General features: G+C 69.6%; 53 protein-coding genes (1 of these 53 running past the window's edge). 25 read left to right on the forward strand and 28 right to left on the reverse strand.

Translation table 11 applies throughout. From position 1 onward, the window contains the following. The 3 genes from DYS74_RS00005 to dprA all read right to left on the reverse strand — a co-directional run. Positions 1 to 199: CoA-transferase (locus DYS74_RS00005; RefSeq protein ID WP_281272446.1), on the reverse strand; the 199-nt coding region annotated here is incomplete at its 3' end. 110 nt (positions 200 to 309) lie between these two features. Continuing rightward, on the reverse strand, positions 310 to 2,952 hold the full coding sequence (topA, locus tag DYS74_RS00010; protein WP_121530116.1) for a type I DNA topoisomerase: 2,643 nt from the start codon (positions 2,950 to 2,952) through the stop codon (positions 310 to 312). Between the two features lie 128 nt (positions 2,953 to 3,080). Beyond that, entirely contained in the window at positions 3,081 to 4,160 is a 1,080-nt protein-coding gene (gene dprA / locus DYS74_RS00015; protein ID WP_245965149.1) for a DNA-processing protein DprA, read from the reverse strand. Positions 4,161 to 4,453: 293 nt separating this feature from the next. On the opposite strand from dprA, the gene DYS74_RS00020 reads away from it, so the two are divergent. From DYS74_RS00020 to DYS74_RS00030, 3 genes are all read left to right on the forward strand, one after another. Beyond that, positions 4,454 to 6,619 (forward strand): esterase-like activity of phytase family protein, encoded by a 2,166-nt coding sequence (locus DYS74_RS00020; RefSeq protein WP_121530118.1) that lies wholly within the window; start codon positions 4,454 to 4,456, stop codon positions 6,617 to 6,619. 172 nt (positions 6,620 to 6,791) lie between these two features. Then, complete coding sequence (locus DYS74_RS00025; protein WP_245965150.1) at positions 6,792 to 7,655, forward strand: L,D-transpeptidase; 864 nt, start codon at positions 6,792 to 6,794, stop codon at positions 7,653 to 7,655. A 170-nt stretch (positions 7,656 to 7,825) separates the two neighbouring features. Continuing rightward, positions 7,826 to 8,719 (forward strand): serine hydrolase domain-containing protein, encoded by an 894-nt coding sequence (locus tag DYS74_RS00030; RefSeq protein ID WP_121530119.1) that lies wholly within the window; start codon positions 7,826 to 7,828, stop codon positions 8,717 to 8,719. 47 nt (positions 8,720 to 8,766) lie between these two features. On the opposite strand, the gene DYS74_RS00035 is transcribed toward DYS74_RS00030, so the two are convergent. Further along, positions 8,767 to 9,108 (reverse strand): cupin domain-containing protein, encoded by a 342-nt coding sequence (locus DYS74_RS00035; RefSeq protein ID WP_121530120.1) that lies wholly within the window; start codon positions 9,106 to 9,108, stop codon positions 8,767 to 8,769. 5 nt (positions 9,109 to 9,113) lie between these two features. Continuing rightward, complete coding sequence (locus DYS74_RS00040; RefSeq protein WP_121530121.1) at positions 9,114 to 10,586, reverse strand: ABC transporter substrate-binding protein; 1,473 nt, start codon at positions 10,584 to 10,586, stop codon at positions 9,114 to 9,116. A 212-nt stretch (positions 10,587 to 10,798) separates the two neighbouring features. On the opposite strand from DYS74_RS00040, the gene panB reads away from it, so the two are divergent. Further along, positions 10,799 to 11,623: a 3-methyl-2-oxobutanoate hydroxymethyltransferase gene (gene panB / locus DYS74_RS00045; protein WP_121530122.1), complete on the forward strand. Its 825-nt coding sequence runs from the start codon at positions 10,799 to 10,801 to the stop codon at positions 11,621 to 11,623. After that, the gene (panC, locus tag DYS74_RS00050; RefSeq protein ID WP_121530123.1) at positions 11,620 to 12,459 is read left to right on the forward strand and encodes a pantoate--beta-alanine ligase; all 840 of its coding nucleotides are present in this window, start codon (positions 11,620 to 11,622) and stop codon (positions 12,457 to 12,459) included. The genes panB and panC overlap by 4 nt, the downstream gene beginning before the upstream one ends. Before the next feature lie 127 nt (positions 12,460 to 12,586). On the opposite strand, the gene DYS74_RS00055 is transcribed toward panC, so the two are convergent. After that, on the reverse strand, positions 12,587 to 13,864 hold the full coding sequence (locus tag DYS74_RS00055) for an acetylornithine deacetylase/succinyl-diaminopimelate desuccinylase family protein (RefSeq protein ID WP_121530124.1): 1,278 nt from the start codon (positions 13,862 to 13,864) through the stop codon (positions 12,587 to 12,589). Positions 13,865 to 13,984: 120 nt separating this feature from the next. On the opposite strand from DYS74_RS00055, the gene DYS74_RS00060 reads away from it, so the two are divergent. The 4 genes from DYS74_RS00060 to DYS74_RS00075 are packed head-to-tail and all read left to right on the forward strand — an operon-like array spanning position 13,985 to position 15,997. Beyond that, on the forward strand, positions 13,985 to 14,707 hold the full coding sequence (locus DYS74_RS00060; RefSeq protein WP_121530125.1) for a sulfotransferase family 2 domain-containing protein: 723 nt from the start codon (positions 13,985 to 13,987) through the stop codon (positions 14,705 to 14,707). A 24-nt stretch (positions 14,708 to 14,731) separates the two neighbouring features. Beyond that, positions 14,732 to 15,040, forward strand: a complete 309-nt coding sequence (locus tag DYS74_RS00065) for a hypothetical protein (RefSeq protein ID WP_121530126.1) — start codon at positions 14,732 to 14,734, stop codon at positions 15,038 to 15,040. A gap of 17 nt (positions 15,041 to 15,057) precedes the next feature. Next, on the forward strand, positions 15,058 to 15,336 hold the full coding sequence (locus tag DYS74_RS00070) for a hypothetical protein (protein ID WP_121530127.1): 279 nt from the start codon (positions 15,058 to 15,060) through the stop codon (positions 15,334 to 15,336). 7 nt (positions 15,337 to 15,343) lie between these two features. Continuing rightward, positions 15,344 to 15,997, forward strand: a complete 654-nt coding sequence (locus DYS74_RS00075; protein ID WP_121530128.1) for a DUF1523 family protein — start codon at positions 15,344 to 15,346, stop codon at positions 15,995 to 15,997. 45 nt (positions 15,998 to 16,042) lie between these two features. On the opposite strand, the gene DYS74_RS00080 is transcribed toward DYS74_RS00075, so the two are convergent. The 7 genes from DYS74_RS00080 to DYS74_RS00110 form a co-directional block, all read right to left on the reverse strand. Further along, positions 16,043 to 18,235, reverse strand: coding sequence for an aldehyde dehydrogenase family protein (locus DYS74_RS00080; protein ID WP_121530129.1), 2,193 nt, complete (start codon positions 18,233 to 18,235; stop codon positions 16,043 to 16,045). Between the two features lie 7 nt (positions 18,236 to 18,242). Continuing rightward, positions 18,243 to 19,196: a deoxyribose-phosphate aldolase gene (deoC, locus tag DYS74_RS00085; protein ID WP_121530130.1), complete on the reverse strand. Its 954-nt coding sequence runs from the start codon at positions 19,194 to 19,196 to the stop codon at positions 18,243 to 18,245. Between the two features lie 127 nt (positions 19,197 to 19,323). Continuing rightward, positions 19,324 to 19,683: a Grx4 family monothiol glutaredoxin gene (grxD, locus tag DYS74_RS00090; protein ID WP_121530131.1), complete on the reverse strand. Its 360-nt coding sequence runs from the start codon at positions 19,681 to 19,683 to the stop codon at positions 19,324 to 19,326. Positions 19,684 to 19,812: 129 nt separating this feature from the next. After that, on the reverse strand, positions 19,813 to 20,052 hold the full coding sequence (locus DYS74_RS00095) for a BolA/IbaG family iron-sulfur metabolism protein (RefSeq protein WP_121530132.1): 240 nt from the start codon (positions 20,050 to 20,052) through the stop codon (positions 19,813 to 19,815). 172 nt (positions 20,053 to 20,224) lie between these two features. Continuing rightward, a complete protein-coding gene (purL, locus tag DYS74_RS00100; RefSeq protein ID WP_121530133.1) occupies positions 20,225 to 22,387 on the reverse strand; it encodes a phosphoribosylformylglycinamidine synthase subunit PurL in 2,163 nt (720 codons plus the stop codon). A 133-nt stretch (positions 22,388 to 22,520) separates the two neighbouring features. Beyond that, entirely contained in the window at positions 22,521 to 23,075 is a 555-nt protein-coding gene (locus DYS74_RS00105) for a hypothetical protein (RefSeq protein ID WP_121530134.1), read from the reverse strand. Positions 23,076 to 23,477: 402 nt separating this feature from the next. Then, positions 23,478 to 24,386, reverse strand: coding sequence for a LysR family transcriptional regulator (locus tag DYS74_RS00110; protein WP_121530135.1), 909 nt, complete (start codon positions 24,384 to 24,386; stop codon positions 23,478 to 23,480). Positions 24,387 to 24,689: 303 nt separating this feature from the next. On the opposite strand from DYS74_RS00110, the gene murI reads away from it, so the two are divergent. Then, positions 24,690 to 25,502 carry a glutamate racemase gene (gene murI / locus DYS74_RS00115; protein WP_121530136.1) on the forward strand — a complete coding sequence of 271 codons (813 nt, stop codon included), beginning with the start codon at positions 24,690 to 24,692 and terminating at the stop codon, positions 25,500 to 25,502. A 30-nt stretch (positions 25,503 to 25,532) separates the two neighbouring features. Here the strand turns inward: murI and DYS74_RS00120 are convergent, their stop codons facing one another. Beyond that, positions 25,533 to 26,258: a DUF805 domain-containing protein gene (locus DYS74_RS00120; RefSeq protein ID WP_183077408.1), complete on the reverse strand. Its 726-nt coding sequence runs from the start codon at positions 26,256 to 26,258 to the stop codon at positions 25,533 to 25,535. Between the two features lie 102 nt (positions 26,259 to 26,360). Here DYS74_RS00120 and argC point away from each other — a divergent pair, with 102 nt between their 5' ends. The 4 genes from argC to DYS74_RS00140 all read left to right on the forward strand — a co-directional run bounded on the left by argC (position 26,361) and on the right by DYS74_RS00140 (position 29,076). Further along, positions 26,361 to 27,389, forward strand: a complete 1,029-nt coding sequence (gene argC / locus DYS74_RS00125; protein ID WP_121530138.1) for an N-acetyl-gamma-glutamyl-phosphate reductase — start codon at positions 26,361 to 26,363, stop codon at positions 27,387 to 27,389. 64 nt (positions 27,390 to 27,453) lie between these two features. Further along, positions 27,454 to 27,903 carry a cytochrome c maturation protein CcmE gene (gene ccmE, locus DYS74_RS00130; RefSeq protein WP_121530139.1) on the forward strand — a complete coding sequence of 150 codons (450 nt, stop codon included), beginning with the start codon at positions 27,454 to 27,456 and terminating at the stop codon, positions 27,901 to 27,903. A 73-nt stretch (positions 27,904 to 27,976) separates the two neighbouring features. After that, positions 27,977 to 28,588, forward strand: coding sequence for a holin-associated N-acetylmuramidase (locus DYS74_RS00135; RefSeq protein ID WP_121530456.1), 612 nt, complete (start codon positions 27,977 to 27,979; stop codon positions 28,586 to 28,588). Continuing rightward, the gene (locus DYS74_RS00140) at positions 28,579 to 29,076 is read left to right on the forward strand and encodes a holin family protein (RefSeq protein WP_121530140.1); all 498 of its coding nucleotides are present in this window, start codon (positions 28,579 to 28,581) and stop codon (positions 29,074 to 29,076) included. The genes DYS74_RS00135 and DYS74_RS00140 overlap by 10 nt, the downstream gene beginning before the upstream one ends. A 3-nt stretch (positions 29,077 to 29,079) precedes the next feature. Here DYS74_RS00140 and rocF read toward each other — a convergent pair whose 3' ends face one another. Continuing rightward, positions 29,080 to 30,003, reverse strand: a complete 924-nt coding sequence (gene rocF / locus DYS74_RS00145) for an arginase (protein WP_121530141.1) — start codon at positions 30,001 to 30,003, stop codon at positions 29,080 to 29,082. A 198-nt stretch (positions 30,004 to 30,201) separates the two neighbouring features. Next, a complete protein-coding gene (gene metG, locus DYS74_RS00150) occupies positions 30,202 to 31,911 on the reverse strand; it encodes a methionine--tRNA ligase (protein WP_121530142.1) in 1,710 nt (569 codons plus the stop codon). Positions 31,912 to 32,057: 146 nt separating this feature from the next. On the opposite strand from metG, the gene DYS74_RS00155 reads away from it, so the two are divergent. The 10 genes from DYS74_RS00155 to DYS74_RS00200 all read left to right on the forward strand — a co-directional run bounded on the left by DYS74_RS00155 (position 32,058) and on the right by DYS74_RS00200 (position 42,056). Then, entirely contained in the window at positions 32,058 to 33,146 is a 1,089-nt protein-coding gene (locus DYS74_RS00155; protein ID WP_121530143.1) for an ABC transporter ATP-binding protein, read from the forward strand. Beyond that, entirely contained in the window at positions 33,146 to 34,225 is a 1,080-nt protein-coding gene (locus tag DYS74_RS00160) for an MBL fold metallo-hydrolase (protein WP_121530144.1), read from the forward strand. Before DYS74_RS00155 ends, DYS74_RS00160 begins: the two co-directional genes overlap by 1 nt. Beyond that, the gene (locus DYS74_RS00165) at positions 34,222 to 34,785 is read left to right on the forward strand and encodes a histidine phosphatase family protein (RefSeq protein WP_121530145.1); all 564 of its coding nucleotides are present in this window, start codon (positions 34,222 to 34,224) and stop codon (positions 34,783 to 34,785) included. Before DYS74_RS00160 ends, DYS74_RS00165 begins: the two co-directional genes overlap by 4 nt. 72 nt (positions 34,786 to 34,857) lie before the next feature. Next, positions 34,858 to 35,847, forward strand: coding sequence for an ABC transporter substrate-binding protein (locus DYS74_RS00170; protein ID WP_121530146.1), 990 nt, complete (start codon positions 34,858 to 34,860; stop codon positions 35,845 to 35,847). Then, the gene (locus DYS74_RS00175) at positions 35,840 to 37,573 is read left to right on the forward strand and encodes an ABC transporter permease (protein WP_121530147.1); all 1,734 of its coding nucleotides are present in this window, start codon (positions 35,840 to 35,842) and stop codon (positions 37,571 to 37,573) included. Before DYS74_RS00170 ends, DYS74_RS00175 begins: the two co-directional genes overlap by 8 nt. Positions 37,574 to 38,050: 477 nt before the next feature. Continuing rightward, on the forward strand, positions 38,051 to 38,881 hold the full coding sequence (locus DYS74_RS00180; RefSeq protein ID WP_121530148.1) for a substrate-binding periplasmic protein: 831 nt from the start codon (positions 38,051 to 38,053) through the stop codon (positions 38,879 to 38,881). Positions 38,882 to 38,946: 65 nt separating this feature from the next. After that, positions 38,947 to 39,708 (forward strand): amino acid ABC transporter ATP-binding protein, encoded by a 762-nt coding sequence (locus DYS74_RS00185; RefSeq protein WP_121530149.1) that lies wholly within the window; start codon positions 38,947 to 38,949, stop codon positions 39,706 to 39,708. Between the two features lie 7 nt (positions 39,709 to 39,715). Beyond that, complete coding sequence (locus DYS74_RS00190; RefSeq protein ID WP_121530150.1) at positions 39,716 to 40,384, forward strand: amino acid ABC transporter permease; 669 nt, start codon at positions 39,716 to 39,718, stop codon at positions 40,382 to 40,384. A 12-nt stretch (positions 40,385 to 40,396) separates the two neighbouring features. After that, positions 40,397 to 41,065: an amino acid ABC transporter permease gene (locus DYS74_RS00195; RefSeq protein ID WP_121530151.1), complete on the forward strand. Its 669-nt coding sequence runs from the start codon at positions 40,397 to 40,399 to the stop codon at positions 41,063 to 41,065. A 70-nt stretch (positions 41,066 to 41,135) separates the two neighbouring features. Then, the gene (locus DYS74_RS00200; protein ID WP_121530457.1) at positions 41,136 to 42,056 is read left to right on the forward strand and encodes a LysR family transcriptional regulator; all 921 of its coding nucleotides are present in this window, start codon (positions 41,136 to 41,138) and stop codon (positions 42,054 to 42,056) included. Here DYS74_RS00200 and DYS74_RS00205 read toward each other — a convergent pair whose 3' ends face one another. From DYS74_RS00205 to DYS74_RS00230, 6 genes are all read right to left on the reverse strand, one after another. Continuing rightward, positions 42,057 to 42,995, reverse strand: coding sequence for an ornithine cyclodeaminase family protein (locus DYS74_RS00205; RefSeq protein WP_121530152.1), 939 nt, complete (start codon positions 42,993 to 42,995; stop codon positions 42,057 to 42,059). A 10-nt stretch (positions 42,996 to 43,005) separates the two neighbouring features. Then, positions 43,006 to 44,268 (reverse strand): FAD-dependent oxidoreductase, encoded by a 1,263-nt coding sequence (locus DYS74_RS00210; RefSeq protein ID WP_183077409.1) that lies wholly within the window; start codon positions 44,266 to 44,268, stop codon positions 43,006 to 43,008. A 10-nt stretch (positions 44,269 to 44,278) separates the two neighbouring features. Continuing rightward, the gene (locus tag DYS74_RS19010) at positions 44,279 to 44,896 is read right to left on the reverse strand and encodes a helix-turn-helix domain-containing protein (RefSeq protein ID WP_183077410.1); all 618 of its coding nucleotides are present in this window, start codon (positions 44,894 to 44,896) and stop codon (positions 44,279 to 44,281) included. Between the two features lie 118 nt (positions 44,897 to 45,014). Beyond that, a complete protein-coding gene (locus DYS74_RS00220) occupies positions 45,015 to 46,247 on the reverse strand; it encodes an efflux RND transporter periplasmic adaptor subunit (RefSeq protein ID WP_121530155.1) in 1,233 nt (410 codons plus the stop codon). A 1-nt stretch (position 46,248) separates the two neighbouring features. Then, positions 46,249 to 48,618 carry an ABC transporter permease gene (locus DYS74_RS00225; RefSeq protein WP_245965151.1) on the reverse strand — a complete coding sequence of 790 codons (2,370 nt, stop codon included), beginning with the start codon at positions 48,616 to 48,618 and terminating at the stop codon, positions 46,249 to 46,251. Beyond that, positions 48,612 to 49,322 carry an ABC transporter ATP-binding protein gene (locus DYS74_RS00230; protein ID WP_121530156.1) on the reverse strand — a complete coding sequence of 237 codons (711 nt, stop codon included), beginning with the start codon at positions 49,320 to 49,322 and terminating at the stop codon, positions 48,612 to 48,614. Before DYS74_RS00230 ends, DYS74_RS00225 begins: the two co-directional genes overlap by 7 nt. Positions 49,323 to 49,498: 176 nt before the next feature. On the opposite strand from DYS74_RS00230, the gene DYS74_RS00235 reads away from it, so the two are divergent. After that, positions 49,499 to 50,716: a bifunctional alpha/beta hydrolase/OsmC family protein gene (locus tag DYS74_RS00235; RefSeq protein WP_121530157.1), complete on the forward strand. Its 1,218-nt coding sequence runs from the start codon at positions 49,499 to 49,501 to the stop codon at positions 50,714 to 50,716. On the opposite strand, the gene DYS74_RS00240 is transcribed toward DYS74_RS00235, so the two are convergent. The 6 genes from DYS74_RS00240 to DYS74_RS00265 all read right to left on the reverse strand — a co-directional run. Next, on the reverse strand, positions 50,717 to 51,460 hold the full coding sequence (locus DYS74_RS00240; RefSeq protein ID WP_121530158.1) for a glycerophosphodiester phosphodiesterase family protein: 744 nt from the start codon (positions 51,458 to 51,460) through the stop codon (positions 50,717 to 50,719). Between the two features lie 11 nt (positions 51,461 to 51,471). Continuing rightward, a complete protein-coding gene (locus DYS74_RS00245) occupies positions 51,472 to 52,326 on the reverse strand; it encodes an ABC transporter permease (RefSeq protein ID WP_121530159.1) in 855 nt (284 codons plus the stop codon). A gap of 10 nt (positions 52,327 to 52,336) precedes the next feature. Next, positions 52,337 to 53,263 (reverse strand): ABC transporter permease, encoded by a 927-nt coding sequence (locus DYS74_RS00250; protein ID WP_121530160.1) that lies wholly within the window; start codon positions 53,261 to 53,263, stop codon positions 52,337 to 52,339. An 11-nt stretch (positions 53,264 to 53,274) separates the two neighbouring features. After that, positions 53,275 to 54,264 (reverse strand): ABC transporter ATP-binding protein, encoded by a 990-nt coding sequence (locus tag DYS74_RS00255; protein WP_121530161.1) that lies wholly within the window; start codon positions 54,262 to 54,264, stop codon positions 53,275 to 53,277. After that, a complete protein-coding gene (locus DYS74_RS00260) occupies positions 54,261 to 55,253 on the reverse strand; it encodes an ABC transporter ATP-binding protein (RefSeq protein WP_121530162.1) in 993 nt (330 codons plus the stop codon). Before DYS74_RS00260 ends, DYS74_RS00255 begins: the two co-directional genes overlap by 4 nt. Positions 55,254 to 55,345: 92 nt before the next feature. Then, positions 55,346 to 55,880, reverse strand: partial view of an ABC transporter substrate-binding protein gene (locus tag DYS74_RS00265; RefSeq protein WP_121530163.1) — the final stretch only. Its footprint extends 1,103 nt past the window's final position; the window shows 535 of its 1,638 coding nt (coding positions 1,104-1,638); its start codon lies off the right edge, out of view — the gene reads right to left on this strand; its stop codon occupies positions 55,346 to 55,348.

The following is a 55,880-nucleotide window of genomic DNA, read 5'->3' on the forward strand; positions in this document are numbered from 1 at the left end:
CGAGCAGCTTGCCGAGGCCGAAGCCGTCGACGCCGCAATTGTTCGAGGCGATGGTCAGGTCCTTGACCCCGCTTGCGACCAGCGCGTCGATCAGAAGCTCCGGAATGCCGCACAGGCCAAACCCGCCCGCCGCAATCGTCATCCCGTCGACCAGAAGCCCGTCCAGGGCCTCCGACGCCGAGCCGTAGATCTTTCTCATGAAATCCTCCCGTTTCCTGTGCGGAATTTGTGACCAAGGGGAGGGCGGGTGTCAATCGCGGCGATGCTGCGCAGCGGCGCGGGCCCTCCGCCGCGCCGCCGCAACAGACATCATTCCGGCGCGCTGTCGGCTTTGCCGGCGGTTTTCTTCGGCGCGGCTTTCTTCGGGGTCGCCTTCGCGGCGGCGGTGGTTTTCTTCGCTGCGGGCTTCTTGGCCGTCGCCTTTTTCGGTGTGGCCTCGGCCGTCTTTGCGGCGGCCTTCTTCGGTGCGGCTTTCTTCTTGCCGCCCTTCGCCGCCTTCGCCTCGAGCAGCGGCAGCGCGATCTCGAGCGTCACCGCCTCGGGTTCGACATCCTTCGGCAGGGTGGCGTTGACCTTGCCCCATTTGACATAGGGTCCGTAGCGGCCGGGCATCACCTGCACCTCGCCGCCCTCGGGATGCTCGCCCAGCACCTTGAGCGGCTGCGCGGCAGCCCCGCCACGCCCCGGGCCGCGGGCGAGCTTTTGCGCCAGCACCTCGACGGCGCGGTTCATGCCGATGCTGAAGACCTCTTCGGCATCGGGCAGGTTCGCATAGGTCTTGCCCCATTTCACGTAAGGGCCGAAGCGGCCGAGATTGGTCTCGACCGGCTCGCCATCCTCGGGGTGCGGGCCGATCTGGCGCGGCAGCGACAGCAGCATCAGCGCGCGCTCGAGGTCGATCGACTCGGGCGACCAGCCCTTCGGCAGGCTGGCGCGCGGCGGTTTCGGCACCTCTTCGCTCGCCTCGCCCTTCTGCACATAGGGGCCGAAGCGGCCGATGCGCAGCGTCACCGGCTGGCCCTCGTCATGGCCCAGAACCTTGCCATCGAGCGCCGCCGCCTCGCCGTCGCCCGGGGCCGAGAGCGGCCGGGTGTAGCGGCATTCGGGGTAATTGCCGCAGCCGATGAAGGCGCCGCCAGAGCGCGCGGTCTTCAGATGCAGACGGCCCTTGTGGCACACCGGGCATTCGCGCGGGTCGGTGCCGTCGGGGCGTGGCGGATAGAGATGCGGGCCGAGAACCTCGTCGATCTTGTCGAGCACCTCGGAGATCCGCAGCTCCGACGTCTCGCCGATCGCCGCCGAGAAATCGCGCCAGAACCGGGCGAGCACGTCCTTGTAATCGCGGTCGCCGGCCGAGATGTCGTCGAGCTGTTCCTCGAGATCGGCGGTGAAATCATATTCGACGTAGCGGCGGAAGTAGTTCGTCAGGAAGGCGGTGACGAGGCGGCCGGTGTCCTCGGGAATGAGCCGGTTCTTTTCCTTGCGCACATAGCCGCGGTCGACGATCGTGGTCAGGATCGAGGCATAGGTCGAGGGCCGGCCGATGCCGAGCTCTTCCATGCGTTTCACCAGCGTCGCCTCGGTGTAGCGCGGCGGCGGCTGGGTGAAGTGCTGCTCGGGGGTGATCTGGCTCTTCTTCGCGGGTTCGCCCTGCATGATCTGCGGCAGGCGGGCGCCGTCCTCGCCCTCGTCGTCGTCGCGGCCCTGATCGTAGATCTTCAGGAAGCCGTCGAAGGTGACGACCTGGCCGGTGGCGCGCAGCTCGACCTGACCATCGGCCGAGCCGACGTCGACGGTGGTGCGTTCCATCACCGCGGCGGCCATCTGGCTGGCGAGGGTGCGCTTCCAGATCAGCTCGTAGAGCTTGCGCTGGTCATCGGCGAGCTTGAGCTTCTCGGGGCTTGCCGACATGTCGGTGGGCCGGATGCACTCGTGCGCCTCCTGCGCGTTCTTCGCCTTGTTCTTGTACATGCGCGGGCTCGACGGCACGTAATTGTCGCCGAAGCGGCGCTTGATCTCGTCGCGCGCGGCCATCACCGCCTCGGGCGCCATGTCGATGCCGTCGGTTCGCATGTAGGTGATGTAGCCTGCCTCGTAGAGCCGCTGCGCCGCCGACATGCAGGCCTTGGCGCCCATGCCGAACTTGCGGCTGGCCTCCTGCTGCAGCGTCGAGGTCATGAAGGGCGGGTAGGGGTTGCGGGTGGCGGGTTTCGCCTCGACCGCCTTCACCGTCAGATCGCGCGAGGTGACGGCCTGCACCGCCAGCTCCGCATCGGTCGCGGTGGCGAGGTCGAACTTGTCGAGCTTCTTGCCGCCCAGAACGGTCAGCCGGGCGGTGAAGACCTGGCCGCGGGGCGTGGTCAGCTCGGCGGTCACGGTCCAGTATTCGCGGGCGTGAAACGCCTCGATCTCCATCTCGCGCTCGACGATGAGGCGCAGGCAGACCGATTGCACCCGGCCGGCCGAACGCGCGCCGGGGAGTTTCCGCCACAGCACCGGCGACAGGTTGAAGCCCACCAGATAGTCGAGCGCGCGGCGGGCGAGATAGGCCTCGACCAGCGGGCCGTCGACCTGGCGGGGGTGTTTCATCGCCTCGGTGATCGCCGATTTGGTGATCGCGTTGAAGGTGACGCGCGACACCTTCTTGCCCTTCAGCTTCTTCTCGAGCGCCTGTTCGAGGTGCCAAGAGATTGCCTCCCCCTCGCGATCAGGGTCGGTTGCGAGGATCAGTTCGTCGTCGGAAGCGAGCGCGTCGGTGATCGCCTTGATGTGCTTCTTCGAGTCGGCGCCGACTTCCCATTTCATCTCGAAATCATGCTCGGGATCGACCGAGCCATCCTTCGGCGGCAGGTCGCGAACATGGCCGAAAGAGGCGAGAACCGTGTAATCGGAGCCCAGATATTTGTTGATCGTCTTGGCCTTGGCGGGAGATTCGACAACGACGACGGCCATGACTTCCTCTTCAATGCGCAGGTTCAGCACTTGGGCGCGGAACATGTGGGCGTTGGGGGGGGATTGTCAATGACGCACCGACAGGCGGTTTTCCCGCCGGGGCTTTCGTGCCTGTGCCTCCGGGGGCGTCAGCCAAGGCTCAGCAGCCCGCCGGGATGGCGGATCACCCGCCCCTCGATCTCGAGCAGGACGAGGCTCCGGGCCAGCACCGCGGGGGCAAGGCCGAGGCTGCGCAACAGCAGGTCTTCGGGCGTCGGACTGGGGCCGAGGGCCGCCAGGATGCGGGCCTCGGCCGCGCCGGTCTCCGGCCCCGGGAGCGGGGACTGAACCGGCGCCGCGACAGGGAGCGGGGCTGGCCCGGAGGCGACGGGCGCGGAGCCGCCAAGCGCCTCGATCACGTCTTCGGCATTGCGCACCAGAACCGCGCCGTCGCGGATCAGCAGGTTGCAGCCGGCGGCACGCGCATCCATCGGATGGCCCGGCACCGCCATCACCTCGCGCCCGTAATCAAGGGCGTTGCGCGCCGTCAGCAGGCTGCCCGAACGCGCCGCGGCCTCGATCACCACCGTCGCGCGGGCCAGCCCGGCGATGATGCGGTTGCGCTGCGGGAAGTGGCGCGCCTGTGGCTGCGTGCCGGGGGGCAGCTCTGCCAGCCGCAGCCCCTCGCGCGCCATGCGGGCGGAAAGGGTGGCGTTTTCAGCTGGATAGACCACGTCGATGCCGCCCGCCTGCACACCGATCGTGCCGGTGGCAAGCGCCGCCTCATGCGCTGCGGCGTCGATGCCGCGGGCAAGGCCCGAGACCACGGTGAAGCCCGCCGCGCCCAGCTCCCGCGCCAGGCGCTGCGCCATGCGCAGGCCGAGCGACGAGGCGTTGCGCGCGCCCACAAGCGCGACCATCGGCCGCGCCGCCAGCGCCGGATCGCCAAGCGCCCACAGCAGCGGCGGCGCATCGTCGAGATCGGCCAGCGCCGGCGGGTAGCCCGGCGCACCGAAGGGCAGAAGCCGCGCCCCGGCACGCCGGCCGGCCGCAAGCTCGGCCCGCGCGACGCCTTCGGGGCAGGGCTCATAGCCCTCGGCCCCGGCGGCGCGGGCAATCGCGGGCAGGGCGGCAAGGGCGGCCGCGGCGCTGCCATGCTCGGCCAGAAGGCGGTGAAAGGTGGTGGCGCCGACGCGGCGCGAACGAGCGAGGCGGAGACGGGACAGCATTTCCGCTTCCGTGATCGGTGGGGTGTCGGGCATGGGAACAGAAAACAACCTGCGTCCTCCGATCTCCGCCTCGTCGCCATCCCAGCATTCCGGCGAAGAGTTAACAGAAGGTTTACGAATCAATCAGAGGGGGAGCTGTGGCGCCCTCTGCGCGCATGGAGTGTGCGCGACGCCCGCAAAATGCACGCGCGGGCGCCGATCACGGCCGCGTTACCGAAACGTCACCTGCATGTCGCTCCGCTGTTACCCGCGCCGGGCATCCGCAGCGCATCACGTAATTGACGGAGCATCCGATGATCCTGCGACTGACGCTCGGCGGCGTTCTTGCCCTGACCACCGCGCTTCCGGCCCTGGCCGAGATGAATTTCAACCGCATCGCCGCCTTCCCGGTGGCCGACAACACCCCCGCCGGCACCGATGCCGCGCGCGAGACCTCGGCCGAGATCATCTCGGCGACCGAGGACGGCATGACGCTCGTCTACACCGACAGCCCGGCGGGCGTGATCGGTCTGATCGACATCACCGACCCGGCGGCGCCGAAGGGGCTGGGCGAGGTATCGGTGAAGGGCGAGCCGACCTCGGTCACGGTGCTGGGCGGCAAGGCCTTCGTCGCGGTGAACACCTCGGAAAGCTACGCCAACCCGTCGGGGCGTCTCTACGTCGTCGACCTTGCGACCAAGACAGAGGTGGCAAGCTGCGATCTGGGCGGTCAGCCCGATTCCATCGCGAAATCGAAGGACGGCCGGTTCCTCGCCATCGCGATCGAGAACGAGCGTGACGAGGAGCTGAATGACGGCGCGCTGCCGCAGATGCCGGCGGGCACTCTGGTCAAGCTGCCGCTGAAGAAGGGCCTGCCCGAGTGCGGCGCGCTGCAGACGATCGACGTGACCGGGCTGTCCGAGATCGCAGGCGAGGACCCGGAGCCCGAATTCGTCGACATCAACGGCAAGGGCGAGATCGCGCTGACCCTGCAGGAGAACAACGCGATCGTCATCGTCGGTGCCGACGGCAAGGTGGCCAAGGCCTTCAGCGCCGGCACCGCGACGGTCGAGGGGATCGACACCAAGAAGGACGGCAAGCTCGACTTCACCGGCAAGATCGAGAGCATCGCGCGCGAACCCGACGCGGTGAAATGGATCGACGACGACCATATCGCCGTCGCCAACGAGGGCGACTGGAAGGGCGGCACCCGCGGCTGGACGATCTTCGCCAAGGACGGCACGATGGTCCATGACAGCGGCAACAGCTTCGAACGCGCGGTGGCGGCGATCGGGCATTTCCCCGAGACGCGCGCCGGCAAGAAGGGCGTCGAGCCCGAGTCGGTCGAGACCGGCACCTTCGGCGGTCAGAAGCTGATCTTCATCGGTTCGGAACGCGGCTCGGTCGTCGGCGTCTATGACGGCACCGATCCGGCGGCGCCGAAGCTTTTGCAGCTCCTGCCCTCGGGCATCGGGCCGGAGGGCTATATCGCGATCCCCGGGCGCAACCTGCTGGTCTCGGCGAACGAGACCGATCTGGGCGCCGACGGCGCGGCGCGGGCGCATGTGATGATCTATCAGCGGCAGGAGGCGCCGGCCGCCTATCCGATGCTGACCTCGGCGGGCTCTGACCCGCTGATCGGCTGGGGCGCGCTGTCGGGTCTTGCCGCCGATCCGGAAAAGGCGGGCATCCTCTACACGATCTCGGACAGCGCCTATTCCGCCGAGCCGCGGATCTTCACCATCGACACCACGCAAAAGCCCGCCAAGATCGTCGCCGCGCTCGATGTCACCCGCGACGGCGCGCCGGCGCAGCTGACCGACCTCGAGGGCATCACGCCCGACGGCAAGGGTGGCTTCTGGCTGTCGACCGAGGGCAACAGTGCCAAGATGGTGCCGCACGGGCTGCTGCATGTCGACGCCAAGGGCAAAATCAAGGAGCAGGTCGGCCTGCCGCCGGAGCTTGCCGCGGTCGAGACCCGCTTCGGCTTCGAGGGCATCGCGAAGGATGGCGACACGCTGTGGATGGCGGTGCAGCGCGAGTGGAAGGACGACCCGAAGGGGATGGTCAAGCTCGTGTCCTACAACACCGAGACCAAGGAATGGGGCGCGGTGCACTATCCGCTCGAGCCGAAGGGCGCGGGCTGGATGGGGCTGTCCGAGCTGACCTTCCACGGGGACTGGGCCTATGTGATCGAGCGCGACAACCTGATCGGCGACAAGGCCGTGGTGAAGCGGCTCTACCGGGTGAAGCGCGCCGATCTGGTCGCGGCGCCGCTCGGCTCCGAGCTGCCGGTGGTGGCGAAGGAAGAGGTGCGCGACCTGATCCCCGACCTGAAGGCCACGGGCGGCTATGTCGTCGACAAGGTCGAGGGCTTCACCATCGACGCGGCCGGCACCGGCTGGGTGGTGACCGACAACGACGGCGTCGACGACAGCTCGGGCGAGACCCTGTTCTTCCCGGTCGGCACGGTCGAGTGACGCCGGAAAAACGCTCGATTGGCCCGGGAACCCTGTGGTTTCCGGGCCATTTTCACATCTGATGGAACCGGAACGCACGCACGGGACTTGACCAACGGAGGTGGCGATGGCCTTTCTTGGAAAAAGGCTGACGTTGCGTCGGGCCGAATGGTTTTCAGGAACAGGGGTTGCCGTGCTGTCTGTCTCGCTGCGTCGTCATGCGATCGTCCTTCCCGTGGTGCTGGTGGCAGCGCTTGCGGGCTGCGCGCAACAGCCGATGACGCCCGCCACCGTGTCGTCGAGTTCGGCGGTGCCGCCCGAGTATCAGTCGCGGCCCGACGAGGACCGGGTGATCCCGGCGGTCAATCCGCATTACCTGAACGAGCGTAACCGCCGCCGCTGGGTCGATTACACCGGCCCCGAGGAGCCGGGCACGATCGTCGTCGACCCCTATGCGCGGCTTCTCTATCACGTCGTCTCGCCCGGCCGGGCGATGCGTTTCGGCATCGCCGTGGGCAAGGCGGGCAAGGGCTTTTCCGGCAATGCGGTGATCTCGCGCAAGGTCGAATACCCGTCCTGGACGCCGACGAAGAACATGATCCGCAACGACCCCGACCTCTACGGGCCGCTCGCGGGCGGGCTTCCGGGCGGGCTCGACAACCCGCTCGGGGCGCGCGCGCTTTACCTCTACCGGAACGGCAAGGACACCTATTACCGCATCCACGGCACGATGGACCCGTCCTCGATCGGGCGCGCCACCTCGGCAGGCTGCATCCGGCTGTTCAACCAGGACATCATCGACATGTTCGACGAGACCGAGCTGGGCACCAGGGTCAAGGTCCGCTCGCGCGAGGAGAGCCTGGCGATGGAAGGGCCGGTGGTCGAGCTGCACACCGGCTATGTCGTGCCTGCCGCCGACGCCGAGGCGATCGCCGCCGATCAGGCCGCCTATGAGGCCGGGCAGATCCAGGATTACTCGCAGGTCGAGCAGGAACAGCACGAGGCCGCCGTCGCCTCGGCCGAGGAGCGCGAGGCGCAGCTGCACGGCACGAACTGAGACGGGCAGCGCCCCGTCGGAAGGCGGCGATGTGTGTTCATCTATCATCGGGGCCGGCGTGGCCCTGATGGCCTTCTGATCGGGCCTTGCGGCCGGTCAGCTGCCCCGGGACGCCATGAGATCGCCTGAGCTTGTTTGCCCTCTGTCCCGAAGAGGCATATTCCGGGCAGATGAGCTCGAACCAACCGATCTTTATGCAGCGCCTCTCCGGCCTCGATCCCGACATCGGGCCGGCGGCGGGTACGGAAATCTTCCCGTATTGGAGCTTCACCAAGACGACCATTTCGATCTGCGCCTTGCGGATGGCGCAGGAGGGCAGGATCGATCTGGACAGGCATCTGGCTGGCTATGACTTCACGCTGCGCCAGCTGCTGAATCACACGTCCGGTCTGCCAGATTACTTCTCGCTTCCCGACTACAGGAAGGCCGTTGCCAGGGATGAGACGCCGTGGCCTGCCGAGCATCTGCGCGAGGCGACGATGGCCCAAGGCAGGCTGTTTGCTCCTGGGCAGGGCTGGGCGTATTCCAACCTTGGCTACATGCTGGCGCGGGAGCTGATCGAAAAGGTGGCGGAGCAGCCGTTTGCCGATCTGATCAGGCAGATCATCCTGGATCCGCTCGGCCTCGACAGCATCGGGCTTGCGACAACGAGGGAAGACTTCGCACGTCTCTATTGGGAGGGGGCGAAGCGCTATCATCCGGGGTGGGTTTATCACGGTTGCCTGATTGGCACCGCCGCCGATGCTGCGCGGCTTTTGCACGCCCTGTTCATGGGGCGGCTGCTCAATGCGCCGAGGCTTGCCGAGATGCTGATCCGTCATCCGCTCGGCGGTGCCATCGAGGGGCGGCCATGGACGGAATGCGGCTATGCGCTTGGTCTCATGAGTGGCCGATGTGCAGATGTCGGCCACGCGATCGGGCATTCCGGCGGGGGGCCTTTCTGCGTCAACGCCGTCTATCATTTTCCCGATCTGAAGAGGCCCGTCACGGTCGCGAGTTTCACCGATGGGTGGCAGGAGGGGCTTGCGGAATTTGCGGCGGTCCAGGCCGCGCTCCACGACTGACCGCCTTGTCCGGGTCCCCGCCAGCTCCCCGGCACGGCCCAAGCCCCTCAGCGATAGAGGATGACGTAATCCTTCCGCAGCGTCTCGAGCACCCGCCAGATGCCGGAAAAGCCCGGGCGCAGCACGAAGGCGTCACCGGGGCCGACCTCGAGCCGGCTGCCGTCGTCGCCCTCGATCACCGCGCGGCCCGTGAGGATGCGGCAATATTCCCATTCCTCGTAGACGGCGCGCCAGGCCCCCGGCGTCGACTGCCAGATGCCGCAGTAAAGGCCGTTGTCGTCCTCGACGTTCCAGGTGGTGTGGACGGGATCGCCCTCGACCAGCTTTTCGGGATCGGGGCGGGTGACTTCGGGCTCCGCCGCGGCGGGGGTGAGCGCTTCGAGCAGCATCGGTCTTACTCCGTCCAGTGGACCTGGGTCAGGTCGTTCGCGGGGGTCGGCGCGTTCAGCCACAGCCCTTCGAGTTTCGCATTCGCGACGCCGGTCTTCGCCAGCTGGAACAGGTAGGCGTTGACGTAATCGCGCGCGATCGTCTCCTCGGCGCGCTGCGTCAGCGTGCGGCGCGTGGCGGGATCCGTGGCGCGGTCGAGCTCGCTCATCAGCGAGACAAAATCGGGGTTGTTGTAGCCGAAGTAGTAATCCGGCCGGGCGTAGATGTTGATGTCGGCGGGCTCGGTGTGGCTGACGATGGTCAGATCGAAATCATGGCCCTTGAACACCTGCTCGAGCCACTGCGCCCATTCGAGATTGGTGATCTCGGTCCTGATCCCCACGGCGGCGAGCTCCGCCGCGACGATCTCGCCGCCGCGCCGGGCGTAGGTCGGCGGCGGCAGGGCAAGGCGCAGCGTCAGCCCCTCGGCCCCGGCGGCGGCCAGCAGCGCCTTCGACTTCCCGGGGTCATAGGCGGAGAGCGCCGTCAGATCCTCGTAATCGGGATTGTGCGGCGCGAAATGGGTGCCGATCGGCGTGCCATAGCCGAACATCGCGCCGTCGATGATGTCCTGGCGGTTGATCGCATGGGCGATCGCCTCGCGCACCTGCACGTTGTTCAGCGGCGGGGTGCGGTTGTTCATCGCGAGGATGGTCTCGCCTTCGGTGGTGCCGACCATCACCTTGAAGCGCGGATCGGCCTGGAACTGCACCAGCGTCTCGGGGGCGGGGAAGTTCGGGAAGGCGTCGACATCGCCCGACATCACCGCCGCGAAGGCCGCGGTCGGATCGGCGATGAAGCGGAAGGTGGCCTTGGCGAGCGCCGGCTTCGCGCCCCAATAGCCCGGATAGGCGGCGAGCGTGACGTGATCGCCCTGCACCCAGTCGGCGAGCGCGAAGGGGCCGGTGCCGACGGGATGGGTGGCCTCGGTCGCGACGCTTTCGGGGGCGACGATCACCGCATCGCCCCAGGCCATCTTCGCCGGGAAGGCGCCGTCGGGAGCGCTCAGCACCACCTTCACCGTCGCCGGGTCGATCACCTCGACCGCGGCGATGCCGGCGAAGAGCGCCTTTTGCGCATTGGCGCTGTCCTCGGCGCGGGCGCGGTCGAGGCTGAATTTCACGTCCTCGGCGTCGAAGCCGGTGCCGTCGTGGAAGGTCGCGCCGGTGACCAGATGGAAGGTGTAACTGGTGCCGTCCTCCGACACCTCCCAGCTGCGGGCAAGCGCGGGCAGCACCGCGCCATCGGGGCCGAAACGGGTCAGCCCCTCGAAGAGGTTGGCATAGACCACCTCGTCGATCGCCGCGGCGGCGCCTGCGGTCGGGTCGAGGTTCGGCGGTTCCAGCACCATGCCCAGGGTGACGGCATCGGGCGCGGCGATGGCGGCGGTTGCCGAAAGCGCAAGGGCGGCAAGCGCCGCGGTCAGGCGATAGGGCATCGGTTCTCCTCGGGCGCGCGCCGGCAGGGCGCGGTTCGCGCCATGATTGATGCGAAGCCCGCCGGGGATCAAGGCATTTGCGCCGCCGCCCTGCTGCAACGCGGCGACAGTCGCACAGGCCGCCGCGCCGCGGCATTCTTTCTTTGCATTGCCGGGCCCGGGGGATTAAGGCTGCGCCCCGAGGAAGAGGAGCCTCGGGACAGGGGGAAGCCATGAGCGCAACCGCAACCACCCGCCGCCTGATGCCGGCGGAGATCACCGCGATGAAGGGGCGCGCGCCCGTCGTCTGCCTGACCGCCTACACCACGCCCGTCGCGCGTCTGGCCGATGCGAGCTGCGACGTGCTGCTCGTCGGGGATTCGCTCGGCATGGTGCTGCACGGGCTGCCGTCGACCCTTGGCGTGACGATGGAGATGATGATCCTGCACGGCCAGGCGGTCGCGCGCGGCTCGGATCGGGCGCTGATCGTCATCGACATGCCGTTCGGCAGCTACGAGGAGGGCCCGGCCCAGGCGTTCCGCAACGCCGCGCGGCTGATGGCCGAGACCGGCGCAGGCGCCGTCAAGCTTGAGGGCGGGCAGCACATGGCCGAGACCATCGCCTTCCTGACCGCCCGCGGCATTCCGGTGATGGCGCATATCGGTCTCACCCCGCAATCGGTGAACACGCTCGGCGGCTACAAGGTGCAGGGCCGGGGCCATGACGCGGCGCGGCTGCGTGCCGATGCGCTGTCGGTGGCCGCCGCCGGCGCTTTCGCCGTGGTGCTCGAGAAGGTGCCCGCGGCGCTGGCCGCCCAGGTCTCGCGCGAACTCGCCATTCCCACGATCGGCATCGGCGCCGGTGTCGATTGCGACGGTCAGGTGCTGGTGATCGACGACATGCTCGGCCTCTTCACCGATTTCCGGCCGAAATTCGTCAAGCGCTATGCCGAGCTTGGCGCGCAGGCGGCCGAGGCGATCGCCGCCTATGCCGCCGAGGTCCGCACCCGCGCCTTCCCGGCCCCCGAACATTCCTTTGCCGACGAGGTGAAAAAATGACCCAGGTGATCCGCTCCTCGGCCGAGCTGCGCGAGAAGGTCGCGGGCTGGAAACGCTCGGGGATGCTGGTCGGCGTGGTGCCGACGATGGGCGCGCTGCATGATGGCCACCTGTCGCTGGTGCGCGAGGCGCGGCGGCAGTCGGACCGGGTGATCGTGACGATCTTCGTCAACCCGATGCAGTTCAACAATGCCGACGACCTGAAGAAATACCCCCGCGACGAGGACCATGACCTCGCGCTGCTCGATGCCGAGGGGGTGGATGTGCTCTTCGCCCCCGAGGTCGCCGAGGTCTATCCCGAGGGCTTCGCCACCAAGGTCTCGGTTTCTGGCGTGTCGGAGCCGCTCGAGGGCGCCTTCCGCCCGGGCCATTTCGACGGCGTTGCGACGGTGGTCGCGAAGCTGTTCGGCATGACCCAGGCCGGCCGCGCCTTCTTCGGCGAGAAGGACTGGCAGCAGCTGCAGGTGGTGCGCCGGCTGGTCGAGGATCTGAACATCCCGGTGAGGATCATCGGCTGCCCGACGATCCGCGAGACGGACGGGCTGGCGATGTCCTCGCGCAATGTGCGGCTGAGCACGGCCGAGCGCGCCGCGGCCCCGGCACTGCACCGCATCCTGCAGGCCGCCGCTGCGACGCTGCGTGACGGTGCTTCCGCACGCGAGACGCTGCTCGATGCCGAGGACGAGATCCTCGAGGCGGGGTTCCGCGAGATCGAATATCTCGACCTGCGCTCGGTCGAGGGGCTGCGCCCGCTCGAGCGCGCCACCGAGCCGGCCCGCCTGCTGGTCGCCGCCTGGATCGGGGACGTGCGGCTGATCGACAATATCGCGGTCTGAACCCGACGTCCGGGGGCGCCGCCCCCGGACCCCCGAGGTATTTTTAGCAAGATGAAAGCTGTGTTTGTTTCATCTTGCTGAAAATACCTCGGGGGGAGCGCAGCGGGGGGCAGCGCCCCCCTCGCGATCAGGCGAGCAGTTCTGCCAGCACCAGCGCCAGCACCTTGGCACTGTCGAGCATGTCCTCGACTCCCACCCATTCGTCGGGTTGATGCGCCAGTTCGAGCTGCCCGGGCCCGTAGGCGATGCAGTGCTTCAGCCGGCCGATGCGGTCGATGTGCTTCTGGTCATAGGTGCCGGGCGAGACGACATAGCCCGCCTCGCGGCCCAGCACCGCCTCGATCGCGGCGGCGGTGGAGCGCACCACGGGCGCCGCGCGCTCGGTCATCGAGGGGATCACCTCGAAGAGCGTTCGGATTTCGTAATCAAACGCGGGCCGGCGCGCCTTCAGCCCGTCGAGAAGGCGGGTGACCTCGGCCTTCACCTCCTCGAGGTCCTCCTCGATCAGGAAGCGGCGGTCGATCACGATCCGGCAGCGGTCGGCGACGCAGGGCGCGGGCAGGGCGGTCGAGCCGGGCTCGGGTTCCGCCTCGCCGCCGTGGATCGAGTTGATGTTCAGCGTCGAGTGCCGCGCCCCCTCGGGGATCACCGGCATCGCGGTGTGCTTGTGTGCCAGAAGCGGGTAGAGCGTGTCCTCGATCTCGGCGAGCACCGCTCCCATGTGGCGGATCGCGCTGTCGCCGAGGAAGGGCATCGAGCCATGCGCGATGCGCCCCTTCGTCTCGATCTCGGCCCACCACACGCCGCGGTGGCCAAGGCAGATCCGGTCCTTGTGCAAGGGTTCGGGGATGATCACGTGATCGACCCGGCCGGGCGAGAAATAGCCCCGTTCGGCAAGCCAGGCGACGCCGCCGAAGCCGCCCGATTCCTCGTCCGCCGTCGCCGAGATCTCGATCGCGCCGGCGAAATCGGGGCAGGTGGCAAGGAAGGCCTCGGCGGCGATCACGGCGCTTGCGAGGCCGCCCTTCATGTCGCAGGCGCCGCGGCCATAGATCCGGCCGTCGATCAGCTCGCCCCCGAACGGATCGCGGCTCCAGCCATGGCCGACCTCGACCACGTCGTGATGGCCGTTGAAGTGCACGCATGCGCCGGGCCGTGCCCCCTCGCGCCGGGCGACGAGGTTCCAGCGCGGAAACTCCTCGCAATCGCCCGGCGTGCCGGTGGCGCGCAGCAGCTCGATGGCAAAGCCCTGCCGCGCCAGCCGTTCGGCCAGGAGCTCGCAGATCTCGCGGTAATTGCGCCCGGGCGGGTTCAGCGTCGGCACGCGGATCAGCGCCTGCGTCAGCGCAATGAGCGCGTCGCGGCGGTTCTCGACCTCGGCCTTGAGACGGGCAGTGATGTCCATGCGGGCGAGGCTAGCGCTGCCGATTGCCGCGGTAAACCGGAAAGGGTGGCGGGACAGGGGTGTTTTCGCTAGCCTGCCGGGCAAGAGGACGGACCGGGGGCGCAGGCGAAGGAGGGCGGCGTGAAGGGGGGACTGACGAGACTTCTGGGGCAATGGCGCCGCTCCGCGCCGCCGCCGCATCTGCGCATGGTCATCGTGCATGTCGGCAAGACCGGCGGCACGGCGCTCGCCTCGGCGCTGGCGGCGGACCGGGCGCAGTGCGGGATCGAGCGGGCGCGGGTGCTGGGCCATTCCGAAACGCTGTCGCGCGCTGCGCACAGCTATCCCGGTTGCGAGATCGGCTTTTGTCTGCGCGACCCGGTCGACCGGTTCATCTCGGGCTTCTACAGCCGGCAGCGCCGGGGCCGGCCGCGCTATGACAATGCCTGGACCCCGGCCGAGGCCGAGGCCTTCGGGCGCTTCGCGACCCCCGATGCCCTTGGCCGGGCGCTGGCCGCCGACGACCTCGCCGCGCATCGGGCGATGGAGGGGGTTCTGCACCTGCGCCGCGGCCTTGCACATTACCTCGAAGGGATTGCTGTGCTCGAACGCCACGCGCCGCGGATCGGTTTCATCGGCCGGCAGGAGACCCTTGCAGCCGATGTCGCCTGGCTGCGCCGGCGGCTTGGCCTGTCGGCCGCGGCAGCGCTGCCCGACGACGACATCGGCGCGCATCGCAACCCCGCGAAGGTGGAGAAGGTGCTGTCGGACAGGGCGCGCGCCGCGCTTGAGGAATGGTATGCGCCCGATTACGCAGTGCAGGACTGGTGCCTGCGGCACCGGCGCGACTTGGGGCTCGGCTGAGGCCGGGCGGAAAGGGATGACGGAATGAACCTCTTCGTGATTGTCCTGGTGGCGATCTCGCTTGCCATGGCGTTGTGGCTCGCGCGGGCCGATTGGGCGAAGATGCTGGCGCTGGTGCCGCTCGGCGCGCTGGTGCCCGGGTTCTACGGCGCGGCGGTCAATTGCGGCATCGGCTTTCTGGCCGACATCCTCGGAGACGGCGCCTGCACCGGCGGCGCGACGCCGCGGGCGGCCTTCGCGGCGCTTTATGTGATCTCGATCCCGATGGTGCTGGCGGGCGGCGTGGTGTTCAAGCTGATCGGCCTCGGGCTTGCCCGTCGCCGCGCGGCCTGAGCGCGGGACGGGCGGCGATGATCGGTTTCCTGCGCTTCGCGGTGATCGGGCTTGGCGCGCTCACCGTGCTGTTCTGGCTGGTGCGGATCTACGCGCGCTCGCTCAGGCGCGAGGCGCTCGAGGAACACTGGGCGCGGGAAAGCGCGGCGGGAGTGGACCTTGGCCCGCGCGATGCCTATGTCGAAGCGGGGATGGATGATTACGAGCACGGGCTGACGCGCCGGCTGGTCTGGCTCGTCTTCCTCCTCCCGATCGCGGTCTTCGCGGTCGTGGTCTTTGTCATGAACTATCGGTGAGGCGATCATGCGCTATGTGAAATGGGCTTTCTGGACGGTGATCGTGCTCGTGGTGGGGGGCTTTCTGCACTACACGCTGCCCCAGCATGACATCGTGCGCGTCGTCGGCACCTATCAGGAACGTCAGGACCTGACCGACTGGACGAGGATCTTCTGGTCGACGCCCGACGACCAGTCCGGCACGCTGACCAACCGCGACGTGCAGTTCATCCAGGCGATCCGGGCGAACGGCAAGCCGATGGTTTATCGCAACGAGGATACCGGCTGGCGCTGGCCGCCCTATTTCAAGTTCGATACCGCGACGCTCCAGACCCAGGCCGACGACCTGCGCTCGACCGCCGAGGCGCCGAAATGGGCGGTCGTCACCCATTACGGCTGGCGCAACCAGTTCCTGTCGATCTTCCCGAACGCGGTCGGCATCCGGCCGGTGGCGGGGCCCGATGTGCGGATCATCCCCTGGGTGAACATCGTGATCCTTGGCGGGCTGCTGGTGCTGATCCTGCTCATTCGCGCGATGTGGCGCCAGTTCCGCGAACGCACCATCGAGCCGCTGATCGACGAGGCCGCCGACAAGTGGGACGAGCTCGGTGACCGGGCCGAGGCGATGGATGGCAAGGCGCGCGGCTTCTGGGCGCGACTGGTCGGGCGCGGCCGCAAGTAAGCCCCTTGTCAGATTGAAAAAGGCCCGGGAGGTCCCGGGCCTTTTTCATGCGCCGTAGGGCAGCCAGATCGTCTTGTGCTGCTGCGCCTCGGCCAGCGTCGCGCGGATCGGCGCGGCGGCCCAGTCCTGCGGGACGGGGCACCAGACGGGCTTGAGCGAGGCGGCGGTGTCGGTGCGCAGCCGCGCCGCGGTCTCGGGCGTGCCGCAATACCAAAGCGCCGCGACCTCGTCGTGACCGGCCAGCACCGAGGCCAGCGCGTCGCGCGGGCCGGAAACCAGGGTCGCCACCCCGGCCGGCAGGCCCGCGCTGGCCAAGACCTGCGCAAGCTCCGTCGCGGCGGCGGGGAAGGCCTCGGCCGGGATCGCGACGACGCGGTTGCCGGCGGCAATCGCGGGCAGCACCAGCGCGGCAAGCCCCAGAAGCGGCTGGGCGTTTTGGCTCGCGATGCCGATCACCCCAAGGGGCTCGGCGCGGAGCAGCGTCTGCATCTGCGCCCCGGTCGCGGCCAGATGGCCCGCGTCCGCATCGGCCAGCGCCGCCGCGCGGACGGCAAGCTCGATCGTCGCCGCGACCTCTCCGGCGTCATGGCCCGCGTCGTGCAGCCGCGCGGCAATTTCGGTGTGGCGCCGCGACAGGGTCTCGGCGATGGACCGGAGCACCTGCGCCCGGCCATGGCTCGACATCTTGGCCCAGCCCGCGGCCTTCTGCGCCGCCTCGACGGCGCCGGGGATCGTGCCGGGACCCGACGCCGGGGCGGCATCGAGCCCCCCCGTCGCCGCCTCGGGCAGAGCCCTCGGGGGGCGGGGGGCGAGGGCGGCCTCGAAGCCCGTGGCGCCGAAGCCGCTGTCGCGGCGCGCACCCGCGGGCGCGGCGGCGTCGAAAATCGCGGTGCTGTTGATCCAGACCGTGGCCGTGTGCAGCCGCGCGGCGATGTCGGTGGCCAGGGTGATGTTTTCCGACCAGACCGATGCGGCGGCGCCGAAGCGGCTGGCATTCGCGAGCTCGACCGCCTCGGCGGGCGTGCGGAAGGTCATCAGCGTCGCGACGGGGCCGCGCAGCGGCGTCGCGTTGAGCGGGGTTGCCGGGGCGGTGCCCAGAAGGAGCGTCGGGGCGACGAAGGCGCCGGTCTCGGGCAGCGGGTCCACGGGGCGGAGTGCCACGGCGCCCTCGGCCTCGGTCGCCGCGATCAGGGCGGCGAGGCGGGTGGCCTCGGCCTCGGAGACCAGCGCGCCGATGTCGCTGCCCCTGGCGAGCGGGTCGCCCACCTGCAGTTTTGCGAGGCGGGCCGTGAGGCGGGCGGTGAAGGGCTCGGCCACCGCTTCCGCGACCAGCAGTCGCGCCCCGGCCGAAGGGAGTTGGCCGCCCGCCCGCCAGCCCGCCACCACGCCCTCGACCGCGGCGTCGAGATCGGCGTCGGGGAAGACGAGGGCGGGGCTGCTGCCGTCGAGCCTGAGGCTCAGCGCCGGGCCGTGGGCGGCGCTGGCGCGGCGCGCGGCGCGGCCGGCCTCGGTTGTGCCGGCGAAGATCAGCCGGTCGAGATCGGCGCCCGCAAGGGCGAGCGCGGTGTCGGCATCGCCGGTGACGATGTTCACGACGCCCGCGGGCAGGCCGGTCTCGGCGCAGATCTCGGCGACTGCAAGGGCCGCGAGCGGCGCCTCGGGCGCGGGCACGACGACGACGGTGCCGCCCGCGGCGAGCACCGGGGCGATTGCGGTTGCAAGCCCCATCAGCGGCAGCGCGGGGGCGAGGACGACGCCGGTCACCGCATGGGGCGCGCGGCCGGGATGATCCATGCCACGCAGCGCCGCGTGGCCGGCGGCGTGCTGGAAGGCCCGCACCGCCTGCGCGAGGTCGGGATCGCGGCTTTCGCGGATCGGCGTGCCGGTGTCGAGCGTCGCAAGACCGGCCAGGAACGAGGCGCGTTTCTGCAGCTGGCGCGCGAGGGCATGAAGCGCCTCGGCGCGCGCCTGATCGGGCAGCGCCGCCCAGCCGGCTTGCGCCGCGCGGGCGGCGGCGAGCGCCGCGGCGATGTCCTCGGCACTGCCCCGCGCCACCTCGGCGAGCACCGCGCCGGTGGCCGGGTTCTGCACCGCGCGCACGGCGCTCGAGGCGGTGAAGGCGCCGGCGATGAAATGGCCGAAGCGGCCGTGCGTGGCAAGCCAGGCGCGGACCTCGGCCGGGTTCTCGGCGCCGGGGCCATAGTCCATCGTCTCGAGGATCTCTTTCACGGTGACCATCTTTCCCTCAGGCAAGCGCGTGGCGGGAGGAGGACGCAAAGCGTCCGGTGACATGCTGTTCGAGCTGGCGCTCGATGTCGCCCAGAAGCGAGGAGGCGCCGATCCGGAAGAGGGCGGGGGTGAGCCAGTCGCGCCCCATCTCCTCGCGCATCAGGATCTGCCAGGCGAGGGCGTCCTTGGCCGTGCGCAGCCCCCCCGCCGGCTTGAAGCCGATGCGGGCGCCGGTACGCGCGCCATAGTCACGCAGCGCCCGCACCATGGTGAGCGAGACCGGCAGGGTGGCGTTCACCGCCTCCTTCCCGGTCGAGGTCTTGATGAAATCGGCCCCCGCCTGCATCGCCACCATCGCGGCGCGATAGACATTGGCGAGCGAGCCAAGTTCGCCCGTCGCCAGGATCGCCTTCATGTGGGCGGCGCCCGAGGCCTCGCGCATCGCGGCGATCTCGTCGTAAAGCGCGGACCAGTCGGCGCGCAGCACATGGGCGCGGGTGATCACGATGTCGATCTCGGCGGCGCCCTCCTCGACGGCATAGCGGATCTCGGCCAGGCGCAGCGGCAGCGGCATCAGCCCGGCGGGAAAGCCGGTGGCGACCGAGGCCACGGGGATGCCCGAGCCCGCGAGCGCGCGCACCGCGGCGCCGACCATCGTCGGATAGACGCAGACCGCGCCGGTGGTCAGCGCCTCGAGCCCCAGCCCCTCGAGGATGTGATCGGCGAGCGGGCGGCGGGCCTTGGCGCAGAGCCGCGCCACCCGCGCTTCGGTGTCGTCGCCCGCCAGCGTCGTCAGGTCGATGCAGCGGATGGCATTGACGAGCCAGGCCGCCTGCCACTCGCGCGTGAGACCGCGGCGCGCGGTCAGATCGGCGACGCGGGCCTCGGCGGCGGGGGTGTTGACGGCGATCTGCTCGAACCAGGAGGGATCGAGGGGGTGGCCTGGATTGCGCGGATGGGTCTGGGTCATCGGCTCCGCCGGGGTTGAGGGCGTTCGGGGGCGAGGCTAGCGAAGCGCGGGGCCGGCCGCAACGGGCGCCTTCGGACATGCGAAGGGCCCCGCACGGCGGCGGGGCCCCGAAACCTTGCGGCTGCGTTCAGGCGTTCGCGGCGCGGATCTGGTCCGCCGCATCCTTGTTGTAGGCGACGCCCTTGTCGTCGAAGAGCTTGTCGAGCTCGCCCGACAGCGTCATCTCGGTGACGATGTCGCAGCCGCCGACGAACTCGCCCTTGACGTAGAGCTGCGGAATCGTCGGCCAGTCGGAGAAGTCCTTGATGCCCTGGCGGATGTCGGCATCAGCGAGGACGTTGACGTCCTTGTAGGTGACGCCGAGATAGTTCAGCACCCCGGCGACGCGGCTGGAAAACCCGCACTGGGGCATTTCCTTGGTGCCCTTCATGTAGAGCACCACGTCGTTCGCCTCGATATCGGCCTTGATCTGATCAATTGCGGTCATCTGATTGTTCCTTGGTTCGGGATTCGCGCAGCCCTTTGAGGCCGAAACGGAAGAGGAGGGGGAGGGCGACAAGCAAGATCCAGACCAGATAGCTCAGCTCGGAAACTGCGCGTAGCCCCTCTGCGACGGTCATTCGGCCTTGGTGGTGAGGGCGAGCGCATGCAGCGGCGCGTTCGGCCCATCCATCGCCCCTTTCAGCGCGGCGAAGACGGCACGTTGCTGCTGCACGCGGTTCATGCCCTTGAACGAGGCGTCAATGACTTCGGCCGCCCAGTGATTGCCGTCACCGGCCAGGTCGGTGATGGTGATCTTCGCGTCGGGGAACCCGTCGCGGATCAGGGCTTCGATGTCCTTGGCTTCCATCGGCATGTGGCACTCCTCGTCCTTTGCCCCAATCTAGGCCGGGCCGGGAGGGGGGGCAAGGGGCCGCCCGCGGGCGCGTGGGGCAAGGCGCCTCCGGCGGGAGGATTTGGGCCAGGGAAAGCGGCATGAAAAAGGGCCGGAAGGCCGGCCCTTTCCCAAGTGTGACTGTGCGCCCGTCTCAGTCGCCGATCGCGGCGGCGAAGGCGGTGCGGTAGAGCGCCGAGAGCTCGGCGAGCGGGGCGCTGTCGGTGCCAAGGGTCACTGCGGTGCCACCGAAGCGGCCGACACGGGCGAGCGGCACGCCCGCGGCCTTGGCGGCCGCTTCCAGCGCGGCGGCGCCGGTCGCGTCGCAGGCGACGAGATAGCGCGCCTGATCCTCGCCGAAGAGCTGGTCGATCTCGGCCACGTCAAGCGTCACGCCAAGGCCCGCGCCCTCGGCCATCTCGAAGGCGGCAAGCGCCAGCCCGCCATCGGCGAGGTCGGTCGCGGCCTTGAGAGCGGCGCGGTTCGCGCGCAGGAACTCGCCGTTGCGGCGCTCGGCCGCCAGATCGACAGGCGGCGCGTCGCCGGTCTCGAGCCCGAAGGCCTCGAGCGCCAGCGCCGACTGGCCAAGGTGCCCCGCGGTCCCGCCGATCACCAGCGCGATGTCACCCTCGCGGGGCAGGCCGGCGATCATCTCGTCGAGCGATTTCAGCAGGCCCACGGCGCCGATCGTCGGCGTCGGCAGGATGCCCGAGCCGTCGGTCTCGTTGTAGAGCGAGACGTTGCCCGAGACGATCGGGAAGTCGAGCGCGCGGCAGGCCTCACCAATGCCTTTGATCGCGCCGACGAACTGGCCCATGATCTCGGGCTTCTCGGGGTTGCCGAAGTTCAGGTTGTCGGTGGTGGCAAGCGGCAGGGCGCCGGCGGCGGTGAGGTTGCGATAGGCCTCGGCCACCGCCTGCTTGCCGCCCTCGAACGGGTTCGCCTTGACGTAGCGCGGCGTCACGTCCGAGGTGAAGGCGATCGCCTTGTCGGTGCCGTGCACGCGCACGACGCCGGCGCCAAGGCCCGGACGACGCACGGTGTCGCCCATCACCTGGGTGTCATACTGCTCGAAGACCCAGTCCTTCGCGGCATAGTTCGGCGAGCCGATCAGCGCCTTCAGCGCGGCGATCGGCGCAATCGCCGGCAGCGGCGCCATCGCGGCGGGGGCGGGAGTCTCGATCCACGGGCGGTCGTATTCGGGCGCCGAGGAGGACAGTTTCGACAGCGGCAGGTCGGCCTTCACCTCGTTGCCGTGCAGGATCAGGAAGCGGTCCTCGGCGATGGTCTCGCCGACCACGGCGAAGTCGAGGTCCCATTTCGCGAAGATCGCGCGGGCCTCGTCCTGCTTCTCGGGATGCAGCACCATCAGCATGCGTTCCTGAGATTCCGACAGCATCATCTCGTAGGCGGTCATCGCGGTTTCGCGCTGCGGCACGGCGTCGAGCACTAGCTTGATGCCCAGCCCGCCCTTGTCGCCCATCTCGACGGCCGAGCAGGTCAGACCCGCAGCGCCCATGTCCTGGATCGAGATCACCGCGTCTGTCTGCATCAGCTCCATGCAGGCTTCCATCAGGCATTTCTCGGTGAAGGGGTCGCCGACCTGGACGGTGGGGCGCTTCTCCTCGATGGTGTCGTCGAATTCGGCCGAGGCCATGGTGGCGCCGCCGACGCCGTCCCGGCCGGTCTTGGCGCCGACATAGACGACGGGCATGCCCACGCCCGAGGCCGCGCAATAGAAGATGCGGTCGGTGTCGGCGAGGCCCGCGGCGAAGGCGTTGACCAGGCAGTTGCCGTTGTAGGACGGGTGGAAGCGCACTTCGCCGCCGACGTTCGGCACGCCGAAGCAGTTGCCGTAATGGCCGATCCCCTCGACCACGCCCTTGACCAGCTGCGCGGTCTTCGGATGCGCGGGCACGCCGAAGGACAGGCTGTCCATCGCCGCGATCGGGCGCGCGCCCATGGTGAAGACGTCGCGCAGGATGCCGCCGACGCCGGTCGCGGCGCCCTGATGCGGCTCGATGTAGGACGGGTGGTTGTGGCTCTCCATCTTGAAGATCACCGCCTGACCGTCGCCGATGTCGACCACGCCGGCGTTCTCGCCCGGGCCGCAGATCACCTGCGGGCCCTCGGTGGGCAGGGTGCGCAGCCATTTCTTCGAGGATTTGTAGGAGCAGTGCTCGTTCCACATCGCCGAGAAGATGCCCAGCTCGGTGAAGGAGGGCTCGCGGCCGATGATCTCGAGGATGCGCTGATATTCGTCGGGCTTGAGGCCGTGGGCGGCGACGATTTCGGGGGTGATCTGCGGCTCGGTCATCGATGTCCTCCGGGGATGCGGGGCGGGCGGCTTTGCGCATCCCATAAGCCATGTGGCCTTGCGGGGAAAGAGGCTGCGCACGCGAAAAGGGCCGGCGCGACGGCCGGCCCCTCGTGCTGCGGGCGGGTTCGGATCAGACCTGCGCCTCGAGATGGTCGAGCAGGTCGGAGAGCGTCCAGCCAAGCTGCACCCTGCCATCCTTGTGCGCGCCCTTCGGCACCTCGACCTTGAACATCGAGACATTGGTGTTCAGCGTGTCCGAGACGCGAATGAAGACGGTGTCGGTGGTGTCGCCGGGGATCACGCGCTCGACCTGACCGATCGCGGCGTCGTCGGCGGTCACCACGGCGCCCGGGGTGCCGGTCTCGGACTTGTTGTCGGCGATGCCAGCGTCGCGGGCGAGCTGCTGGTCGGCGGGAATCGTGTCGGCGCCCGTCGAGCTTTCGAGCGTGCGGGCGGTGCCGGTCTTGATGTCGGCAATGCCATACTGGTCCAGCGCGTCGCCATTCCTGGTGCCCGGGTCGGGGGCGGTGATCGTCATGTCGGCGGGCGTCTGCGTCACCTGGGCCGGTGCGATGCCCATGGTGTAGTCGATCAGCCCGTGCGGATCATCGGCGGCGACCGCGGCCAGCGGCGCCGCCAGAAGGCCGGAGACGAGGGCGGTGCTCAGGACGAAATTCTTCTTCATGTCGAACTCCTTTCGGAACTGCAGCCGTTGCGGCTTGTGAGGAGGCAACGGACATCGGCCGGAAAGGTTCAGACGCGTTTTCGTGAGCGCGGCGTGAGCGGCGGCGGCCCCTGGGCGGCAAGACGATTCGTGCGCGACCGGCGAGGGGCGGCGGAGCATAGGGCCAAAAAAAAGGCCGAGACAAAGTCTCGGCCGTAGTCCAACAGGGAGGTAGAAGGTGATGAGAGTTTCCTCGTATCATCCCCTTCTGCGCCTGATTTATGTGCAGAGTTGAAACGGTTCAAGGAGAATTACGCTGCATCTGCAACATGCCCGCCATGCGTTGCGGTTATGCCTCAGTGCAACCTGCGGTTGCGGCCTGAATCCGGCGTCATCCGCGGGGGACAACACCGGGTAATAACCTCAGTCGAGGCTGGGTTCGCCGGTCTGTTGACGACGGTAGGCGATGATCTCTTCCTGCACGAAGTCGCGGAAGGCGGTGACGCGGCGCGACTGGCGCAGTTCCTCGGGATAGGCGAGGAAGACCGGCACCTCGACCGACTCGATCTCGGGCAGGACGCGCTCGAGATTGTTGAAGTCGACGGTCAGGTAATCGGGCAGGATGCCGATGCCGATGTGGTTCAGCACGCCCTGCAGCACGCCGAAATAGCTGTTCACCGTCAGCATCGAATGCACATCCTGCGCCATCACCATATGCGCAAGCTGCGCGCCGGCATGGACCTGCGGCGTGGTCGGGTTCTGGCAGATCAGCCGGTGGCGTTCGAGATCGGCGAGGCTTTCGGGCCGGCCCACGGCGTCGAGATAGGTGGGCGTCGCATAGAGGCGCATCCGCAGCGTCAGCAGCCGCTTGCGCACCAGATCGGCCTGCGAGGGCTCCTTCATCCGGATCGCCACGTCGGCCTCGCGCATCGGCAGGTCGAGCACGCGTTCCTCGAGCAGCAGGTCGATCTTCAGCTCGGGGTAGCGCTCGTAGAGCTTCGACAGCCGCGGCGTCAGCCACAGCGTGCCGAACCCGACGGTGGTGGTCACCTTCAGCTCGCCGAAGACCTCTTCCTCGCTGTCGCGGATGCGCGCGGCGGCGGAATCGAGCTTCTTCGCCATGGTCGAGGTCGCCTCGAACAGAAGCTCCCCCTGTTCGGTCAGAATCAGGCCGCGGGCGTGGCGGTGGAACAGCGTGGTGCCAAGCGCATCTTCCAGCGCGCGGATCTGCCGCGACACGGCCGATTGCGACAGGTGCAGCGCGTCGCCGGCATGGGTCAGCGAGCCGGCATCGGCCACCGCGTGAAAGATTCGCAACTTGTCCCAGTCCATGCCACTCATGATCGCTTCGTCGGCCCCGTGTTACCACTTTTCTGCATATAGGGATCATGGTCCGAAGCCAAACCCGTTCACGCCGAAAAACGTCCTTTCGGCCCAAGGATTTCCGCCTTTCGGCGCGAAGATGCCACCGGCCGGCCGGGGGCTGCCCAAGGGACGGGCAGCGCGGGGCTGGCCCCGGGCTTGCATGAGGGGGGCAGGACCGGCGCGTTTTCGGCTTTCCCTCCGGTCGCCCGCGGGACTAGAAGAGACAACCCCCGCCCGGTTCGGCGGGGCGCTCTGGCGTGGGAGGGAGCAATGGCGGTTGGGGTTTTTGACAGCGGTCTTGGCGGGTTGACCGTCTATGAGGCGATCTCGCGCAAGCTGCCTGATCTGGCCCTCGTCTATTACGGCGACAATGCCAACGCGCCCTATGGCGTGCGCGACGCCGATGACATCTTCAACCTGACCTGCAAGGGCGTCGAGCGGCTGTGGAACGAGGGCTGCGACCTTGTCATCCTCGCCTGCAACACCGCCTCGGCCGCGGCGCTGAAGCGGATGCAGGAGACCTGGATCCCGAAGGACAAGCGCGTTCTCGGTGTCTTCGTGCCGATGATCGAGGCGCTGACCGAGCGCAAATGGGGCGACAACTCTCCGCCGCGCGAGGTCGCGGTGAAGCATGTCGCGCTGTTCGCCACCCCGGCCACCGTCGCCTCGCGCGCCTTCCAGCGCGAACTGGCCTTCCGCGCGATCGGTGTCGATGTCGAGGCGCAGCCCTGCGGTGGCGTCGTCGACGCGATCGAGACCGGTGACGAGATCCTCGCCGAGGCGCTGGTGAAATCCCATGTCGAGGCGCTGAAGCGGCGAATGCCGCATCCCGAGGCGGCGATTCTCGGCTGCACCCATTACCCGCTGATGCAGAAGACCTTCCAGGAGGCGCTCGGCGCGCAGGTGAAGGTCTATTCGCAGGCGAATCTGGTGGCCGACAGCCTCGAGGATTACCTCGAGCGCCGGCCGGAATTCGTCGGCAAGGGCACGGTGTCGAAATTCCTGACCACCGGCGACCCGGCCTCGGTCTCGGTGCATGCGACGCAGTTCCTGCGTCACGAGATCCGGTTCGAGGCGGCCTGAGCCGCCCCGACCCCGTTCCGGCCGCGGGCCTCAGCCGAAACGGTTCGGCCCGCGCGTGCCGCGTTGCACCATGAACACCAGCATCGCGATGGCATAGGCGAAGATCGCGATCCCGAAGATCGCGAGCAGCCCGAGCCCGGTGTTTTCCGAGGCGCCGGCCTGCGAAGTGATGGCGGCGAAGACGCCGATCATCAGCCCGAGGCCGATCATCGCGAGGTAGAAGCCCCCGACCCACCAGCCGGACCGGTCGGTGTCATGCAGCCGCCGCACCGTCACCGCGAGCGAGGGCAGGAAGGTGACCAGACCGAACAGCCCCGAGATCGCCGCGCCGTCATTGCCCATGGCGGCTTCGAGCACGCCGCCAACGGCGCTGCCGAGCGTGGTGAAGAGGGTGAACCACCAATATTCCGAGCGGCTCGCCCGGCCCTTGAAGGTGATGTACTTCGTGAAGCAGACCTTGATTGCCTCGCCGAAGCTGCGCCCGGGCGCGCCGGCATAAAGCCCGTCCGGCCCGATGCCCGTCGCCCCCATGCCCTGCGACATGCCGTGCGGGCCAAAGCCCGGGGCGCCTGCGGGCAGCGGCGGCGGGGCGCCGAAGTCGAAATGGACCGAGGCGGGTTCCCAGTTCGCCATCCCCTCGCTCCACACCAGCGTGTCGGTGCGCAGCCGGCCGGCGCGGATCAGATCGGCCATCGTCTCGGCGCTCACCGGCCCGTGGCTTTCCCCCTGCCAGGCGTAATGCCAGTCTTTCGTCATGCAATTCCCTTCCGGCCGTTCAAATTCTGCGTGGGCGCCAAACATCGCTTGCGCGGGACTTTAGGCTGAGGCAGGACAGGCCGACAAGTCGCGGAGATTGCCATGACCCAGAATATCGCCATCCTCGGCGCCTCGGGCTACACCGGTGCCGAACTCGCCCGGATCATCGCCACCCATCCCTCGATGCGCATCACCGCGCTCTCGGGCGACCGCAAGGCGGGGATGAGCATGGGCGAGGTCTTCCCGCATCTGCGCCACATGAACCTGCCCGATCTGGTGAAGATCGAGGAGATCGACTTCTCGACCATCGATCTGGCCTTCTGCGCGCTGCCGCATGCGACCAGCCAGGCGGTGATCAAGGAGCTGCCGCGCGATCTGAAGGTGGTCGACCTGTCGGCCGATTTCCGGCTGCGCGACCCGGCCGAATACGAGAAATGGTATGGCAAGCCGCATGCGGCGATCGAGCTGCAGAAAGAGGCCGTCTATGGCCTGACCGAGTTCTACCGCGACGAGATCCGCAGCGCGCGGCTCTGCGCCGGCACCGGCTGCAACGCCGCCGCCGGGCAATATGCGCTGCGCCCGCTGATCGAGGCGGGGGTGATCGACCTCGACGAGATCATCATCGACCTGAAGGCGGGCGTCTCGGGGGCGGGCCGCTCGCTCAAGGAAAATCTGCTGCATGCCGAGCTGTCGGGCGGCACCATGCCCTATTCGGCCGGCGGCAAGCACCGCCACCTGGGCGAGTTCGATCAGGAATTCTCGAAGATCGCCGGGCGCGACGTTCGAGTGCAGTTCACCCCCCATCTGATGCCCTTCAACCGCGGCATCCTCGCCACCGTCTATGTCCGGGGCGAACCGCAGGCGATCCATGACGCGCTTTCACGCCGTTATGCGGACGAAGTGTTCCTCGAAATGCTACCTTTTGGCACACTCCCTTCGACTCGATCCATCGCCGGCTCGAACTATGTTCATGTCGGTGTGGTCGGCGACCGCCTTCCCGGCCGCGCGCTGGTGATGGTGGCGCTCGACAACCTGTGCAAGGGCTCCTCGGGGCAGGCGATCCAGAACGCCAACCTGATGCTGGGGCTCGAGGAGACAGCGGGGCTGATGCTGGCCCCCGTGTTCCCTTGATCAAGGTCAAGGCGGCGCGGGGCGTTTGGCCCGAGAACGCGCCGACACGGCGAAGGAGACGCGGATGAAGAGCCTGAAGAAGAAGCGCCGGATCCAGGTGCTGGTGGTCGCGGCGCTGGCGCTGCTGATCTCGACGGCGATGATCGGTTACGCGATGCGCGACGGGATCAACTTCTTCCGCGCGCCCTCGCAGCTGGCCGAGAACCCGCCGAAACCGGGCGAGACCTTCCGCCTTGGCGGGCTGGTCGAGACCGGCACGCTGAAGCGCGGGCAGGGCGAGACGGTCACCTTCAGCGTCACCGACGGCGGCGCCTCGGTGCCGGTGCGCTTCACCGGCGTGCTGCCCGACCTCTTCAAGGAAGGGCAGGGGATGATCGGCACCGGCAAGATGGAGGACGGCACCTTCGTCGCCTCCGAGATCCTCGCGAAGCATGACGAGAACTACATGCCCAAGGAAGTGATCGAGGCGCTGAAGGAACAGGGCGTCTATGAGGCCCCGAAGCCCAATTCCTGATCCGCGCGCCCGCTTGCGGCGCCGTTAACCGGATCGCGACAGCATTCCCCGGGGGAGCCTCTGGGGAATGCGCATGAAATCAGTCACCGACATTGCCAAGGAAATCGTCGCCCGCGAGGGCGGCTATGTGAAGGACCCCGACGATCCCGGCGGGGCCACGAACTACGGCGTGACGCTTGCCACGCTGCGCCGGCTCGGCATCGACCTCGACCGCGACGGGATGGTCAGCGAGCGCGACGTGAAACTGCTGACCCCTGCGCAGGCGGTGCAGATCTATGTGCGCCATTACTTCGACGCGCCGCGTCTTGGCGAGCTGCCCGAGGCGGTGCAGCCCTCGGTCTTCGACATGCAGGTGAACGCCGGCGACAATGCGGTGAAGATCCTGCAGCGGCTGCTGAACCGGATGGGGCAGGCGGTCGCGGTCGACGGGCAGGTCGGGCCGCAGACCATCGCCGCCGCAGGCCGCGCTGCCGCCCCCGATGCGGGGCTCTTCGCCGACGCCTACGGCATTGCCCGGCGCAACTACTATTACGACCTCGCCGCCGCCCGCCCGGCCTCGCGCAAATATGCGACGACCACGGCGGGCACCAAGGGCGGCTGGATCCTGCGCGCCGAGGAGTTCATCTCGCCGCGCTTCCACCTGAGCCCTGCACAGCACAAGGCGCGGGTGGCGGCATGGGGCTGATCGGGCGGATCCTTGGCGGGCCGGCCGCGACCTCGGCCCTCGGCAGCGCGGTGACGCATGTCGCCGAGGTGTTCACCGTCAACGCGACGAAGAAGATGGAGGCCGAGGCCGAAGCCTATCGCGCGGCACTCGACGAGCACGGGGCCGAGTTCCGATATGCCCGGGCGGGCCTTTTCGACCGCGTCGTGAACGGGCTGAACCGGCTGCCGCGGCCGATGCTGGCGCTCGGCACGCTGGGACTCTTCGTCTACGCCATGCTCGATCCCGTCGCCTTCGCACAGCGCATGGTCGGGCTGAACTATGTGCCCGAGCCGCTGTGGTGGCTGCTGGGGGCGATCGTCAGCTTCTATTTCGGCGCGCGCGAGGCCTATTACCTGCGCCACCGCTCGACGCCCGCGCCGCCGCCCGCGCCGGTCGAGGCGGACGAGAACCCGGCGCTCGCCGAGCTGATGGTGAAGGGCGCGGTGGCCGAGGTGCCGGCGGGCTAGGCCTCAGAACGAGCGGGTGGGCCGGTCGAAGACCTTCCGGCCCATCAGCGAGCCGACCAGATCGACCATCAGCTTCGCGGTGCGGCCGCGCTCGTCGAGGAAGGGGTTCAGCTCGACGAGGTCGAGCGAGGTGACCAGCCCCGATTCGTGCAAGAGCTCCATCACCAGATGCGCCTCGCGGAAGGTGGCGCCGCCCGGCACCGTGGTGCCGACCGCCGGCGCGATCGCCGGGTCGAGGAAATCGACGTCGAGCGAGACATGCAGCAGCCCGTTCGCCGCCCGCACCCGGTCGAGGAATTCGCGCAAGGGCGCACCGAAGCCGCGCTCGTCCAGGACGCGCATGTCGGCGATCTCGATCTCCTCGGGGATCAGCGCGGATTTCTCCGCCGGATCGACCGAGCGGATGCCCAGCATCGCGATCCGCTCGCCGGGCACCGGCGCGGGGAAGGGCGGGAAGGGGGCAAAGCCCGGCCGGCCGGCGATATAGGCGACGGGCGTGCCGTGCAGGTTGCCCGAGACCGTGCTTTCCGGGGTGTGGAAATCGGTATGCGCATCGAGCCAGAGCACGAAAAGCGGCCGGCCTGCTTTCTTCGCATGAGCCGCCATCCCGGCAACCGAGCCGAGCGACAGCGAATGATCGCCGCCGAGGAAGACCGGCATCCCCTCGGCCGCCGCCGCCTCGCCGGCGCGCGCGAGCGCCTCGGTCCAGGCAAGGGTCTCGGCGAGGTGATGCACCGCCGGGTTCGGATGGGGCAGGGGCGCACAGGGCGCAATCGTCACGTCGCCGCGGTCGATCACCTTGTGGCCAAGCTCCTCGATTGCGGCGGCGATGCCGGCGACGCGATAGGCCGCCGGGCCCATCAAGGCGCCGGCGCGTTTCTGCCCGCTGTCCACGGGCGCGCCGATCAGGATGCAGGTCTGGGCCATGGCTGTCTCCTTTTTCCCCGATGATGGGGCCTTGCGCGGGAAAGGAAAGGGGCGCTGCCCCTCTTGCCCCTGCGGGGCAATTCACCCCGGGATCTTTGCGGCAATCGGAAGCCGGGAGAAGCCCCTGTCTTCCAATTGCCTGAAATATCCCGGGGGGAGAGGCCGCAGGCCGAGGGGGGGCAGCGCCCCCCTGCGCGCTCAGTCGCGGGTGCCGGCGAAGCGGTTTTGCCAGTCCTCGCGTTCCTCGTCGGCGATCTTGCGGAACAGCACCTCGGGCGTCGCGAAGGCATGGCCCACCGGCAGCACCTCGAGCGCGGCGCGGATGTCCCCGGGCCAGCTGCGATCCTCGGTCTGCATCGCGGCCAGCATCGTGGCGGCGGCATCGGGAATGAAGGGCTCGGACAGCACCGCATAGAGCCGCACCAGGTTCAGCGCGAGCCGGGTCTGCGCCGCCGCCTGCGCCGGATCGGTCTTGAACACGGTCCAGGGCGCGGCGGCCTGCAGGTATTCGTTGCCCGCGACCCAGATCGCGCGCAGCTCGGTCGCGGCCTTGCGGACTTCCTTCTCGTCCATCAGCCGTTCGTACTCGCGCACGCGGGTGGCGAGCTCGGCGATCAGCGCGATCTCGCGCTCGCCCCAGAGCCCGCCCTCGGGCAGCGCCTCGCCGAATTTCGAGCGGCAGAACTTGGTGATGCGGCTGACGAAGTTGCCGAGGACATCGGCAAGGTCCTTGTTCACCGAGACCTGGAAATTCTCCCAGGTGAATTCGGCGTCCGCGCTTTCGGGCGCATGGCTCAGCAGCCACCAGCGCCAGTAGTCGGGCGGCAGCAGGCCGAGCGCCTGGTCCATGAACACGCCGCGCCCGCGCGAGGTCGAGAACTGGCCGCCGTCATAGTTCAGGTAGTTGAACGACTTGATGTAATCGACGAGCTTCCAGGGCTCGCCCGAGCCGAGGATGGTCGAGGGGAAGGAGAGCGTGTGGAAGGGCACGTTGTCCTTGCCCATGAACTGGGTATAGGTCACGTCCTCGGCGCCCTTGTCGGTGCGCCACCAGCGCGCCCAGTCCCCGCCGGTCTTGTCCGCCCATTCCTGGGTCGCGGCGATGTATTCGATCGGCGCGTCGAACCAGACGTAGAAGACCTTGCCTTCCATGCCCTGCCACGGCGCGCCCTCGAACTGCGCCGGCACGCCCCAGGCGAGGTCGCGGGTGATGCCGCGGTCCTGCAGCCCGTCGCCATCGAACAGCCATTTCTTCGCGATCGAGGTGGTCAGCACCGGCCAGTCGGTCTTGCTGTCGATCCAGGCGGCAAGCTTGTCCTTCATCTCGGACTGGCGCAGGAACAGGTGCTTCGTCTCGCGCATCTCGAGATCGGTCGAGCCCGAGATCACCGAGCGCGGGTTGATCAGGTCGACCGGGTCGAGCTGCTTGGTGCAATTGTCGCACTGGTCGCCGCGCGCCGAGGTATAGCCGCAGTTCGGGCAGGTGCCCTCGATGTAGCGGTCGGGCAGGAAGCGGCCGTCGGCGACCGAATACATCTGCTTTTCGGTCACTTCGCGGATCAGCCCGTGCTCGGCCAGGACCTTGGCGAAATGCTGGGTCAGCACCCGGTTCTGTGCCGAGGACGACCGGCCGAAGTGGTCGAAGCTCAGCCGGAAGCCGGCGGCGATCTCGGCCTGAACCTCGTGCATCTCGGTGCAATAGACATCGACCGGCTTGCCGGCCTTCGCCGCGGCCAGCTCGGCCGGCGTGCCGTGCTCGTCGGTCGCGCAGATGAACATCACCTCATGGCCGCGCGCGCGCAGATAGCGGGCGTAGAGGTCCGCCGGCAGCTGCGAGCCCACGAGATTGCCGAGGTGCTTGATGCCGTTGATGTAGGGAATCGCCGAGGTGATGAGGTGACGCGCCATGATCCCGCCCTTGCTCCGGTTTTGCGGCGGTTTAACGCGGTTGTGCGGGCAAGGCCAGAGACTTTGGCCAGACCGGGGCGGGGGCGGGGTGTCATGCCACGGTCATCTTGCGGATGTAGGCGCCGCCCCGAACGGAAGGAACGGGAATGGCCAGCATCGAGACCTCGCACCTGCGGCTTGCCTTCGGGGCGACACATGCCGTCGACGGCATCACCATGGAGGTGCCCTCGGGCGCCTTCTTCGCGCTGCTCGGCCCCTCGGGCTGCGGCAAGACCACGCTGTTGCGCCTGATCGCGGGGCTCGAGCGGCCCGATGCCGGCACCATCCGCATCGCGGGCGAGCAGGTGGCGGGGCCCGGGCGCTTCGTCGAGCCGGGCGCGCGCGGGCTTGGGATGGTGTTTCAGTCCTACGCCCTCTGGCCGCAGATGACGGTGGCGGGCAACGTGGCCTTCGGGCTGAACCGGCTGCCCTCGGCCGAGCGTGCGCGCCGGGTCGAGGAGGCGCTTGCCACCGTGGGGCTTGCCCATGCCGCCGGGCGGCGCCCGCATGAGCTGTCGGGCGGGCAGCGCCAGCGCGTGGCGCTTGCCCGCAGCCTCGCCGCGCGGCCGGCGCTCATCCTGCTCGACGAGCCGCTGGCCAACCTCGATGCGCATCTGCGCCAGTCGATGCTGGCCGAGTTCCGCCGCATCCACCGCGCTTCGGGCACCACCTTCGTCTTCGTCACCCATGACCAGAACGAGGCGATGGCGATCGCGAGCCTCGTGGGCGTGATGGACCGCGGCCGGATGGAGCAGATCGCCCCGCCGGAGGTGCTGTTCGACCGCCCGGCGACGCCGATGGTGGCGCGCTTCGTCGGCAATGGCCGGACCCTGCCGGTGACGGCACTCGCGGCGCAGGGCGGGCGGGTAAAGCTGCGGCTGGGATCGCGGCTCTTGTCGCTGCCCGGCGAGGCGCCGCCCGGCCCGGCCTGGCTGTGCCTGCGCCCGCGCGATCTGTCGCTGGCCGTGGGCACGGCGGATCTGGCGGCGCGGGTGATCGACCAGCGTTTCGAGGGCGGCGAATATGTGCTCGCCTGCCTGCCCGAGGGGCTCGATCTGCCCGACCCGCTCGAGCTGCGCAGCCGCGCGGCGGTGGCGCCGGGCACGCTCGTCGGGTTGCAGCTGCGCGGCGGCTGGGTCCTGCCGCGCGAGGAGCTGGCGCCCGAAACCGTGTCCGCCGAACCGGCCTTCGCCTGATGCAGTCCCTCATCGCGATCTCGGGCTTCGATGCGAAGGGGCCCGCCTGTTTCCTGCTGCACATCGCCGGGCGGCGGTTCCTGCTCGACCTCGGCACCGGGCCCGATGCCGGGCGGATGCCCGATCTGGCGGGCGTGGGGCATGTCGATGCGGTGCTGATCTCGCACGGCCACCCCGACCACATCGGGGCGCTGTCCCTGCTTGGCCGGATCGGCCTGCCGCCGGTCTTTGCCACGGCGCCGGTCACCGCGCTTTCGCCGGCGGTGCGGGCGGTCTCGGGCGGGCTGTTGCCGGCGCGCGGCGCGGTGCTGGGCGTGCCCATCGAGACTGGCCCCTCGGGCCATGCGCCGGGGGCGGTCTGGATGCGGGTCGGTGGCGAAGACGGGCTGCTCTACACCGGCGATCTGTCGGTCGAGGGCAGCCTCTGGCCCTGCATGACCCCGCCCAGGGCCCGCGCCGCGGTGCTGGACGCAAGCTATGGTGCGGCGGACGAGGCCTTGCCCGATCAGCGCGCGGCGCTGCTGGCGCTTGCCGCCGAGGGGCCGCTTCTGCTGCCCGCCCCGGCCGCGGGCCGTGGGCTCGAGATGGCGCGGGTCTTCCTCGAGGCCGGGCATGAGGTCTTTCTCTGCCCCGCGCATCGGCGTGTTGCCGCGGTGATGCTGGCCCTTCCGGGCTGGCTCGCGCCGGGCGGTGCGGCGGCGCTCGCGCAGCTACTGGCGGCAACCCGACCGCTTGCCCCCGAGGCGCCGGCGCGTGGCGTGATGATCGCCGCGGGGCCGAATGCCGAGGGCGGTGTGGCCGCGGTGCTTGCCGCGCGCTTTGCCGAGACCGGGGCGGCGCGGATCGTCTTCACCGGGCATCTGGGCCTTGAAACCCCGGCCGAGGCGCTGACCCGCACCGGCCGGGCCGCGTTCCTGCGCTGGAACGTGCACCCGCCGCTTGCCACCACCCGCGCGCTTCTCGACGCGATCGCCCCCGCGCAGGCGATGGCGGCCTTCACCCCGGCCGCGGGCCGGCGCGCGCTGGCCGCCGCGCTGCCTGCTGCCCCCCTTGCCGAAACCGCGGAGCTGCACTGGTGATCCTGCCCTTCGACGCCCCCTTCCTGTTCCTGCGCCATGGCGAGACCGCGGCGAATGCCGCCGACCTCATTGCCGGCGCGATGGACCTGCCGCTGACCCCCACCGGCCGGGCGCAGGCACGCGCCGCGGCGCAGACCCTTGCGGCGCTGCCTGCCGAGGAGCGGCCGGCGACGATCTGGTGCTCGCCGCTCGCCCGCGCCCGCGAGACGGCGGCGCCGGTCGCAGCGCGTCTTGGGGTGTCGGTGCGGCTTCATGCCGGGCTTTCCGAGCGCAACTGGGGCGTCTGGGAGGGCGCGCCACGCGCCACGCTGCGCCGCGACGAGACCCCGGCGGGCGGCGAGGGGCCGCTCGATTTCCGCGCCCGGATCCGCGCCGCGCTCGCCGGGCTCGAGGGCCGCACTCCGGTGCTGATCGTCGCGCATTCGGGGGTGGCGCGCGAACTCCACGCGCTGATCGGCGCGGGCGCCTTCCGCCGGCCGCTGAACGGCGAGGTCTCGCGCTGGTCGCCCGCCCCCGACGGGCGCTGGCACGAAAGACCGCTCGCCGACACGGAACTGTAAAGCCACCGTCACCCGGCTGTCGCATCGCGGCGCTAGCCCACGCCCAGTTTCAAAGATCAGGGATACCCTACAATGACGATCCTGCGCCGCCTCGCCCTCGGGCTCCTCACCTCCACCGCGCTCGCCACCGGCGCGCTGGCCCAGGCCGGGGGCACGATCACCGTCTACACCTCGCAGCCGAGCGACCAGATGGCCGCCGTCGTCGAAGCGTTCAACAAGGACCACCCGGAGATCACCGTCGAGGTCTTCCGCACCGGCACGACCGAGCTGATGTCGAAGCTGCAGGCAGAGTTTGCCGCGGGCAGCAGCCCGGCCGACGTGATGCTGATCGCCGATGCCGTGGCGATGACCCAGCTGAAGAACGACGGCCGCCTTTACGCCTATGACACTGCGCCGCTTGCCGGCATTCCGGCCGCGGTCGTCGACCCCGACCACACCTTCTTCGGCACCAAGCTGATCACCACCGGCATCGTCTACAACACCACGCTGGTGAAACAGGCGCCGACCTCCTGGGCCGACCTCGAGAAACCCGAGATCGCGGCGCAGACGATCATGCCGAGCCCGCTCTATTCCGGCGCGGCGGTGATCCATGTCGGCACCATGGTGCAGCAGCCCGAATTCGGCTGGCCCTATTACGAGGCGCTGGCGAAGAACGGCGCGGTCGCGGGCCAGGGCAACGGCACCGTGCTCGAGGCCGTGGCGCGCGGCGAGAAGGCCTATGGCATCATCATCGAATACATGGCGATGAACGCCAAGGCGAAGGGCTCGCCCGTCGATTTCGTCTTCCCGAAGGAGGGCGTCTCGTCGATCACCCAGCCGGTCGCGATCCTGAAGGACAGCGACAACATCGAGGCGGCGAAGGTCTTCGTCGACTGGGAACTCGGCCGGGCGGCGCAGGAACAGTCGGCCGCGCAGGGCTATTTCCCGATCCTCGAGGGCGTGGCCCAGCCCGCGGGCTATCCCGACCCCGCCTCGCTGAAGATCCTGTCGGCCGATCCGGCGAAGATGCTCGCCGCCGACAAGGAAACGAAAGAGACCTTCTCGGATCTCTTCGGTGGCTGATCTGACGGCCTCTGCCGCGCGCGCGGGTCTGCGCGCGCGCCTTCCGGGCGGTGACGGTCTCGTCATCGCCCTGATTGCCCTTTACGTCCTCGGCCTTGGCCTGTGGCCGCTGGCGCGGCTGCTGCTCGAGGCCTTCGGGCCCGACGATGCCGGCCGCCCCCTTGGCCTGATCCGCGAGGCGCTTTTCAGCCGCGCGGCGCGGGCGGCGCTGACGAACACGCTCGCCGCCTCGGCCGGATCGGTCGTCGTTTCCGTCACGCTCGGCACCGCGCTGGCGCTGGCGCTCGGGCTGATGCGGCTGCCGGGGCGGGTGGCGATGACCTTCCTCGCGCTCGCGCCGATGCTGATCCCGTCGCAGATCATGGCGCTCGCCTGGATCGAGCTTTTCGGGTCGTCCTCGCCGATCCTCGCGCCGCTCGGCCTTGCCCCCGGGGCCGGGGCGCGCAATCCGCTTTACTCGGGCGCGGGCGTCGCCTGGCTGATGGGGATCGAGCACATGCCGCTTGTCTTTCTCGCCGTGCGCGCGGCGCTGGGCGCGGTGCCGGCGGATCTGGTCGAGGCGGCGCGGATCGCGGGCGCTGGCCCGCTGCGCATCGTCGCACGGGTGATCGCGCCGCTCTGCCTGCCGCAGATCCTCGCCGGTGCGATCCTCGCCTTTGCGGCGGCGGTCGGCAATTTCGGCGTGCCGGCACTTCTGGGCATCCCCGGCCGTTTCCCGATGCTGACCACGCTGATCTATCAGCGGCTCAATGGCTTCGGCCCGCAGGTGCTCGGTCAGGTCGCGGTGCTGGCGCTGATGCTGATCGGGCTGGCGGGGCTGGCGCTTCTGGCCCGCAGCGCGCTGATCCGCCGCCTGTCGGTGCCGGTGGCCGCGGGGCGGCCCTTCGCGGGCTTTGATCCGGGGCGCGGGCGCGGGGGCGCGCTGGCGGCGCTCTGGGCCGTGCTCGGGGTGCTGCTGGTCGCGCCGATCGCGGCGCTTCTCGGCACGGCGCTGGTGCCGGCGCTCGGCATGCGGCTGACGGCCGAGACGGCGACGCTTGCGAATGTCACGCAGACGCTCGCCGATCCGGTCATCCGCCGCGCCTTTGCGAATTCGCTGGGCCTGTCGCTGAGCGCGGCGGCGCTCTCGGCGCTGGTGGCGCTGCCCTTCGCCTGGTTCGCGCAGATCGCCCGGCAGCCGCTTCTGCGCCGGCTCGACACGCTCGCGGACGCTCCCTTCGTGGTGCCGGGAACGGTGCTCGCTCTGGCGATGATCCTGGTCTTCCTGCCGCCGCTGCCGGGGCTGGGCAAGTCCGTCTATGGCACGCCGGTGATCCTGCTCTTCGCCTATCTCGCGCGCTTCCTGCCCCTGGTGCTGCGTCCGGTGGGGGGCGTCGCGCAGGCGATGGAGTCCGCGCTTGACGAGGCGGCGCGGATCGCCGGCGCCCCCGCGCTGCGCCGCATCGCGCGGATCTTCACGCCGCTTGCGGCGCCCGCCGCGGCCGCAGGCGCGGTGCTGGTGGTGATGACCGCCTTCAACGAGCTCACGCTCTCGGCGCTGCTGTGGTCGGCCGGGACCGAGACCGTGGGGGTGATGATCTTCGCGCTGCAACAGCAGGGCAATTCGACCGGAGCGGCGGCGCTCTCGGTGCTGTCGCTCGCCCTGGTGCTGGCGCTGGCGCTCCTGACCGACCGCATCGCGCGCCGCTCGGCCCCCTGGGTGCTGCCCTGGCGCAGCGGCGTCTGAGCTCGGCCGCCGCCGGCCACGCCCCGGCGGCGCGTCTTCCTGCCCTGTCATTCCGTTGCGGAATGCTGTGCCGCATGCGCTGATCGCACCTGCGCCGCGGAGCGAACCGGCCGCGCTGTGCTGCCGATGTGGCCGCTTCCGAGGCCCGCGCGCGGCGGACTCGGCGGAAACGGACGGAAATTCCGAAAATCCCGTTCTTTCATAGCCGGCAAAGAATCGTTCTTTGCCGGCGAAATCGCGCCCAAAGATTGGGCGCTTCGCGGAGCGCGTTCCGCCGCAATGCTCCTGTGGCCCGCCGTCGCACTGTGCAGCCCGCTGGGATTCAATGGAAATCCGAATGTTCATTCTGAAACGGAATGAGCTTTTGCGCATCGCTTGATTGTCTGCGATGCCGCTTCGTCGCCGATCTGAAGACGAGCCCGCGGCCCTGCCGCCCCGGGTGCCAGCAGAAGAACCGTCTCATCAGGGAGTGCCCCCGTGATCCACCCGTTCAAGACCCTCGCCGCGCTCGGCCTTGCCGCCGTGCTCGGCCTTGCCGCCCCCCTCGCCGCAACCGCCGGCTCGCCCGAAGAGGGCTGGGCGGGCGTGCAGGCCGCGGGCAAGCTGCGCTGCGGCGCCGCCGTCTTCCCGCCCTATGTGATGCGTGACCCGGTCACCGGCGAATACAGCGGCTTCTTTGCCGACCTGTGCCGCGAGTTCGGCGAGGAAGTGCTGAACGTGCCGGTCGAATTCGTCGACACCACCTGGGACAACATCGTCGCGGGGCTGCAGGCCGGCAAATGGGACCTGTCGCTCGCGCTGAACCGCACGCCGACCCGCGCGCTCGCCATCGCCTTCTCGGACCCGGCCGTGCCCTACGAGATCACGCTCCTTTACAACAAGGACAACCCGAAGATCCCGGCGGGGGCGAAGAGCCTGGCCGATCTCGACAAGGAAGACGTCACCATCGCTGTCGTCTCGGGCACCGCAATGGACAAGTCGGTCTCACCGCTGGTGAAGAAGGCGAAGATCGTGCGCCTGCCGTCCTCGGATGAGGCGCGCCTTGCGGTGATGTCGCGCCGCGCCGATGTGCTGGCCGACCCGTCCGACACCAACCGGCTGTTCATCGCCGCGAACAAGGACTGGGCCGTCGATCTGGCGCCCGAACCCGCCATCGCCAAGCAGGGCATCGGCTTCGGCCTGAACGCCGGCTTCCCGGCGAAGGACATCGACGCGCTGAACATCTTCATCGAGGAGAAGGTCGCCACCGGCCACGTCGAGGCGCTGGTCGAGAAATCGGTGCAGGAGGTTCTGGCCGAGGGCCAGTGAGCCCCACCCAAAACCGGCGGGCGGGGGCCGACCTCCGCCCGCCTCTCTGCACGAAGGCAAGGACGATGGCTCAGGACAAGCTCCTCAAAATTCACAACCTGCACAAATCCTATGGCGATCTGGAGATCTTCAAGGGCCTGACGCTCTCGATGGACCGCGGCGACCGGCTGGTCATCATCGGCCCCTCGGGCGGCGGCAAGTCGACGCTTTTGCGCATCGTCATGGGGCTCGAGGACATCGTCGGCGGCGACATCTACATGGACGGCAAGCCCTATATCCTGCGCGACGGGGCGAAGACGAAGATCGACCGCAAGCTGCAGGCGCGCGTCGGCATGGTGTTCCAGCACTACACCCTGTTCCCGCATCTCGACATCCTGCGCAACCTCACCCTTGCCCCGGTGAAGACCCGCGGCATGTCGCGCGCCGAGGCCGAGGAAAAGGCGATGGGGCTGCTGACCCGCTTCGGGCTGGATGCGAAGGCCCGCGCCTATCCCTCGCAGCTGTCGGGCGGGCAGAAGCAGCGCGTTGCGATCGCCCGTGCGCTGATGCTCGATCCCGATCTGTTGCTGTTCGACGAGGTGACCTCGGCGCTCGACCCGGAACTCGTGGCCGAGGTCGAGGCGGTGATGATGGAGCTGGCCGAGGCCGGCATGCCGATGATGATCGTCACCCATGACATGCATTTCGCCCGCAACATCGCCAGCCGCGTGGTCTTTGCCGCCGGCGGCGTGGTGGTCGAGGACGGCCCGCCCGAGCAGGTGCTCGACGCCCCGCAGGTCGCCCGCACCCGCGAATTCGTCGAGCGCGTCTTCGCGAAGAAGAGGTGAGGGCGCGATGAGCTACGATCTGCAGTTCTTCTACGTCTGGCAGAACCTCGACAAGCTGGGGCAGGGGCTTGTGGTCTCGCTCGAGCTCACGGGGCTTGCGAACCTGATCGGGCTGACGCTGGGCTTTGGCGTGGCGCTGCTCCTGCGGGCGAAAAGCGCGCTGCTGCGCGCGCCCGCCGCGGCGATGGTCGAGGTCTTTCGCTGCACCCCGGTGCTGGTGCAGGTGGTGTGGTTCTTCTACTGCGTGCCGATCCTGTTCAACCTGTTCATCGACCCGATGGTGATGGGGGTGCTGGCGCTTGGGGTGAACCTTGCCGCCTTCAACGCCGAGGGCTACCGCGCCGCGATCCAGTCCGTCCCGCGCGAGCAATATGACGCCTGCGCGGCGCTTGGCCTGACCGGATGGACCCGGATCCGCCATGTCATCCTGCCCCATGCCCTGCGCGCTGCGCTGCCGGTGCTGATGACGAATGGCATCACCATCTTCCAGCAAAGCGCGCTGGTCGCGCTCGTGGCGATTCCGGACCTGATGTACGCGGGCAAGATGCTCGCCACCGAGACCTATCGCCCGATCGAGACCTATACCGTCGTCGCGGCGATCTATTTCGCGATCTCGGCGCCGGTCTCGCTGATCGTGCAGCGCATCGAGGCGCGGTTCGACCGCGTCCAGGCCTGAGGAGGCGTTCCGATGATGCATTTCGACCCCATGGTTCCGTTCAAGTACTGGGACGCGCTGCTGATCGGGCTGTGGATGAGCCTGCGGCTGACGCTGATCTGCCTGGCCCTCGGCATCGCGCTCGGCTTCCTCACCTCGCAGGCGCGGCGGTCGCGGTTCATGCCGCTGCGGGCGCTCGCCACCTTCTATGTCGAGCTGTTCCGCGGCACGCCGGTGCTGATCCAGCTGTTCTGGATCTTCTACTGCCTACCGCTGCTTCTGGGTTTCGAGCCGGGCAACTTCGCCTCGGCGGTGGTGGCGCTGACCCTCTATGCCGGGGCGATCACATCGGAGACCTTCCGCGCCAGCCTGAAGTCGATCCCGCGCGAGCAATATGACACCTGCCGCGCGCTCGGCATCACCGGGATGAGCCTCGCGCTCTGGGTGGTGCTGCCGCAGGCGCTCCTGCGCGCGATCCCGACGCTCTTGTCGAATGCGGTCGCGCTCTTCAAGGAAAGCGCGCTGATCTCGGCGGTCGGCATGGCGGATCTGATGTTCATCGGTTCCTCGATCTCGAACCGCACCGGGCGCCCGGTCGAGATGCTGACGGCGATCGCGGTGATCTATTTCGCCGTGGCCTTCCCGCTGACCCGCATCGTCGGCCGCGTCGAGGCGCGGATCCTGCGTCGCCTTGCTGTCTGAACCGCAGAAAATGCTTGTCTCGGCGCGGGGGGCGGGCGAAAGCAGGCGCGATCTGCTCGGAGCCCTGCTGATGAAAACCCCGCGCCGTTTTCTGCCGTCGCTGTCGCTGCTGCAGGCCTTCGAGGCTGCGGCCCGGTTGCAGTCGATCACCGGCGCCGCGCAGGAGCTGTCGCTGACGCAAAGCGCCGTGTCGCGGCAGATCCGGGCGCTCGAGGAACAGCTGGGCACCTGCCTGTTCCACCGCGAGAAGCAGACGATCCGGCTGACGCTGGGCGGGGCCTCCTATGCGCGCGAGGTGCGCGAGGCATTGCAGAAGATCTCGCAGGCCTCGATGAACCTGCGCGCGAACCCGCATGGTGGCACGCTGTCGCTCGCCATCCTGCCCACCTTCGGCACGCGCTGGCTGGCGCCGCGGCTGCCGGGGTTTCTGGCGGCGAACCCGGGCATCACCATCAACCTTGTCACCCGGCTGACGCAGTTCGACTTCCGCAACGAGGCGGTCGATGCCGCGATCCATTTCGGCCGCACCGACTGGCCGGGTGCCGATTGCGTCTATCTGATGGGCGAGGATGTGGTGCCGGCCTGCGCGCCGGAGGTGCTGGAACGCTATCGCTTCGGCACGGCGGCCGATCTGCGCACGGCGCCGCTTCTGCACCTGACCTCGCGCCCCGACGCGTGGGAGCGGTATTTCCTGCGCCATGACGTCGATGCGCAGAACGTGCACGGGATGCTGTTCGACCAGTTCGCGACGGCGGCGCAGGCGGCCGCGGCGGGGCTGGGCGTGGCGCTGCTGCCGACCTTCCTCATCGACGACGAGATCGCGGCGGGGCGGCTGGTGCGGGCGCTTGATGCGCCGATGCGCTCGGAAGAGGCCTATTACCTGTGCTGGCCGCACGATCAGGACAGCTACGAGCCGCTGCAGGTGTTCTGCAAATGGCTGACGGCCGAGACCCGCGCCTTCGAGGCGGCGCGGGCCGCTGCGGCGGGCTGATCAGCCCGCCATCCGGTCATGGGCGAGGATCGCCGCGGCGAGATCCTCGAGCCCCGAGCCCACCCCCTTGAACAGCGTGATCTCGCCCTCTGACCGGCGCGGGAACAGGTTCTCGCGGCACAGGGCGTCGAGCGTGCCCTCGATGTCCGCAAGGCCGATCGCGCCCGAGGCGAGCGGCTGCGCGATGTCGCCGCTTTCCACCCGCGCGTGATCGGTGTCGAGGAAGATCCGCGCGCGGCGCATCACCGCGTCATCGGCCTCGCGCATCTCCGGGGTGAAGGAGCCGATCAGGTCGATGTGCTGACCGGGGCGCAGCCAGTCGCCGCGGATCAGCGGCGCGCGGGCGAGCGTGGCGCAGGAGATCACATCGGTGCGCCCGACGGCGGCGGCGAGGTCGGTGACCGCCTGCGCCGCGATGCCCTCTGCACGCAGCTCGGCCGCCAGCGCCTCGGCCGAGGCCGCGGTGCGGTTCCAGACCTCGACCGTCTCGATCGGCAGCGCGGCGCGATAGGCCTGTGCAAGGTTCGCGCCGACCCGGCCGGCGCCGACGATCAGCTGGTGGCGGCTGTCGGGGCGGGCCAGGCGTTTCGCGGCCAGCGCCGAGGCCGCCGCGGTGCGCCGCGCCGTCAGCTCGCCGCCATCGAGGATCAGCGCATGCGCGCCGGTGCGCCGGTCGAACAGGATATAGCTCGAGGCGATCGCCGGCAGGCCGAGCGCGGCATTGCCCGGGTGCACGTTGACGATCTTCACCCCGCCCCAGCCCTCCGCCTGCCACGCCGGCATCAGCAGCAGCACGTCTTCGGGGCCGCCGGGGGTGGTCATCAGGTGCTGGTGGCGCAGCGGCACCTCGCCGCCGGCGCGAAAGCCGGCGTCGAGGGCCTCGATCAGCGCGTCGAAGGGCAGGGCGGCGCGGGTTTCCGCAAGGCTCAGGATCTTCACGGGCGTTCTCCTATGCGGCCTCGAGCCAGCGCGCGCGGGCCGAGACGTCGCGCAGCGTCGGGGTTTCGCCGGTGAGGTGCTGGGCCAGGATCTCGCCCGCACCAAGGCTCATGGTCCAGCCGAGCTGGCCGTGTCCGGCGTTGATCCAGAGGTTGGCGAAGTCCTTCACCTTGCCCAGGAAGGGGGGGCCCGCGGGGGTGGTCGGGCGCAGGCCGGTCCAGAATTCGGGCGTCTCGAGGTCGACCGCCGCGCCGACGCTGCGCCGCACATAGTCATCGAGCAGCTTCACCCGCTCGGCCGGCAGGCTGCGGTCGCGCCCGGCGAATTCGGCAATCGCCGTCACCCGCAGCCGGTCGCCGTAATTGGCGACGGCCAGCAGCTCGGTCTCGTCGACGAAGGGCAGGCGCGGCACGCCGGCGGGGTCGGTGATCCGCCAGGTGCCGGAATAGCCCTTCACCGGGTAGATCGCCGGCGCAAAGCCGAGCGGACGGGTCAGGTCGGTGGTCTCGACCCCGGTTGCCAGCACGACCGCGCCGCAGGGCACGGGGCCGGCCGAGGTCTCGACCGCGACGATCTTGCCGTCGCGGCGGGTGAAGCCGGTGACGTCGGTGTCATAGTGGATCTCGACGCGGCCGGTTTCGGCCAGCCAGGCGGCGGTGCGGCGGGTGAAGAGGTGACAGTCGCCGACCGAGTCGATGTGGCTGAGCAGCCCGCCCGCCAGACGCTCGCGCATCGCCGCAAGCCCCGGCTCGCGCGCGATCAGCGCCGCGGGATCCAGCGCCTCGATCTCGCCGCCGGTGCCGACCTTGGCGGCATAGCTGCGAAACTGCGCGCCGTCCTGAAACAGGTAGAGCGCGCCCTCGTGCCAAGTGGCGACGGGCAGGCCCATCTCGGTCTCGGCCGCCTTCAGCATGTCGCGGCTGAACCGCGCCAGCCGCCGCTCGCGGTCGCTGTTCACCGCATTGGCCGAGCCGGTGCAGTGGCGTAGGAAGTCGATCCCCCACCGCCACAGCGCCGGGTCCATCAGCCGGCTCACCCGCACCGCCGGTTCGCGACCGAGCAGCGCCCGGCCAAGCGCCGGGATCGCCGCGGGCTCGGCCCAGGCCTTGGCATGGCCCACCGCCATCATCCCGGCATTCCCGCGCGAGCACAGCTCGGCCGCGCCCGGCAACCGTTCGATCAACGTGACGCGCCGCCCGCGTTTCGCCAGGGCACGCGCCGTCATCGTGCCGATGACCCCCGCACCGATCACCACCACCCGGTCGTCTTGCATCTTTTTCTCCTTACGGGGTCTCGCGCAGGTCGCAGACCCACAGAACGATTGCCGGCTCCGCCTCCAGCGAGACCAGCGCATGCCCCATCGCACTGTCGAAGGCGAAGCTGTCGCCGGGGGCGAGGTCGACGGGGGCGTAATGTTCGGTGAAGACGCGCACGCGGCCGCTTTGCACCACCACCTGTTCCTGACCGGGGTGGGCTTGCAGCGTCTCGAATGCGTCCAGGCTGCGGGCGCGGATCTCGGCGCGGAAGACGAGGTAGGGCTTGCGGATCACGTCGTCGCACAGCAGTTCGAGCCGGTAATGCGGCGTCTCGATCACCCGCCCGTCGCCGGCCCGGGTCAGCGAGCGCCAGCCCGCGAGCCGCTTCATCGTGCCATAGCTGAGCAGTTCCTCGATGCCGGTGCCGAGGCCGCGGCAGATCTTCGCGATCACCTCGAAAGTGGGCGAAAGCTGACCGCTTTCGATGCGCGACAGCGTCGCCGCCGAGACCCCGCTTTCCGTCGCCAGCGCGGTCAGGGTCAGCGCGCGGTCAAGCCGCATTGCCTTCAGGCTGGCGCCCAGCGAGGGCGCCGGCGCGGCGGCGGGGGCGGTTTCGGCACTGTCACGGATTTCGGTCTTCCACATGGCGGGCCCTTTCGTTGCGCCGAGCATGTGCAAGAATTTTGCGGATACGCAAATTATTTCCGGAACTGCGCGGGCGGAAATCGCCTCGGCCCGGCGGATCTGCCCAAGGATTGGGCGCTCATCCGCCCGGGGCGGCGGTGATGCGGCTGCCCTCGGCGATGCGCGCGCCGGGGAAGGCGATCACCTGCGCGCCCTCGGCCAGCCCCGCGGTGATCTCGGCGGCAAGGTCGGTCTGATGCCCGACGCTCACCACCTGTCGCCGCGCCCGCCCGTCCTCGGCGACGAAGACCGCCCAGGCCCCGCCGTCGCGGAACAGCGCCCCGATCGGCACCTGCAGCACCGCGGGCGCCTGCCAGGTCACCACCCGCACATAGACGCGATACTGATCGCCGAGCCCCGGCCGCGCCTCGGGCGGGGTGAGCAGGTCGAGCTTGAGATGCACCCGCTGCTCCTCGATGCCGAGGGCCGAGACCTTGGTGAAGGCGGCGGGCTCGATCTGGCGCACCCGCGCGGCCAGTGTCTCGGTCCCGCCCCAACGCTCGACATGGGCGCTCGCCCCCGGCGGCACCCGCACCGCGTCCGAGGAGAGCAGATCCACCTCGATCTCGAGATCGCCCAGATCGCCGAGCGTCATCAGCACATCGCCCGCCTGCACCGGCCGCGCGCTTTCGTTCGCAAGCTCGAGCACGGCGCCGCTCGCGGGAGCGCGGATCTCGATGCAGCAGGCGCTGCCGGCGCCATCCTCGCCCGGGCCGAGAAGCGCGGCCTGGCTGCGTGCCAGCGTCGCCTGTTGCAGGTCGACCGAGGATTGCGCCGCCTCGAGCGCGCTGCGGGCGACGGCGCGGGTGGTCGTCGCTTCTTCCAGCAGGTGCTGCGACACCCGGCCAAGCGCGGCCAGTGCCTCGTTGCGGGCATAATCGCTTTCCGCCTGCTCGAGATCGGCGCGGGCCTGCGCCAGCCGCGCGCGCGCCAGGGCGAGGGCCGCCTGCGCCTCGGCCACCGCGGCCTCGGCCCCGGCCCGCGCCCGGGCGTCGAGGAAGGCGGGTTCGAGCGGCTGGATCTGCGCGACGACGGTCTCGCCCGCCCGCACCGCATCGCCCACGGCGACCGGCGCGCGCAGGACCGTGCCGGCGAGCGGCGCCGTCACCTCGTAGCGGTCGCGCACCCGCGTCACCCCCTCGGCCGAGACCGTGACCTCCATCGGCGCGCGGGTGACGCGGGCCAGATCGACGGTGACCGGCTCGGGCCAGAACGCCCAGACCAGTGCGGCGGCGACAAGCAGACCGCTTGCGGCCCAGGTGAGGGAACGCGGGGCGAGGGAGTGGCGGGCGGGGCGGCGGGGGGGGATCATGTCATTCCCTCTGTTTCAGGGCGGTGGCGAGGCCGACGCGGTCAAGCCGGCGGCGCACGGCAAGGGCTGCGACAAGGGCCGAGACGGTGGCGATCAGCGCCGCCACGGCATAGGTGCGGCGCGCGATCACCAGCGGGATGCGCACGACATCGGTCGAGAAGCCCTCGGCGATCAGTGCGGCGAAACCGTAGCCGCCCAGCAACCCGGGCGGGATGGCGAGGAGCGTGAGCAGCATGAGTTCCCCCACCAGCACGGCGCCGACCTCGGCCCGGCTGAAGCCGAGCACGCGCAGGCTGGCAAGTTCATAGGAGCGTTCCGACAGCCGGATGCGCGCGGCATTGTAGACGACGCCGACGGTGATCAGCACGCCCAGCACGGCATAGATGCTGACCGAGCGGGTCAGGTTCTCGTTCAGCGTGGCGTCGAACTGGCGCTGGACGTCGGGCCAGAACAGCGTGCCGGCGATCGCCGGGGTGGCCTTCACCGCACGGTCGAACTCGGCCAGTCGGTCGGTGTCGAGCAGCAGGTCGATGCGGTTCACCTGTTCGGCCATGCGCATCCGCGCGGCGAGGGCCGCGGCGGGGATGCTGGCGGTTTCGCCCAGATCCTGACGGATCACCCGGGTCACCGGAATTTCGTAGCTGTCGCGCGGCGGCGCAAGCAGGGTGACGGTGACGCTCTCGCCCGCGCGCAGATCAAGCTTTGTCGCAAGGCTTTCGGGCAGGGCAAGCCCGTCAACGGGCAGCGGCACGGCATGGCCCTCGGCATCGAGGGTCTGCACCAGCGTCGCCTCGGGGCTGCGCGCCTCAAGGAGCGTGCGTTCCGAGCGCGGCCCGTGGCTCAGCCGCACCGGCACGGCAAGCGCCCCCTCGGCGCGCAGCACGCCGGGCAGATGGGCCGCATCCTCGATCACCGAGCGCGGCGCGGTCTCGGCGAGCGTCAGGGTGACGCTCTGCCGGTTCGTCCGGCTGAAGGCGGCGTCGATCACCGAGGAGATCGCGTCATAGGTGAAGAAGCAGGCCACCAGCACCGCGATCGAGGCGGCGACGCCGAGCGAGGTGACCAGCGCCCGCCCCGGCCAGCGGGTGATCGCGCGCAGGATCATCATCGTTGTCTGCCGCAGGCCAAGCCGCACCGCCAGCGCGTCGATCTGGCCGCGGCGGAAGCGCGGCGGGGCGGGGGGCTGCATCGCCACCGCCGGGGCAAGCCGGGCCGAGCCGCGCACCGCGCGCAGCGCGCCCGCCACCACCGCGCCAAGCCCCATCAGCGCCGAAAGCGCGAAGCTTGCCGTGCCCGGGGTGTAGACGAGCCAGGGGAAGCGGTAGAAGCGGGTGTAAAGCGCCGTCAGCTCGGCGCCGAGCCACCAGCCCGCGCCCCAGCCGATCAGTACCCCGACCAGCCCGATGCCGGCGGCGAGTTTCAGGTAATGCAGCGCGATCTCGCGCCCGGTGAAGCCCATGGCCTTCAGAAGCCCGATCACTGGCCGTTCGAGCCCAATGAGCCGCCCCATCACCATGTTCACCAGAAAGGCCGAGACGATCAGGAAGATCGGCGGCAGGATCACCGCCATCGCGCCGAGCTGATCGAGCTCGCCCGAGAGGAACTGGTCCGAGCTTTGCAGGTCGCGGCCATAGGCGCCGGTGCCGCCCCAGGGGGCAAGCTGCCGGTCGAGCGCGTCGATCACCCGATCGCGCGAGGCGCCGCGGGTCAGGGTGAGGCTGAGGTCGTTGAAGGCGCCGGTCAGCCCCGCGGCGGCGGCGGCCGGCACCTCGCCCATCCAGATCACGCCATAGCGGCTGTCGTCGGGCATCAGCGAGCCGGGCCCGATCAGATAGACGAATTCGGGCGAGAGCATCAGCCCGGTCACCCGCAGCTCGCGCCACTGCCCGTTCAGGATCGCGCCGAAACTGCTGCCGGGGAAAAGGCCGTTCGCCTCGGCAAAGCTTTCCGACAGCGCCACCTCGTCGGCGGCGCGCGGGTCGGGCAGGCGGCCGGTGCGCAGCACCGGGCGGTTCAGCACCGGCGCCCCCGCCTCGGGCAGCGAGACGAGCCGCGCCTGTGCCGGCTTCGTCTGCCCCGGCAGGTCAAGCACCACCTGCATCGAGATCCGTGCCTCGGCCTGCGCGACGCCCGGGATCGCGGCGATCTCGGCCAGCTGCCCCTTCGGCACGCGCGTCGCACTGGCGAAGACCTCGGCGAATTGCATGCGGTCGTAGAAGGATTGCCGCGCCAGCCGCAGCGAGCGTTCGGTGCCGGTCGCCAGCACCAGCACCATCACCCCGCAGCCAAGCACGAGGGCAATGGCGAGGGCCTGTGCCCAGATCCGGCGCAGATCGCGCAAAAGCTTGCGGTCGAGGGCGCGCATCACCATTCGATCCCCTGCGGCGGCCGCGGGTCGGGGTTCTCCTCGATCGCGGTGACGCGCCCGTCGGCGAGCCGGATCACCCGATGCGCCATCTGCCGGATCGCGGCATTGTGGGTGATCAGCGCCGTCACCGTGCCCAGATCGCGGTTCGCCTCCCAGATCGCCTGCAGCACCGTCACCCCGGTCGCACTGTCGAGCGCGCCGGTGGGCTCGTCGCACAGCAGCACCTCGGGCCGCTTCGCCAGCGCCCGGGCGATCGCCACGCGCTGCTGCTCGCCGCCAGAGAGCTCGGCCGGGAAATGGTCGAGCCGCGCGGCAAGGCCCACGCGGTCAAGCGCCTCCTCGGGCCGCATCGGGTTTTGCGCGATCTCGGTCACCAGCGCGACGTTCTCGCGCGCGGTGAGGCTGGGCACCAGATTGTAGAACTGGAAGACGAAGCCGACATGGGCGCGGCGGAAGGCGGTGAGCCCGGCATCGTCGAGCCCGGTCAGCTCGGTGTCGCGGAAGAACACCCGCCCGGTCGTCGGGCTGTCGAGCGCGCCAAGGATGTTGAGCAGCGTCGACTTGCCCGATCCCGAGGCACCGAGCAGCACCACAAGCTCGCCCTCGTTCAGCGCCAGGTCGATGCCGCGCAGCGCGGCAACGGTGACGCTGCCGGTGACATAGGTCTTCGTCACCCCCTCGACGCGAAAGACGGCGGGCTGCGCCATGCGGTCTCCTCCTGTCCTGCGTCGATCATGCCATCAACCGGCCGCCCGCGCCTTGATCCCGCACAAGGCGCGGGCGGGTCGCGGCCGCCGTGGGGCGATGGGCCGCAGCCCCGCCCCTTGCCGCGGTCCGGGGCTTGCCCCACCTTTGCCTTCGGAACTTACGGAAGGAGGCTCCCATGCCCTCGGAATCGCTCACCTTTCCTGGCCACGACGGCACCCCGCTCGCGGCCCGGCTGGAGCTGCCGGCGGGGCCGGTGCTGGCCACCGCGCTGTTTGCGCATTGCTTTGCCTGCGGTGGCGACATCGCGGCGGCGCAGCGGATCGCGGCGCGGCTGGCGGCGGCGGGGATCGCGGTGCTGCGATTCGATTTCACCGGGATCGGCGGGGCGGGCGAAGATTTCGCGACGCGGAGCTTTGCCGACACCGTCGCCGATCTGACCGCCGCGGCGCGGTTCCTCGAGGGGCGGGGCATGGCGCCCGGACTGCTGATCGGCCATTCGCTTGGCGGCACCGCGGCGCTTCTGGCGGCTTCCGGAATGCCCTCGGTGACGGCGGTGGCGGTGATCGGCGCCTCGTTCGCGCCCGCCGCGATGGCGCGGCATTTCGCCGATGCGATGCCCGAGATCGCGGCCGAGGGTGCCGCCGAGGTCACCCTCGGCTCGGCCCGGCTGCGGATCGGGCGGGACTTCGTCGCGGGGCTTGGCGGCATCGAGGTCGGCACCGCGGCCGCGGCGCTGCACCGCGCGCTTCTGGTGCTGCACGCGCCGCGCGACATGGTGGTGGGGATCGAGAACGCGACGCGGATCTTCCTTGCCGCCAAGCATCCGAAGAGCTTCGTCACCCTCGATGACGCCGATCACATGATCAGCGACCCGAAGGAGGCCGATTACGCCGCCGGCGTGATCGCCGCCTGGGCCGCGCATTACCTCGATCTTGCCGAACCGGCGCCCGAGGGTGTGCCCGAGGGCGTGGTGCGGGTGTCCGAGGCCGACCCCGCGCGGTTCGCGCAGGATATCACTGCCGGCCCGCGCCATCACCTGATCGCCGACGAGCCGGTGGCGCAGGGCGGCACCGATCGCGGGCTCTCGCCCTACGGGCTGCTCTCGGCGGCGCTTGGTGCCTGCACCTCGATGACGATCCGGATGTATGCGCGGCGCAAGAAATGGCCGCTCGACCATGTCCGGGTCGAGGTCAGCCACCGCAAGCTCCATGCCGAGGATGCGGCGGCGGTCGAGGCGGCGGGCGGACGGATCGACGTCTTCTCGCGCGAGATCACGCTGGCCGGCCCGCTTGATGCCGAACAGCGCGCGCGTCTGGTCGAGATCGCCGATCGCTGCCCGGTGCACCGCACGCTGTCGCACGGTGCCACGGTCGAGACCCGGCTTGCGGGCTGATCAGGCGGGCTCGGTGCTGCGCAGGCGCAGCGCGAGGTCAGGCCGGTCGCTGGTCAGATGGCCGACGCCGAGGTCGAGGAAATGGCGGATGCGCTCCTCGTCGTTCACCGTCCAGGCGCAAAGCCGTTCCTTCGGCCAGAGCGCGGTGATCGCGTCCCATTCCGCGTCGAGATAGTCGTGGCGCAGCGCCACGATGTCGACAAGTCGGCCCATCGTGGCGAGGAAGGTTTCAAGCCCGCCTTGCCGCGCCACCCAGTCGGCATCGGCCGAGACGAGGCGGGCGATCCCGGGGGCGACCTCGGCGCAGTCGCGCAGGATGCCCGCGTCGAAGGAGGTCAGATGGGCGCGGCGGTCAAGCCCATGCGCGATCAGCGCATCGGCGACGCGGGCGGCGATGCCGGGGTAGGGCAGGTCGGCCTCGTCGAGCTTGATCTCGACATGCAGGCCAAGCCCGTGCACCGGCGCCAGCACCTCGAGCACCTCGCCGAGCGTCGGCACCACGGTGTCGCTGTCTTTCAGAAGCGTGCGGCGCCGGGTCTCGGGCGTCAGGGCGCGCACCGGGCCGGTGCCGTCGGTGGTGCGGTCGAGCAGCGGATCGTGGATCACCACAAGCTCGCCCGCATCGGTCAGATGCACGTCGAACTCGATCGCGTCGCAGCCAAGCTGCAGCGCGTTGCGAAAACCCGGAAGCGAGTTCTCGGGCCAGAGATTGCGGGCACCGCGGTGGCCGTTGATGGCGGTCATGGGAAGCTCCTTCAGCGAATGGTGGGATCGAGCCGGTCGCGCAGCCAGTCTCCGGCCAGCGAAATCGAAAGAGTTGTCAGGGTGATGACAACGGCGGGGGCAAGCATGATCCAGGGCGCGGTGGTCAGGTAATCGCGGCCGAGACCGACCATGTTGCCAAGGCTCGTCTCGGGCGGCTGCACCCCGAGGCCGAGAAACGAGAGCCCCGATTCCATCAAGACGATCTCGGGGAAGGTCAGGGTCATCGACACGATCAGTGTCGAGGCGACATTGGGCAGGATGTGGCGCAGATAGACGCGGGCGGGGGACGCGCCAAGCTGCACCACGGCCGCGGCATAGCCCTGCGCCCCGGCCGAGATCGCCAGGCCGCGGGCGATGCGGGCGTACCGCTCCCAGCCGTAAAAGCCCATCAGCCCGACCAGGAGCTGCATCGACGAACCGAAGAAGGCAAGCACCGCCAGCGCCAGGATGAGGAAGGGCAGCGCCGCCTGGAAATCGGCAAGCATGACGACGGCATGCTCGACCCAGCCGCGCGCCTTGGCGGCGAGAAAGCCGAGCGTCGTGCCGAAGACCGCCGAGAGGATCGTCGCGCCGAAGGCGATCACCAGCGAGACCCGCACCGACTGGATCAGCCGCGAGAGCACGTCGCGGCCCAGCTCGTCGGTGCCGAGCCAGTGGTGCGGCGTCAGCGGCGGGGCAAGGCGCGCGGCCAGATCCATGCGGGTGATCGGGTAGGGGCGCAGCAGATCGGCGAGCGCCGCACAGATCAGCATCGCTGCGAGCCAGAACAGGCTGAGCGCGACCGAGACGGGCAGGCCCGCGGGCAGCAGGCGGCGGGTGCGGGGCAGGATGTCGGCGAGGGCCATGGCGTCCTCCTCAGGTGGCGGGCTGCGCGCGCAGCCGCGGGTCGAGCGCGCCATAGAGCAGATCGACCACAAGGTTCGAGACGACCATCGCCGCCGCGATCAGCAGCAGGATGCATTGCACGACGGCAAGGTCGCGGTTGCTGACCGAGACGATCAGCAGCCGCCCGATGCCGGGCCAGCTGAAGATCGTCTCGACCACGACGGCGCCGGCGATCAGCGAGCCGACCATGAAACCCACCAGCGTCACGATCGGCACCGCGGCGTTCGGCAGCGCATGGCCGCGCACGACGTTGCGCCATTTCACGCCTTTTGCCGCGGCGGTGCGGATATAGGGCTGGCCCATCACCTCGATCATCGCCGAGCGCGAGAACCGCGCCAGAACGCCGATGCCACCGATCGAGATGGTGAGTGTGGGCAGGATGCCATGCACCCAGGTCCCCGAGCCGCCCGAGGGCAGAACGCCCAGCGTCACCGCAAAGATCAGCACCAGCACCAGCCCCAGCACGAAGGAGGGGATGGTGAAGCCCGCGACGGCAAGCAGGATCACCCCGCGGTCGATCAGGCTGTCGCGGTGCAGCGCCGCATAGACGCCGGCCGGGATGCCGAGGCCGAGCTTCAGGATCAGCGCCGGGATCGTCAGCTGCAGCGTCGCCGGCACGCGTTCGAGCACCAGCGCCAGCGCCGGCGAATGGTCGCGCATCGAGACGCCGAAATCGCCGCGGAAGATCGCGCCGAGATAGGCGAGGTATTGCTGCCACAGCGGCGCATCGAGCCCCCAGGAGCGGCGGAAGGCCTCGACCGCCTCCTGGGGCACGTCGGGGCCCAGCATCACCTGCGCCGGGTCTCCGGACAGGCGCAGCACGACGAAGGCGAAGGTCATCACGGCGATCACCGTGGCAAGCGCGCGGGCAAGCCGCAGGGCGACGAAGCGCAGCATCGGCGGTCCTTTCAGGCGGCGACGGGGCTTTGCGCCCCGGCGGTGACATGGCAGGCGACGGCGCGGCCGGGCTCGGGCACGCGCAGCGCCGGCACGCGGGTGCGGCACAGGCCCTGCGCCAGCGGGCAGCGCGGGTGGAAGGCGCAGCCCGCGGGCCGCGCGGCGGGGTTCGGCGGTTCGCCCTGCAGCAGGATGCGGGCATCGAGCGGCCGCCCCGGCACCGGGATCGAGGAGACGAGCGCCTGGGTATAGGGGTGGCGCGGCTCGGCGAAGATCTGCTCGGCCGGGCCCTCCTCGACGATCCGCCCGAGATACATCACCGCGACCCGGTCGGCGAGATTGCGCACCACCTTCAGGTCGTGGCTGATGAACACCATGCCCAGCCCCTTCTGCCCCTGCAGGTCGCGCAGCAGGTTCACCACCTGCGCCTGGATCGAGACATCGAGCGCCGAGACCGGCTCGTCGCAGACCAGAAGCGCCGGATTGGTGGCCAGCGCGCGCGCGATCACCACGCGCTGGCGCTGCCCGCCCGAGAGCTCGTGCGGATAGCGCCCGCCCTGATCGGCGCGCAGCCCGACCGCGGTCATCAGCGAGGCGGTGCGGGCCGGGCGCTCCTCGGGCGTGCCGATGCGGTGGATGTCGAGCGGCTCGCGGATCTGCGCGGCGACCGTCAGCCGCCGGTCAAGCGCCGAGAGCGGGTCCTGCCAGACCATCTGCATGCGCGCGCGCAGCCGGCGCCAGATCGGGGTGCCGAAGCGCGGCAGCGCCATCCCCTCGAACAGCACCGTGCCGCCCTGCGCCGGGTCAAGGCCCAGCAGCATCCGCCCGAGCGTCGACTTGCCCGATCCCGACTCGCCGACGATGCCCAGCGTCTCGCCCGCACGCAGCTTCAGGCTGACCTCGTCGACGGCGCGGACCTCGGTCACGGCGCCGGTCAGGCCGCGGCGGGAACGGTAGATGCGCACCAGATCGCGCGCCTCGAGAAGCGGGGGCCGGCTCATGTCATCGCCCTTTCCGTGCTGAAACTGTCGTGCCGCGCCTCGGGCACAGGATAGGCGCAGGCGAGGGTGCGGCCGTCGGGCTGCGCGAGCAGATCGGGGCGGGTGCGGCTGCAGGCGTCATGCGCGCGGGTGCAGCGCGGGGCAAAGGCGCAGCCCGGCGGCAGGGCGCGCGGATCGGGCACGGTGCCCGGGATCGGCACCAGCCGCCGCCGCGGCCCGCTCATCTGCGGGATCGCGTCGAAGAGCCCGCGGGTATAGGGGTGGCGCGGATGCGCGAACAGGCGCTCGACCGGGCCCGCCTCGACGATCCGGCCGGCATACATCACGCAGACCCGCTCGCAGACCTGCGCGACGGCGCCCAGATCGTGGCTGATGAAGACGGTGGCCATACCGGTCTCGCGCCGCAGCCGGGCCAGAAGTTCGAGGATCTGCGCCTGGATCGTGGCGTCAAGCGCGGTGGTCGGCTCGTCGGCGATCAGCAGGTCGGGCCGGCCGGCCAGCGCCATCGCGATCATCAGCCGCTGGCACTGACCGCCGGAAAACTCGTGGGTGTAGAGGTCGAAGCGGCGCGGCGCGTCGGGGATGCCGACCATCTCCATCAGCCGGATCGCCTCGGCCTTCGCCGCCGCGCCGCGCAGGTCGCGATGGAGCCGCAGCGCCTCGCAGATCTGCTTGCCCACCCGGATCACCGGGTTCAGCGCGCTCGACGGGTCCTGGAAGATCATCGCGATGCGCTTGCCGCGCACGGTTTCAAGTGTCTCGCGCGGCGCGCCCACGAGCTCGCCCGCGCCCAGCCGGACCGAGCCGGTGACCCGTGCCTTCGCCGGCAGGAGCCCAAGCGCCGCGAGCCAGGTCACCGACTTGCCGCAGCCCGACTCGCCCACCAGCCCAAGCGCCTCGCCCGGCGCCACGTCGAGGTCGATGCCATGCAGCACCGGGACTCCGTCGAAGGCGACGCGCAGGTCGCGGATTTCCACCAGTCTGTCCATGAGATCCTTCCGAAAGGCGCGCGTCCGGCCGGGGCCGGAATGCAAAGCCCCGGCGGGCACGCGGCCCGCCGGGGGATGGCCGGGGCAGGGGGTCAGCCCGCGGCCCAGTTCGAGGCGCGGAAGTCCATCGCGAAGGCCGGCGCCGCCTTCCAGTGCAGGTCCGAGCGCATGCCGGTGAAGACCGCGTTCTGGTGCAGGACCTGATAGGCCGGGTCCTCGCGCTCGGCGATCTCGAGCATCCGCGCGATCGCCTTCTTGCGGGTGGCGTGATCGGTCGAGGTCTCCATCACCACCGAGAGCTGGTTCATCTCGGCGTTGGTCCAGTCCTTCTTCTGCTGGGCCTCGCCGTTCGGGCCGAACTGCACCACGAGCGGGGTGATCGGGTCGTTGATGAGGTTCGAGGCCGACCAGTCGCGCACGCCCTTGACGCCGGCGGGGTCATGGACCTGCGCCCAGTTCTCCTTCATCTCGATCTCGACGTTCATGCCGACCTGACGCCACATCTCGACCATGATCTGCGCGGTCGGCGTCTGGTTGGTGTAGTAGTTGTTCATCAGCCGATAGGGCACCGCATCGCCCTTGTAATTGGCCTGCTTCAGCAGGTCGCGGGCGAGCTCGGGGTTGTAT

The organism is Paenirhodobacter hankyongi (genome assembly GCF_003664585.1).
GTDB classification, from domain to species: domain Bacteria; phylum Pseudomonadota; class Alphaproteobacteria; order Rhodobacterales; family Rhodobacteraceae; genus Rhodobacter; species Rhodobacter hankyongi.

Coding starts and splice junctions, on each gene's coding strand:
- panB (WP_121530122.1), top strand. CDS start 10,799: ATGAGCGCAACCGCAACCACCCGCCGCCTGATGCCGGCGGAGATCACC.
- DYS74_RS00105 (WP_121530134.1), bottom strand. CDS start 23,075: ATGAAGAAGAATTTCGTCCTGAGCACCGCCCTCGTCTCCGGCCTTCTG.
- DYS74_RS00190 (WP_121530150.1), top strand. CDS start 39,716: ATGAGCTACGATCTGCAGTTCTTCTACGTCTGGCAGAACCTCGACAAG.
- DYS74_RS00210 (WP_183077409.1), bottom strand. CDS start 44,268: ATGCAAGACGACCGGGTGGTGGTGATCGGTGCGGGGGTCATCGGCACG.
- DYS74_RS00225 (WP_245965151.1), bottom strand. CDS start 48,618: ATGGTGATGCGCGCCCTCGACCGCAAGCTTTTGCGCGATCTGCGCCGG.
- purL (WP_121530133.1), bottom strand. CDS start 22,387: ATGACCGAGCCGCAGATCACCCCCGAAATCGTCGCCGCCCACGGCCTC.
- DYS74_RS00245 (WP_121530159.1), bottom strand. CDS start 52,326: ATGGCCCTCGCCGACATCCTGCCCCGCACCCGCCGCCTGCTGCCCGCG.
- DYS74_RS00200 (WP_121530457.1), top strand. CDS start 41,136: ATGAAAACCCCGCGCCGTTTTCTGCCGTCGCTGTCGCTGCTGCAGGCC.
- DYS74_RS00070 (WP_121530127.1), top strand. CDS start 15,058: ATGATCGGTTTCCTGCGCTTCGCGGTGATCGGGCTTGGCGCGCTCACC.
- DYS74_RS00030 (WP_121530119.1), top strand. CDS start 7,826: ATGAGCTCGAACCAACCGATCTTTATGCAGCGCCTCTCCGGCCTCGAT.
- DYS74_RS00095 (WP_121530132.1), bottom strand. CDS start 20,052: ATGCCGATGGAAGCCAAGGACATCGAAGCCCTGATCCGCGACGGGTTC.
- ccmE (WP_121530139.1), top strand. CDS start 27,454: ATGAAGAGCCTGAAGAAGAAGCGCCGGATCCAGGTGCTGGTGGTCGCG.
- DYS74_RS00040 (WP_121530121.1), bottom strand. CDS start 10,586: ATGCCCTATCGCCTGACCGCGGCGCTTGCCGCCCTTGCGCTTTCGGCA.
- murI (WP_121530136.1), top strand. CDS start 24,690: ATGGCGGTTGGGGTTTTTGACAGCGGTCTTGGCGGGTTGACCGTCTAT.
- DYS74_RS00135 (WP_121530456.1), top strand. CDS start 27,977: ATGAAATCAGTCACCGACATTGCCAAGGAAATCGTCGCCCGCGAGGGC.
- DYS74_RS00110 (WP_121530135.1), bottom strand. CDS start 24,386: ATGGACTGGGACAAGTTGCGAATCTTTCACGCGGTGGCCGATGCCGGC.
- DYS74_RS00140 (WP_121530140.1), top strand. CDS start 28,579: ATGGGGCTGATCGGGCGGATCCTTGGCGGGCCGGCCGCGACCTCGGCC.
- argC (WP_121530138.1), top strand. CDS start 26,361: ATGACCCAGAATATCGCCATCCTCGGCGCCTCGGGCTACACCGGTGCC.
- DYS74_RS00250 (WP_121530160.1), bottom strand. CDS start 53,263: ATGCTGCGCTTCGTCGCCCTGCGGCTTGCCCGCGCGCTTGCCACGGTG.
- DYS74_RS00240 (WP_121530158.1), bottom strand. CDS start 51,460: ATGACCGCCATCAACGGCCACCGCGGTGCCCGCAATCTCTGGCCCGAG.
- DYS74_RS00255 (WP_121530161.1), bottom strand. CDS start 54,264: ATGAGCCGGCCCCCGCTTCTCGAGGCGCGCGATCTGGTGCGCATCTAC.
- DYS74_RS00020 (WP_121530118.1), top strand. CDS start 4,454: ATGATCCTGCGACTGACGCTCGGCGGCGTTCTTGCCCTGACCACCGCG.
- DYS74_RS00065 (WP_121530126.1), top strand. CDS start 14,732: ATGAACCTCTTCGTGATTGTCCTGGTGGCGATCTCGCTTGCCATGGCG.
- DYS74_RS00170 (WP_121530146.1), top strand. CDS start 34,858: ATGACGATCCTGCGCCGCCTCGCCCTCGGGCTCCTCACCTCCACCGCG.
- DYS74_RS00155 (WP_121530143.1), top strand. CDS start 32,058: ATGGCCAGCATCGAGACCTCGCACCTGCGGCTTGCCTTCGGGGCGACA.
- DYS74_RS00185 (WP_121530149.1), top strand. CDS start 38,947: ATGGCTCAGGACAAGCTCCTCAAAATTCACAACCTGCACAAATCCTAT.
- DYS74_RS00195 (WP_121530151.1), top strand. CDS start 40,397: ATGATGCATTTCGACCCCATGGTTCCGTTCAAGTACTGGGACGCGCTG.
- DYS74_RS00080 (WP_121530129.1), bottom strand. CDS start 18,235: ATGGTCACCGTGAAAGAGATCCTCGAGACGATGGACTATGGCCCCGGC.
- dprA (WP_245965149.1), bottom strand. CDS start 4,160: ATGCTGTCCCGTCTCCGCCTCGCTCGTTCGCGCCGCGTCGGCGCCACC.
- grxD (WP_121530131.1), bottom strand. CDS start 19,683: ATGACCGCAATTGATCAGATCAAGGCCGATATCGAGGCGAACGACGTG.
- metG (WP_121530142.1), bottom strand. CDS start 31,911: ATGGCGCGTCACCTCATCACCTCGGCGATTCCCTACATCAACGGCATC.
- DYS74_RS00230 (WP_121530156.1), bottom strand. CDS start 49,322: ATGGCGCAGCCCGCCGTCTTTCGCGTCGAGGGGGTGACGAAGACCTAT.
- topA (WP_121530116.1), bottom strand. CDS start 2,952: ATGGCCGTCGTCGTTGTCGAATCTCCCGCCAAGGCCAAGACGATCAAC.
- DYS74_RS00120 (WP_183077408.1), bottom strand. CDS start 26,258: ATGACGAAAGACTGGCATTACGCCTGGCAGGGGGAAAGCCACGGGCCG.
- DYS74_RS00160 (WP_121530144.1), top strand. CDS start 33,146: ATGCAGTCCCTCATCGCGATCTCGGGCTTCGATGCGAAGGGGCCCGCC.
- DYS74_RS00075 (WP_121530128.1), top strand. CDS start 15,344: ATGCGCTATGTGAAATGGGCTTTCTGGACGGTGATCGTGCTCGTGGTG.
- DYS74_RS00055 (WP_121530124.1), bottom strand. CDS start 13,864: ATGGACATCACTGCCCGTCTCAAGGCCGAGGTCGAGAACCGCCGCGAC.
- deoC (WP_121530130.1), bottom strand. CDS start 19,196: ATGACCCAGACCCATCCGCGCAATCCAGGCCACCCCCTCGATCCCTCC.
- DYS74_RS00220 (WP_121530155.1), bottom strand. CDS start 46,247: ATGATCCCCCCCCGCCGCCCCGCCCGCCACTCCCTCGCCCCGCGTTCC.
- DYS74_RS00260 (WP_121530162.1), bottom strand. CDS start 55,253: ATGGACAGACTGGTGGAAATCCGCGACCTGCGCGTCGCCTTCGACGGA.
- DYS74_RS00235 (WP_121530157.1), top strand. CDS start 49,499: ATGCCCTCGGAATCGCTCACCTTTCCTGGCCACGACGGCACCCCGCTC.
- rocF (WP_121530141.1), bottom strand. CDS start 30,003: ATGGCCCAGACCTGCATCCTGATCGGCGCGCCCGTGGACAGCGGGCAG.
- DYS74_RS19010 (WP_183077410.1), bottom strand. CDS start 44,896: ATGTGGAAGACCGAAATCCGTGACAGTGCCGAAACCGCCCCCGCCGCC.
- panC (WP_121530123.1), top strand. CDS start 11,620: ATGACCCAGGTGATCCGCTCCTCGGCCGAGCTGCGCGAGAAGGTCGCG.
- DYS74_RS00035 (WP_121530120.1), bottom strand. CDS start 9,108: ATGCTGCTCGAAGCGCTCACCCCCGCCGCGGCGGAGCCCGAAGTCACC.